This window comes from Streptomyces amritsarensis (assembly GCF_001953875.1).
Taxonomy (GTDB): Bacteria; Actinomycetota; Actinomycetes; order Streptomycetales; family Streptomycetaceae; genus Streptomyces; species Streptomyces amritsarensis.
On the sequence record NZ_MQUR01000060.1, the window covers coordinates 1 to 49,075 of the forward strand.

Annotated in this window: 44 protein-coding genes; 26 read left to right on the top strand and 18 right to left on the bottom strand. The window is 72.8% G+C overall.

The features are described 5' to 3' along the window. Nucleotides 1–58 precede the first annotated feature (58 nt). From AVW11_RS37795 to AVW11_RS23340, 9 genes are all read left to right on the top strand, one after another. On the top strand, nt 59–235 hold the full coding sequence (locus AVW11_RS37795; protein ID WP_167389242.1) for a daptide-type RiPP: 177 nt from the start codon (nt 59–61) through the stop codon (nt 233–235). Nucleotides 236–361: 126 nt separating this feature from the next. Then, nucleotides 362–556, top strand: coding sequence for a hypothetical protein (locus AVW11_RS23305; protein WP_060180046.1), 195 nt, complete (start codon nt 362–364; stop codon nt 554–556). Beyond that, the gene (locus tag AVW11_RS23310; RefSeq protein WP_076045696.1) at nt 553–1,287 is read left to right on the top strand and encodes an ABC transporter ATP-binding protein; all 735 of its coding nucleotides are present in this window, start codon (nt 553–555) and stop codon (nt 1,285–1,287) included. The genes AVW11_RS23305 and AVW11_RS23310 overlap by 4 nt, the downstream gene beginning before the upstream one ends. Beyond that, nucleotides 1,280–2,023 (top strand): ABC transporter permease, encoded by a 744-nt coding sequence (locus tag AVW11_RS23315; protein ID WP_060180044.1) that lies wholly within the window; start codon nt 1,280–1,282, stop codon nt 2,021–2,023. The genes AVW11_RS23310 and AVW11_RS23315 overlap by 8 nt, the downstream gene beginning before the upstream one ends. Then, a complete protein-coding gene (gene mpaP / locus AVW11_RS23320; RefSeq protein ID WP_240528240.1) occupies nt 2,020–3,741 on the top strand; it encodes a daptide biosynthesis intramembrane metalloprotease in 1,722 nt (573 codons plus the stop codon). Before AVW11_RS23315 ends, mpaP begins: the two co-directional genes overlap by 4 nt. A gap of 63 nt (nt 3,742–3,804) precedes the next feature. Continuing rightward, nucleotides 3,805–6,390 (top strand): class III lanthionine synthetase LanKC, encoded by a 2,586-nt coding sequence (gene lanKC / locus AVW11_RS23325; RefSeq protein ID WP_076045698.1) that lies wholly within the window; start codon nt 3,805–3,807, stop codon nt 6,388–6,390. Then, nucleotides 6,387–7,697 carry a YcaO-like family protein gene (locus tag AVW11_RS23330; RefSeq protein WP_076045700.1) on the top strand — a complete coding sequence of 437 codons (1,311 nt, stop codon included), beginning with the start codon at nt 6,387–6,389 and terminating at the stop codon, nt 7,695–7,697. Before lanKC ends, AVW11_RS23330 begins: the two co-directional genes overlap by 4 nt. 872 nt (nt 7,698–8,569) lie before the next feature. Further along, entirely contained in the window at nt 8,570–9,040 is a 471-nt protein-coding gene (locus tag AVW11_RS23335; protein WP_158076157.1) for a helix-turn-helix transcriptional regulator, read from the top strand. 1,008 nt (nt 9,041–10,048) lie between these two features. Then, nucleotides 10,049–10,588, top strand: a complete 540-nt coding sequence (locus tag AVW11_RS23340; protein ID WP_060180087.1) for a DoxX family protein — start codon at nt 10,049–10,051, stop codon at nt 10,586–10,588. Here the strand turns inward: AVW11_RS23340 and AVW11_RS23345 are convergent. Next, nucleotides 10,575–11,210, bottom strand: coding sequence for a DUF4291 domain-containing protein (locus tag AVW11_RS23345; RefSeq protein ID WP_076045704.1), 636 nt, complete (start codon nt 11,208–11,210; stop codon nt 10,575–10,577). The genes AVW11_RS23340 and AVW11_RS23345 overlap by 14 nt on opposite strands. Nucleotides 11,211–11,404: 194 nt before the next feature. Beyond that, a complete protein-coding gene (locus tag AVW11_RS23350; RefSeq protein ID WP_060180039.1) occupies nt 11,405–13,840 on the bottom strand; it encodes a helicase C-terminal domain-containing protein in 2,436 nt (811 codons plus the stop codon). Nucleotides 13,841–13,972: 132 nt separating this feature from the next. Between AVW11_RS23350 and AVW11_RS23355 the strand changes: the two genes are divergently transcribed. Both AVW11_RS23355 and AVW11_RS23360 read left to right on the top strand, forming a co-directional pair. After that, a complete protein-coding gene (locus tag AVW11_RS23355) occupies nt 13,973–14,980 on the top strand; it encodes a hypothetical protein (RefSeq protein WP_076045706.1) in 1,008 nt (335 codons plus the stop codon). 89 nt (nt 14,981–15,069) lie between these two features. Further along, on the top strand, nt 15,070–15,735 hold the full coding sequence (locus AVW11_RS23360; RefSeq protein ID WP_076045708.1) for an HAD family hydrolase: 666 nt from the start codon (nt 15,070–15,072) through the stop codon (nt 15,733–15,735). Here AVW11_RS23360 and AVW11_RS23365 read toward each other — a convergent pair. Continuing rightward, on the bottom strand, nt 15,732–15,986 hold the full coding sequence (locus AVW11_RS23365) for a hypothetical protein (RefSeq protein WP_030851038.1): 255 nt from the start codon (nt 15,984–15,986) through the stop codon (nt 15,732–15,734). The two genes, AVW11_RS23360 and AVW11_RS23365, sit on opposite strands and share 4 nt — an antisense overlap. Nucleotides 15,987–16,162: 176 nt before the next feature. Between AVW11_RS23365 and AVW11_RS39005 the strand changes: the two genes are divergently transcribed. Beyond that, nucleotides 16,163–16,546 carry a cold-shock protein gene (locus tag AVW11_RS39005; RefSeq protein ID WP_030012939.1) on the top strand — a complete coding sequence of 128 codons (384 nt, stop codon included), beginning with the start codon at nt 16,163–16,165 and terminating at the stop codon, nt 16,544–16,546. A 71-nt stretch (nt 16,547–16,617) separates the two neighbouring features. On the opposite strand, the gene AVW11_RS23375 is transcribed toward AVW11_RS39005, so the two are convergent. From AVW11_RS23375 to AVW11_RS23390, 4 genes are all read right to left on the bottom strand, one after another. Then, complete coding sequence (locus tag AVW11_RS23375; protein ID WP_076045710.1) at nt 16,618–17,481, bottom strand: 1,4-dihydroxy-6-naphtoate synthase; 864 nt, start codon at nt 17,479–17,481, stop codon at nt 16,618–16,620. After that, nucleotides 17,456–18,226, bottom strand: coding sequence for a futalosine hydrolase (locus AVW11_RS23380; protein ID WP_051700544.1), 771 nt, complete (start codon nt 18,224–18,226; stop codon nt 17,456–17,458). The genes AVW11_RS23375 and AVW11_RS23380 overlap by 26 nt, the downstream gene beginning before the upstream one ends. Before the next feature lie 13 nt (nt 18,227–18,239). Beyond that, nucleotides 18,240–18,728, bottom strand: a complete 489-nt coding sequence (locus AVW11_RS23385) for a hypothetical protein (RefSeq protein WP_030851048.1) — start codon at nt 18,726–18,728, stop codon at nt 18,240–18,242. A gap of 178 nt (nt 18,729–18,906) precedes the next feature. Continuing rightward, nucleotides 18,907–20,283, bottom strand: coding sequence for an MFS transporter (locus AVW11_RS23390; RefSeq protein ID WP_030851051.1), 1,377 nt, complete (start codon nt 20,281–20,283; stop codon nt 18,907–18,909). Between the two features lie 328 nt (nt 20,284–20,611). On the opposite strand from AVW11_RS23390, the gene AVW11_RS23395 reads away from it, so the two are divergent. Continuing rightward, nucleotides 20,612–21,535, top strand: a complete 924-nt coding sequence (locus AVW11_RS23395; protein ID WP_030851055.1) for a DUF3027 domain-containing protein — start codon at nt 20,612–20,614, stop codon at nt 21,533–21,535. A gap of 60 nt (nt 21,536–21,595) precedes the next feature. Here AVW11_RS23395 and AVW11_RS23400 read toward each other — a convergent pair whose 3' ends face one another. Beyond that, entirely contained in the window at nt 21,596–22,627 is a 1,032-nt protein-coding gene (locus tag AVW11_RS23400) for a hypothetical protein (protein WP_076045712.1), read from the bottom strand. A gap of 76 nt (nt 22,628–22,703) precedes the next feature. On the opposite strand from AVW11_RS23400, the gene AVW11_RS23405 reads away from it, so the two are divergent. Continuing rightward, nucleotides 22,704–23,393, top strand: coding sequence for a GDSL-type esterase/lipase family protein (locus tag AVW11_RS23405; RefSeq protein WP_030851059.1), 690 nt, complete (start codon nt 22,704–22,706; stop codon nt 23,391–23,393). Nucleotides 23,394–23,478: 85 nt separating this feature from the next. Here the strand turns inward: AVW11_RS23405 and AVW11_RS23410 are convergent, their stop codons facing one another. The 3 genes from AVW11_RS23410 to AVW11_RS23415 all read right to left on the bottom strand — a co-directional run bounded on the left by AVW11_RS23410 (nt 23,479) and on the right by AVW11_RS23415 (nt 25,363). After that, nucleotides 23,479–24,468 (bottom strand): aldo/keto reductase, encoded by a 990-nt coding sequence (locus tag AVW11_RS23410; RefSeq protein WP_030851061.1) that lies wholly within the window; start codon nt 24,466–24,468, stop codon nt 23,479–23,481. 296 nt (nt 24,469–24,764) lie between these two features. Beyond that, the gene (locus AVW11_RS37475; protein ID WP_158076158.1) at nt 24,765–24,908 is read right to left on the bottom strand and encodes a hypothetical protein; all 144 of its coding nucleotides are present in this window, start codon (nt 24,906–24,908) and stop codon (nt 24,765–24,767) included. Nucleotides 24,909–25,096: 188 nt separating this feature from the next. Next, nucleotides 25,097–25,363 (bottom strand): hypothetical protein, encoded by a 267-nt coding sequence (locus AVW11_RS23415; protein WP_225884822.1) that lies wholly within the window; start codon nt 25,361–25,363, stop codon nt 25,097–25,099. A gap of 172 nt (nt 25,364–25,535) precedes the next feature. On the opposite strand from AVW11_RS23415, the gene AVW11_RS23420 reads away from it, so the two are divergent. From AVW11_RS23420 to AVW11_RS23430, 4 genes are all read left to right on the top strand, one after another. Next, complete coding sequence (locus AVW11_RS23420; RefSeq protein WP_076045714.1) at nt 25,536–26,528, top strand: helix-turn-helix transcriptional regulator; 993 nt, start codon at nt 25,536–25,538, stop codon at nt 26,526–26,528. A 344-nt stretch (nt 26,529–26,872) separates the two neighbouring features. Then, nucleotides 26,873–27,049: a hypothetical protein gene (locus tag AVW11_RS37480; protein ID WP_158076159.1), complete on the top strand. Its 177-nt coding sequence runs from the start codon at nt 26,873–26,875 to the stop codon at nt 27,047–27,049. Between the two features lie 170 nt (nt 27,050–27,219). Next, nucleotides 27,220–28,653 (top strand): C40 family peptidase, encoded by a 1,434-nt coding sequence (locus AVW11_RS23425; RefSeq protein ID WP_076045716.1) that lies wholly within the window; start codon nt 27,220–27,222, stop codon nt 28,651–28,653. Nucleotides 28,654–28,744: 91 nt separating this feature from the next. Further along, nucleotides 28,745–30,277, top strand: a complete 1,533-nt coding sequence (locus tag AVW11_RS23430) for a peptidoglycan DD-metalloendopeptidase family protein (protein ID WP_076045718.1) — start codon at nt 28,745–28,747, stop codon at nt 30,275–30,277. A 76-nt stretch (nt 30,278–30,353) separates the two neighbouring features. Here the strand turns inward: AVW11_RS23430 and thpR are convergent, their stop codons facing one another. From thpR to AVW11_RS23445, 3 genes are all read right to left on the bottom strand, one after another. After that, nucleotides 30,354–30,953 (bottom strand): RNA 2',3'-cyclic phosphodiesterase, encoded by a 600-nt coding sequence (gene thpR / locus AVW11_RS23435; RefSeq protein WP_076045720.1) that lies wholly within the window; start codon nt 30,951–30,953, stop codon nt 30,354–30,356. Between the two features lie 113 nt (nt 30,954–31,066). Continuing rightward, the gene (locus tag AVW11_RS23440) at nt 31,067–32,428 is read right to left on the bottom strand and encodes an MFS transporter (protein WP_173675233.1); all 1,362 of its coding nucleotides are present in this window, start codon (nt 32,426–32,428) and stop codon (nt 31,067–31,069) included. A gap of 25 nt (nt 32,429–32,453) precedes the next feature. Further along, nucleotides 32,454–32,891: a MarR family winged helix-turn-helix transcriptional regulator gene (locus AVW11_RS23445; protein ID WP_030662370.1), complete on the bottom strand. Its 438-nt coding sequence runs from the start codon at nt 32,889–32,891 to the stop codon at nt 32,454–32,456. Between the two features lie 141 nt (nt 32,892–33,032). On the opposite strand from AVW11_RS23445, the gene AVW11_RS23450 reads away from it, so the two are divergent. Continuing rightward, a complete protein-coding gene (locus AVW11_RS23450; RefSeq protein WP_030010567.1) occupies nt 33,033–33,215 on the top strand; it encodes a hypothetical protein in 183 nt (60 codons plus the stop codon). 16 nt (nt 33,216–33,231) lie between these two features. Here the strand turns inward: AVW11_RS23450 and AVW11_RS23455 are convergent, their stop codons facing one another. Beyond that, entirely contained in the window at nt 33,232–34,692 is a 1,461-nt protein-coding gene (locus tag AVW11_RS23455; RefSeq protein ID WP_060180027.1) for an NCS2 family permease, read from the bottom strand. A gap of 139 nt (nt 34,693–34,831) precedes the next feature. Between AVW11_RS23455 and AVW11_RS23460 the strand changes: the two genes are divergently transcribed. Continuing rightward, nucleotides 34,832–35,113, top strand: coding sequence for a DUF2530 domain-containing protein (locus tag AVW11_RS23460; protein ID WP_076045722.1), 282 nt, complete (start codon nt 34,832–34,834; stop codon nt 35,111–35,113). A gap of 127 nt (nt 35,114–35,240) precedes the next feature. Then, nucleotides 35,241–37,703 (top strand): cation-translocating P-type ATPase, encoded by a 2,463-nt coding sequence (locus AVW11_RS23465; protein ID WP_076045724.1) that lies wholly within the window; start codon nt 35,241–35,243, stop codon nt 37,701–37,703. A gap of 146 nt (nt 37,704–37,849) precedes the next feature. On the opposite strand, the gene AVW11_RS23470 is transcribed toward AVW11_RS23465, so the two are convergent. Continuing rightward, on the bottom strand, nt 37,850–38,266 hold the full coding sequence (locus AVW11_RS23470; protein ID WP_030851080.1) for a nuclear transport factor 2 family protein: 417 nt from the start codon (nt 38,264–38,266) through the stop codon (nt 37,850–37,852). Between the two features lie 102 nt (nt 38,267–38,368). On the opposite strand from AVW11_RS23470, the gene AVW11_RS23475 reads away from it, so the two are divergent. Together AVW11_RS23475 and AVW11_RS23480 are read left to right on the top strand one after the other, a co-directional pair. Next, on the top strand, nt 38,369–38,938 hold the full coding sequence (locus AVW11_RS23475) for a PadR family transcriptional regulator (RefSeq protein ID WP_030851082.1): 570 nt from the start codon (nt 38,369–38,371) through the stop codon (nt 38,936–38,938). Beyond that, nucleotides 38,925–39,719, top strand: a complete 795-nt coding sequence (locus tag AVW11_RS23480; RefSeq protein ID WP_060180024.1) for an SGNH/GDSL hydrolase family protein — start codon at nt 38,925–38,927, stop codon at nt 39,717–39,719. The genes AVW11_RS23475 and AVW11_RS23480 overlap by 14 nt, the downstream gene beginning before the upstream one ends. Nucleotides 39,720–39,786: 67 nt before the next feature. Here AVW11_RS23480 and AVW11_RS23485 read toward each other — a convergent pair whose 3' ends face one another. Next, complete coding sequence (locus AVW11_RS23485) at nt 39,787–42,915, bottom strand: sacsin N-terminal ATP-binding-like domain-containing protein (protein ID WP_030851091.1); 3,129 nt, start codon at nt 42,913–42,915, stop codon at nt 39,787–39,789. A gap of 212 nt (nt 42,916–43,127) precedes the next feature. Next, nucleotides 43,128–44,246 carry a phosphoserine transaminase gene (gene serC / locus AVW11_RS23490; RefSeq protein WP_060180023.1) on the bottom strand — a complete coding sequence of 373 codons (1,119 nt, stop codon included), beginning with the start codon at nt 44,244–44,246 and terminating at the stop codon, nt 43,128–43,130. Nucleotides 44,247–44,421: 175 nt separating this feature from the next. Here serC and AVW11_RS23495 point away from each other — a divergent pair, with 175 nt between their 5' ends. Genes AVW11_RS23495 through AVW11_RS23505 form a run of 3 tightly spaced genes read left to right on the top strand, consistent with a single transcriptional unit; the run spans nt 44,422 to nt 48,794 of the window. Next, a complete protein-coding gene (locus tag AVW11_RS23495; protein WP_107423318.1) occupies nt 44,422–47,445 on the top strand; it encodes an FAD-binding and (Fe-S)-binding domain-containing protein in 3,024 nt (1,007 codons plus the stop codon). 57 nt (nt 47,446–47,502) lie between these two features. Beyond that, complete coding sequence (locus tag AVW11_RS23500; protein WP_030851100.1) at nt 47,503–48,438, top strand: EamA family transporter; 936 nt, start codon at nt 47,503–47,505, stop codon at nt 48,436–48,438. Continuing rightward, nucleotides 48,438–48,794 carry a DUF1801 domain-containing protein gene (locus tag AVW11_RS23505; RefSeq protein WP_076045728.1) on the top strand — a complete coding sequence of 119 codons (357 nt, stop codon included), beginning with the start codon at nt 48,438–48,440 and terminating at the stop codon, nt 48,792–48,794. The genes AVW11_RS23500 and AVW11_RS23505 overlap by 1 nt, the downstream gene beginning before the upstream one ends. Nucleotides 48,795–49,075: the final 281 nt, after the last annotated feature.

Sequence of the window (49,075 nt, forward strand, 5' to 3'; positions counted from 1 at the left end):
GAGCGGCCTGCACCAACCGCCCGGATTCTCCGAGTAACCATCGAGAAGAGGTATCGAAATGCAGGCGGTCTTCGAGCCCAAGACGGGCTTTGACCTGAAGGATAATGGTCCGGCTCTGGAGCTGGGGATGCAGGAGCTTGAAGCCATGGAGGCGCCGGGCTTCTACACCGGTTTCAAGGACGGCCTGATGTTCAGCATCGCAGTGGGTGCGCTCAGCGTGGCTGCCTCTACCTGATGCCTGCCGGGGGCGCGAGCCCCTCGCGGTGTCAACAGCGGTGACGCCCGGCCCGGGACGGCCTCGGCCGGCCCGGGCCGGGCGTGCGGAGCGTAAACATCCGCAGAAGGAAAAAGGGAGAATCTCATGTCGAACACCGGAAACCGGTATCCGTCGAGCAAGTCGCTCACCATGATGACGGGGCTGCTCGCACTGATCCTCATGCCTGTCGGCGCCGCGCTGGACGGGACCGCGCAGTGGGTCCTGATCGGTGCCGCGACCGTCTTCATCTTCATCTGCGCGTACCAGATGAACGCGAACAGGCGGGCGGGCAGGGGATGAGCGACACCGCAGCGGTCTCCGTCCGCGGCCTGACCAAGCGGTTCGGTGAGGTCACCGCGGTGGAGGACGTGACGTTCGAGGTCCGGCCGGGCCGCATCGTGGGGCTGCTCGGCCGCAACGGCGCGGGGAAGACCACCTCGTTGCGCATGCTGCTCGGGCTCTCTCGCCCCAGCTCCGGCACTGCCACCGTCTTCGGGCGCCCCTACGCCGACCTGCCCGACGCCGCGCGCCGGGTCGGGGTCAGCATGGACGGCATCGCCCCGATGCCCGGCACCAGTGGACGCCGCGATCTGCGGATCTGGGCCCGGATGCTCGGCCTGCCCGCGACGCGTGTCGACGAGGTGCTGGACAAGGTCGGGCTGACCGGCAGTGCCGACCGGAAGATCAAGGGCTACTCCACCGGCATGCGGCAGCGGCACGCCCTGGCGGTGGCGCTGCTCGCCGACCCGGAACTGCTGGTGCTCGACGAGCCCGCCAACGGGCTCGACCCGGACGGCATCCGGTGGCTGAGGACCTTCCTGCGCTCACTGGCCGACGAGGGACGCACCATCCTGCTCTCCAGTCACCTGCTCTCCGAGGTGGAACAGACAGTGGACGACGTGGTGATCCTTCAGCGCACCCTGCGGTACAGCGGTCCCATATCCGAGCTGGTCCCGGGCAGCGGAACCAGCCTGGAGGAACGATTCTTCGAGTTGGTCGGCACAGAAGCGGAAAGGCACGTCGATGCGTGAGGTGCTGAACGCCGAGTGGCTCAAGGCATGGAGCGGACGCACCTGGTGGATCATGGGCGCACTCGGTGTGTTCCTGGGCCTGCTGGGCAGCAGCGGAGCCGCAGCCGTGGCCGACCAGCAGATCGACTCCGGCGCGACCGATGCCGCCGCGGCCACCGCCGAGCTCATCCGCTCCTGGTTCTCCGTTCTCCTGGCCTCCGTCCTCTTCGGCGCCCTCTTCGTGAGCCGGGAGTACAACACCGGAGCCATCAGCCGGTCCGTCCTGCTGTGTGGCAGCCGGACACGGCTGCTCGCGGCCAAGACGATCGTCGGAACGGCCATGGGCCTGGTCTTCGCGCTGCTGGCGGCGGTCCTCGCCCCCCTCTCGCTGTGGGGTTTCTTCACCCTGTTCGGCATGGATGTCCAGTGGAGCGGCGAAGCGACCCTGACGCTGCTCGGCGTGCTCACCGTGGTCACGCTGGCCGTGCCGTGGGGGGTCCTGCTCGGCTGGATCATCCGCAACCAGGCGGCGAGCGTGACGATCGTGCTGGTGGTGACACTCTTCGTCGACGAGACGCTCTTCCGGGTGCTGCCCGCTGTCGGCAAGTTCACGATGGGGATCGCCATGGGCGCGGTCTACCGCGACGCCAAGCCCGAGATGCTGTCGATCCCCCTGGCCCTGCTCGTCATCGCCGGCTGGCTCGTCCTCGCCGGTTGGACGGCCCGCAGACTGCTCGTCACCCGGGACGTCAAATGACCCTGACCGACGAGCGGACCGCGCCGACCGCTCCGGGACCGGCCGGTCGGCCCCGGCGTCGCCGCAAGCGGGCCGACGCGGAACCCTCGGCGGCCGAGACGGCCGAACTGACCCGCCGGCCCCGGCTCGCCCCGCGGGTCCAGGTGCACGAGCCGACGGCAGAGGGTTCCCTGTGGATCGTGCAGTCCGGGCAGCAGTACATCCGGGTCGGTGCGGACATGGCCAGGCTGATGCGGGCGATGGACGGAGAACGCGACCACGCGGCTCTGGTGAGCACGCTGGGCGGACCCTGGACGGAGAACGCCGTCGCCACCGCCGTCCACAACCTCCAGGAGATGCGGCTGCTGGAGGACGGGAGGATCCACCGGCACAGCGGCACCTGGTTCAAGTACGTACCCCCCCTGACACTGCAGTTCACCGTCCTGAAGCCGCAGCGGCTACTGAACCGGCTGGTGCCCCTCATCAGGCTGCTGGCGAACCGGGCCGCGGCCGTGGTCGCCGCGATACTCGTCCTGGGCGGACTGCTGGCGCTCACGGTGCAGGCCCCGGCGCTGACGCAGGCGCTCGGACAGCCCTTGCCGTTCGCCGTCCTGCTCGGTGTGATGACCGCGACGATCCTCACGACCGCGCTCCACGAGATGGGCCACGGGGCGGTCCTGACCCACTACGGCGGACGCCCCAGCCGGATGGGCGTGATGCTCTTCTACATGTCGCCCGCCTTCTTCTGCGACGTGTCCGACGGCTGGCGCCTGCCGCACAAGGAACAGCGCACCCGGGTCGCACTGGCGGGCATCGTCACACAGACAGTGGTCGCCGGAACGGTTTCCCTGAGCGCGCTCGTGCTGTCCGCGGTCAACGGCCCTTCGCTGCTGCACGACGGCATGCTGGTCTTCGGGGTCTCCACCTACCTCACGGGCGTACTCAACTTCGTACCGCTGGTGAAGCTCGACGGCTATCTCGCGCTGATGAGCCATCTCGACATCCCGCACCTGCGCGACCGGTCCATGACCGACGCGCGGCGGTTCCTGGCCCGGATCCTGTTCGGCGGCCGGTACAGGCGTGAACTGCCGGGGCTCACCTGGGCCGTGCCCTTCGGTCTCGCCTGCATGATCTTCCCCCTCTACCTCGTGGCCGTCGCGATCGGCCTCTGGTCGGACATCGTCCAGAGCCTGGGCCTCGCCGGCGCCGCCGTGATGGCCGCGGCCATCAGCTACCTGATGTACCACGCCTGGAACGGCGGCGAGCGGCTGCTGCGCGAGGCGCGGCGGGCCGGGGCAGGCCTTCCGCGGATCGCCCTCGTCTCCGTGCTGGCCGTCGCCGCCGCGGCCGCCGTCCTGCTGTTCGTCCGGCTGCCGTACACCGTGGTCGGGGGATTCGTTCAGGAAGGCGGCCAGGTCCGGCTGGTGCTGGCCGACACAGCCGACACCGACGCGGTCGCACGGGGCTCCGAGGTCCGCCTGGAGCGGCGCGGCCTGGTCATCGGCACCGATGTCGGCACCGGGGTCGTCGCGGTGGACCGTGGCACACGGCAAACGGCACCACTGTCCGCCTTCGTCCCCTTCCGTGAGGGCGAGCACTTCCCGATGGAGGTGTCGGGCTTCGCGCTGCGTACGGACAAGGCACCGGCCGAGCGCGCCGGACTGGCGTACGTCGACGCGGGCACCCGGCCGGCGTGGGAGTGGCTGTACCTCAAATACGTAGCTCCATACGGGCGTTGACATTCAGAAGTTGACATCACGACGGCCGGGCCAGGCAGTCGGCAGGGGAGACAGGTAAAGGTTATGGACGTAGGCAGACATCTTCACTATTGCCCTCCCGGCAGCCCGTTCTTCGATCTGCCGGCCGCGGCCCACACCGACGAGGACGACTTCCCTCTCGCCCATGAGGAACCGCCCCCCGGCTGGACCCGGAGAGGCGGCACCGAGTGGATCGGCATCTCGCCGCCCGACTCCGAGATACCCGGGCAGGGCTGGAAGATACATGTGTCGGCGACCCCCGACAACGCCGAGGACATCCTGGCCACCGTCCGGAAGTACTGCCTCGAGGGCGGCATCACCTTCAAGTTCCTGCGCAGCCGCGCCGTACTCGAATCGCGCAACAGCAAGTACGGCGACCGCAGCGCCAGCGGCAAGTTCGTCACCATCTACCCTCTCGACGAGGCCCGTCTGGCCCTCATACTCAGCGAGCTGGACGACCTGCTGGGCGGCCGCGAAGGCCCCTACATCCTCAGCGACCTGAGATACCGGTCCGGGCCGCTCTACGTGCGCTACGGCGGCTTCCTCCTGCGCACCGTACGGGCGGACACCGGCGAACTCGTGCACTGCGTGGAGGATCCCGAGGGCAGGCTGGTACCCGACCACCGCGGCCCGGGCTTCCGCCCGCCGGCCTGGGCGCCCCTTCCCGACTGCCTGGCCGAATCGGCCGCGGCACGCAACTCCGGCACGCTTGAGGACTTCCCCTACCGCGTCACCTCCGCCGTGCACTTCTCCAACGGAGGAGGCGTCTACCGGGGCACCGACACCCGGGACGGCGCGGACGTCCTGCTCCGCGAAGCCCGCCCCTTCGCCGGTCTCGTCGACGGCGAGGACGCGGTCGGCCGCCAGCAACGGGAACACTGGGCGCTGGAGCGACTGGCCGGCCTGGACTGCATTCCCCGCCTCATCGACTTCCGCAAGGGGCGCGAACACTACTTCCTGGTCAGGGAATACGCCGAAGGCGAGCCCCTCGCCAAGGAGATGATCCGCCGCAACCCCCTGGCAGGCGAAAACCGGTCCCCCGAGGCCTTCACCGCGTACACGGAGTGGGCCCTGAGGATTCTGGGTCTGGTCGAAGAAGGCATCGCGTCCCTGCACGCCCGAGGCGTCGTCTTCCGTGATCTGCACCCGTCCAACATCCTCGTCCGCCCGGACGACACGGTTGTCTTCATCGACTTCGAGACGGCCGACTCCGTGGACTCCCCGGCCCGGCAGACCATGGGAGCGCCGGGGTTCACCGCACCGGCCGAGTACCGGGGCCCCGCCATCGACCGCTACGCCCTGGGATGCCTGCGCCTGGCCGTGTTCATCCCGCTGCCGACCCTGCTGCTCTGGGGCCCGGAGAAGACGGAGGACCTCATCGACGCGGTCCTCACGCACTTCCCGGTACCCGCGGACTTCGCCGACACCGTCCGGCGCGATCTGGGCATCGAGGCCGACACGACGTGCCCCCGACCCACCGCGGACCTGCGGCCGGATCCCCGTGAGAACTGGCCCGCGCTGCGCACAGAGATCATCGACGGAATCCTGGCCACCGCTACACCGGACCGCCAGGACCGGCTCTTCCCCGGGGACCCGGAGCAGTTCGCCACGTCCGAGGGTGGGGCAGCCTTCGCCTACGGCGCCGCCGGGGTCCTGTGGTCCCTGGCCGAGGCCGGCGCGTCGGTCCCCGCACACCTCACCGACTGGCTGGTCGCCGCCACCCACGCCCTCGACCGCCCTTCGCCGGGCTTCTGCACCGGACTGAGCGGAATCGCCCTGGCCCTGGACCGGCTCGGGCGTGCCGAGACCGCCCGCGCACTCGTCTCCCAGGTCGTGGCGGACCTCGGCACAGAATCCGGCAGCGCTGACGACACCTTGCTCAGCGGAGCCTCCGGAGTGGGGCTCACCCTGCTCCACTTCGCCCGGAGCACCGGCGAGGGTGCCCTGCTGGACGAGGCCGTCCGACTGGCCGAGCGGATCACCGCCGGGCCCGCCGGGAGCCCGGACGGCAGGACACGTTTCGGGCTGCTGCGGGGGCCGGCGGGCCGCGCCCTGTTCCTGCTGCGACTGTACGAGGCAACCGGCGCCCCGTCCTTCCTGGAGCACGCGCACACCGCGCTGCGGCAGGAGCTGACCCACCTTGGCTGGAAGGGCGACCACCTGCCCGAATCGGCTCCGGGACGAGCTCCGTTGCTGGCCGTGGGCAGTGCGGGTACGGGAATGGTGCTGCACGATTTCGTCACGCATCGTCCGGAAGCCGAGCTCATCCGCGCGCGTGACGCGATCCTGGGATCGACCCGGCGCAGATTCGTGGCCCAGACGGGCCTGTTCCACGGCCGCGCGGGCACGCTCGTGGCCCTGCGTCACATGGTCGACGGCACCGGCGCGCAGAAGAACGGGGCAGAGGAGGAGAGCCTACGCCTCCATGTGGACGGCTTCGCCCTGCAGACCGTGCGCCTCGACGACCGGCCCGCCTTCCTGGGCCACGAGGCCATGCGCGTCTCGACCGATCTCGCCACGGGAGGCGCGGGGGTGCTGCTCGCGCTGAACTCCGCGCTCACGGACGGCGGGCCGTCGCTTCCGTTCTTCCGCAGGAGCGGCCTCGCGCCGCGTACAGGAGCCGCTTCGTGATCGACTTCCTCGGCACTTTGGACCGTACGCACGGGCTCGCCGAACGGTGCGAGGTCCAGCCTCCCGCCCCGCCCACCGATCTGCTGTGGCGTGCCCTGGTACGGATCACCCCCGCCGCCGCCCAGGAGCCCGTCGGCCGCGCTCTGGACCCGTGCGTCGTCGGGGCGTACGGACACTCGCGCTCCGACGCGCTGACGCGCGGCGTGGGCGAAGCCGTGGAGCGCTACGCGCTCTTCCCCTCGGCGACTGCCCCGCCCGGCACCGTACGCGCCACAGCGCGCGAAGCCGGCGGGCAGGTACTGGCGTTCCACGGCCCGGACACGGCGCTGGGCGACCCGCGCGCCGCCGACGAGGTGCTGACCTGGTACCCGGCCCGGAGGCTGCGGGACGGGGCCGAGATCCTGGTACCCGCGCCGCTCGTGGACTATCCGAACGCCTCGCCCGAGGCGCGGCATTTCGACCCGACACCATCCGGAGCGGCGTCCGGTCACGGCTACACCATGGCGCTGCGCGCCGGCCTGATGGAAGTCATCGAGCGCGATGCCTTTCTCGTCGCATGGGAGGAGCGGCTTCGGCTCGCGCGAGTGACACCGTTCCCGCTCACCGCAGGCGATGCCGCCGCCGGGCTCGGAGGGAAGCGCAACATCAAGCGCCGCAACCTCGCGGCGCTGTGGCAGAAGACGGAGCAGGCGGGACTCGTGCCGGTCCTGGCGGACCTGCCCACCGCGGTGCCGGGCGTCGTCTGCACCGTCGCCGCGGTCATCGACGAGACGGGTGCCGGGGCGGGTCCGTTGGCGACAGTGGGGTGCAACGCCTCGGACGATCCTTGGTGGAGCATGCTCGGGGCGCTGCAGGAAGCCCTCCAGGTCCGCTCGGTGATCCTCAATTCCTGGGACGAGCACGGCTTCGGCAGGGCGCCGGCGCGCATCGACGACGACGACGACCGTCTGCGCCATCTGGCGTCCCCGGAGGGATACGAGCAAGTCCGCGAGTGGGTCGACGGCTTCGTCCAGTGCACCTCGCACCGGACCGCGGTCGAGGTGCCGACCGACACGGTCGTACGGAGCCTGGTCGCCGACGGCGCGGATCCGTTCGCGATCGATCTCACCCACCGGCTCCCCGCCGGGCTGCGCGGGATGGGGTGGGCGGCGGTCAAGGTCATACCGGTCGGGTACCAGCCGCTGCGGCTGGTCGAGAGCCACGATTTCAGCTGGCACACAGGTCGGCTGCGGACCGCCGAGGCCCGCACCGGCCGTCGCGCGGGGCCCGTCTCCGCATTCTCGGGCAGGCCGCACCCCTTGCCGTGACACGCTCCTGTGACGGCGCCGGTTCGGACAGCGGGGCGACCGCATCCCCCAGCCGGCTCCGCTCGAACTCGCCCACGCGTACCGGCCCTCTGCCTGACCAGTGGCTCCACGGCCGCACTCGGAAGGACGACAGCCTCGAAAGCCAGGGCTGGTTCAAGTCGCGTAGAAGTCGGCATCGTTGGTGATGCCGAGGACGGACGGGCCGATCCCTTGAGTGCTCTGCCGTCGCCAGCGATCACGCGCGGCCGCCCGGACCCGCAAGGCGGTGGTGTCTGCGCGGGCACGGTGGCGGCGAGGTGCCGGTCGGCCGGTAGCCGCCCACCGCCCGGTCCAGGGCGGAACCGTCAACAGCCCCCGACACACGGCCGATCATGGCCGACGACGGAGCGCGCCACCCTCTGGGTAGGAGTGCCGGATCCCGATGACTGTCAGGCGTGCGTCGAAGCACGCCGGCTCCGGGCGAGCGCAGCCGCCCTGCTCCAGGGCCGCTCCACACTCCCCCGTGGTGATCAAATACGCTTAACTGGGGCGTTTGAGGCGGGCTTCCTCAATTCTTCCTCTGGTACTCGGCGCCGCTCCCTCCTCGCCTTCTTTGCCGAACCTTTGTGTGCTAGTTTCCTCGTCACTGCTCAAGGGTTTTCGGGGACGGGGGGCGCCAACTGGGCTTGACTCGCCCAGGTTTCCTGACGTCCTCTGTGTCAGAATTACGGGGAAACATGGAACGAATACTTCTTGTCATCGATTCTCCTGCGCTGCTACGACGGATGACTGAGGTGCTGGTCGGTCCCGGATGGGTTGTCTCCGGGTACGGAGACGGTGGAGCCGTCGCCGACTCGTCCACTCCGGCGGATATCGTCGTGGTGGAGGCCGGCGTGCTGAACGCTGAGCCGTCGCTCGCCCTACGGGGAACCCGGCTCATCGTCCTGGTGTCGGGCCAGAGCGACGCCTTCTGGCCGTCGTCGGCCCACACCCAGGTGGCCGGCATCATCGGCCGTGATGATCCCGACCGCGGGTACGTGGCCGCGGTCCGCGAGGTGCTGAGCGGGCGGGGCTGGGTCTCTCCCGAGCTTGTCCCCGCGCTGCTCTCGGGCCGTATGAGTCACCCACGGGCGACCGAGCCGCCCGTCGAGGAGGTCGGCCGGCTCACCGATCGTGAGCGGGGGGTGGCCCGACTGGTTGCCGAGGGCTTCTCCAACTCGGAGATCGCCGAGCAGCTGATCATCGAGCGCAGCACGGTCAAGTTCCACGTCTCCAATGTGCTGCGCAAACTGCGATGCCGTGACCGCTCGCAGGTGGCGGCCCTGTGGTACTCGCACGCACCCTCGGTCGGCATCGCGGCCTGAGCGCCCCCGGGTCCCGCCCCGGCACCCCGGGGTGGGATCCGGTGTGCCGGGGGTGTCCGCATCCTCTGCGCAAGCCTCCTCAGGTTTCTGCACGTCCGAGGATCCCAGAATGTGTTTCACCGTCAGGATTCTCTGATCCCGCATGGGGGCCTGCAATCCCGAATTTCAATGCGGGAATAATGGGCATTATTTGGCCGACCGGTCGCGAACCCGCAACCGACCACCCTGCACGGGCCTCATTCCGCGGGTGTCGCAATGTAATGCCGCAAAGTCGGGGCTTGTCGAGGATGTACCCGCAACTGCCCGGTCCGGTGGTGGCTGCTGGCGTGCTGCAGGCATTGAAGAACAGCGGAAAGAAGTCGCGGACAGCGGGTGAATGCGGGTCAGCACACACGACTTCCGACTCCACCACCGTCCGCGCCCACCGGCACGCCGCCACCTCCTTGCGAAGCGGCGGTCACACGCGCATCAATTCGAAGGTGGACCCTCAGCCTGAGGCTGGGGCCGCGCATGCACGAAACCGCAGGTAAGGATCCCTTTTCGGCAGGCTCCAGGAGCGCGGCGCACTCCACGTGGCGGGGTTATCGGGAAGAGGTGGAGATCCGGGCCACTGCGAGAGAATGGAGATGAGCTATCCAGTGCACCTTCAATGTGCACCCGGGGCATGGTATTTTCCTTGGCATTCGCAGGTCGCCAGCCGGCCCGGCCTCATCGGGCCGGGGTCACGGAGCGGGGCGGCAGCAGGCGGCATCCTCGGACTTCGTGGTCGGCCGCAGCACGGCCGCGGTGATCGAGCGTGTGGCGACGTCGGCCATGCCGACCGGCTCGACCCGGTCCGCCACCCCGTTGTCCACCCCATCCGGGGGCGGTGTCGGGCGGGTGTTCTGCGGCCGAACGGGTAGGCGGAAGGGGCCGATGGGGCGGCCGCGGATGTTGCGGGCGGGTCGTCGCGAGCGGGCGTCATACGGTGGCGGTTGCTGCCAGGCGACCTCGGAACGGACCCCCATGATGCAAACGAGCTGGGACCGCACGCTCTCCAGCACATCCTCGGCCCTTGCCACCACCGTCACCCACGACGTCGGACTGCTGGTGCTCCGCCTCGTCGTCGGCCTGACGATGGCCGGCCACGGCACGATGAAGCTCTTCGGCTGGTTCGGCGGCCCGGGCCTCACCGCGACCGGCAAGGGCTTCTCCATGGCCGGCTACCCCGCCGGGGACGCCATGGCCGTCATCGCCGGCCTCTCCGAGACCCTCGGCGGCCTCGGTCTCGCCCTCGGCCTGCTCACCCCGCTCGCCGGTGCGGCCCTCACCGGCGTCTTCATCAACATCCTCGACGTCCGCGGCTTCGACGCCTACTTCCCGCCCAAGGGCGTGGAACTCGAAGTGGTGCTCTTCGCCTCGGTCATCGCCCTCACGCTCACCGGGCCCGGCCGCTACGCGGCCGACCACTACCTGCCGGTGCTGCGTGCCTCACGGCCCCGCTACTCCCTGATCGCGCTGCTGGTCGGCGCCGTCGTCGGCTTCCTCGTCCTGCTCATCCGGGACTGACGGCCGGGCGGGCGGCGGGCGCGCACGCGCCGAGGTGCCCCAGGGGGCCCGACGGGTAGGGCGTCTCCACCGGCAGCAGCGCCCGGGCCGCGCCCTCGGCGTCCTGCGCCCCCGACCGCAGCAGGCCGTGGACCTCGCGGACCAGCGGCGTCACATCGCGGATGGAGACCGTCCACTCGTCGGCGTACGCCCGCGACGCGGGACCGGACAGGCCCAACTGCAGCGAGCGGTACGGCAGCGGGTTCAGGTGGAGGTCGCGCTCCGGGTCCCACTGCACGCGGGCGGGCGCCGAGCGCAGCGACTCCTGCCAGGCCGCCCGGTCCGCGTGCACGCCCGCCTCGTAGTGCGACAGGCAGGCCTCCCGCAGGGCCCGGTCGAAGCCCGCGCGGGTGATCTCGACCGCCAGCACCATCTCCTGGTCGGCCTTGGTGGCCCAGCCGCAGCGGTACATCATCCACAGGAACGACGGCTTGATCCACGTCATCCGCTCGCGCTTCCAGGCGGGCGGGAAGCGGTGGTCGCGGGCCGCCGGGACCCCGAGGCGGGGCGCGTATGCCTGGTAGACGGTGACGGTCGTGTCGGTGTGGACGGCGCGGATCTGGCGGTGCGGAACGGCTTGCATGGGCCCAGCGTGTCCCGCGGCGGGGCGGCGCCGCCAGCCGTTTTCCCCGCGGGTGCCGCACCGTTGCCGGGGGCGCCGCCCCGGACCGCCGGGCCTCGAACGCCGGCGGGGCCGGATCGTGCGGCCGGGCCGGATGCCGACAGGCTAGTGCTGTGACCGGCAAGGTTCACCGGGTCGCGACGCCGGCCACAGCACTAGAGGTGTTCGTCCGCCAGTTCCGCCACGCCCGTGACGCGGTGGAGGGCGTACGTGCGGACCTCGTCCGCCGTGTGGTCGTAGCCGGTGACGAAGCCGCCCTCGACCCGTACCGGCGCGATGACCCGCTGGCTCGCCGCGCCGTCCGCGTTCACGTAGCCGATCCACACCGCCGACCCGGTCAGCGCCGCCGCCTGGACCGTCGCCAGGGTCTCCGCCGCGCTCGTGCGCGGCAGCTCGCCCGGCACCGCGGCCGCCGGCCCCGGCTCCTTGCGGACCGCCGTCGCAGCCAGGTCGCCCGCGCGGATCGCCCGTACGGCCGCCCCCAGCAGCGTCGCGTCCGGCACCGGCGGACCGTCCGGCACCGGTACGGGCGCCGAGCGGGGCGGTGTGCGGTGGGCGTCGGCCCGCGCCACCAGCACATCGCCGGTGCCCGACTCCGCGGCCGGCGCGTACCCCATCGCCCGCAACCCCTCCAGCAGCGCGGTCGGTTCCGCCTGCGCCGCCAGCACTGTCGGCGCCAGTCGGCGCAGGCCCAGCCCCGCCGAGCGCTTGTCCGCCAGGATCTCCCCCAGCATCGCGTCGTCGTCGCAGCGCACGTACGAGGAGGCCGCGCCGACCCGCAGGTGCCCGTGCCGGCGGGCCACGTCGTCGATCAGGTACGCCAGCGGCTGCGGCACCGGCGTACGGCTGTGCTCCTTGAGGAAGGCGTGCAGATCGGCGGCGGCATGGCCGGCGTCCAGCGCCCGCCGCACCGACCCCGGCGTGAACCGGTACACCGTCGCCCCGCCCTTGGACTCCACGTCCGCGAGCACGGCCAGGGTGTCCCCGAGCGGGCGGCGCAGCGGGCCCGGCGCCACCGCCGTCAGGTCGGCCTGGAGCAGCACGTGGTCGACCGGCTCCGGCAGCAGCGGCGCCAGCAGCGGCGCCGGGTCGCGGTGCTCCAGCAGGGCCCGGCCGGGCCCCGACAGGGCGCCCCGGCCGGTCACGCCGAGGACCTCCGCCTCGGTCAGCGTCCAGCCCGCGAGCCTTGCCCGCAGGTCGCTCGCCGTGCGCACGGGCCGCTCCCACGCCAGGCGCGCCAGCACCGCCTCCGTGTCCGGCGAGGCGCCCTCCGGCAGGTCGGCGAGGAGTTCCAGGACGCGCCGGCGCACCTCGGGCGCCGCGGAACGGTCCAGTTCGGGGCCGAGCACCGACAGCGTGCGCCCCTTCGCGTCCTGCTCGCCGGCCAGGCCGGCCGTACGGGTCGCCGGCAGCCAGGCGGCGGCCAGCACCGACCACCGTTCGGCGGGCGGCAGTTCGCGCCAGTCGTCGAAGGCCGGGGTGGGCGCGTACCGCTCGTCGGCCTCGCCGTCGCCGGCCAGCAGCCCGGCCGCGTAGGCCAGTTCGATCCAGAACGCCGCCGACGCCTCGGTGGCGTCCAGGGCGGCCGCGGCCCGCTTCAGGTCCCGTACGGACAGCCCGCCCGCCCTCAGCACCGGCGGACCGGTGTGCTCCCAGGACTTCACCAGCTCCTCGACGGTGGCCAGCGCGGCCAGCGCCTGGCCGGCGGCGTTGGCGTCCACAAGCTGTGGACGGTGCTCGCGGTGCGCCGTCACCGGCGGCGGCACCGGCGCCGTGTCCTTGTGCGCGAGGCCGCCGCGCAGGTGCAGCGCCACCTCCCGCGGCAGGACCACGGTCCGCGCCGTCGCGGGCAGCAGCAGCCCCCGGTCGCGCAGCCAGCGCACCGGCGGCGCCGGATTCGGGGTCACCTCCCCGTACGGCGGCCCCCACACCAGCCGCCCCAGCACCTGGTGGGCCTCGGCAGGGGCCTCGTCCAGCAGCGCCGACATCCGTTCCGGGTCGGTGAACAGCGCGGTCAGCGCCGTGACCGCGGAGACCGGGTCGTGCGTGGCGGGCAGCCCGGCCGCCGCCACGATCTCCTGCACCCGCGTCGGCGACATCCCGGCGGTGGCCTCGGCGACGGTCGGCCCCAGCCCCGTCGGCGACGGCCGCTGCGCGGACGGCGCGAGCAACTCGCGGGCCGTGCGCACCAGGCGCAGCCGGTCCTCGTCGCCCCACACCAGGGCCTGGTCGCGCAGCCGGCCCAGGGCCGCAGGGAGCGCGGCACGGGCCTGCTCGTCCTCGCCGCCGGTCAGCAGCCCCTCCAGCACGGGGTACGGGCACGGGTCCGGAGCCACGGCGAGGGCCTCGGCCGTCTGCAGCGTGAACCGGTCCAGGCGCTCCAGCGCCCGCACCACCGAGGCCCGCGTCCCGGCGCGGGTGGCGAGCTGGGTCACGTCGCCCGGCACCGGGTTCAGCAGGTCCGGGCGGGAGTGCAGCAGGGCGGCGAGCGCGGCGTCGTCGCGGGCGCGCAGCGCCTCGGCGAGGGAACGCGGGGAGCTCGCCCCGGTCCCGCTCTCCGGAGCTCCCGCAGCAGTGCTTGGCTCGGGCACAGTCGCCTCCCGGTCGCGTCGGCCGGTCGTATCGGCCGGTCCCCATCCGGCCAACGGTATCCGCTGTGCCCGGGGCGGCTCCACGGGCGCACGCGCTACCTTCGGGAGAGGCGGTACGGGAGGAGCCTGGGCGTGGGGATCGAAAGCGACCACCTGGTCTACGAATATCTGAGCGCCGTCGGGGACTTGGCGCAACGCCGGCACCTCTCCTCCGGCGACCGGATGAGGCTCGTGGCGGGCCTGCGGGACGAGATCGACCGTCGGCGCGCCAAGTACGACCCGGAGACCCCCGCGGCCGTGCGCCGCATCCTGGAACGCATCGGCACGCCGGAGGAGGTCCTGGACACCCTCGGCTCCCGGCAGGGCGCGGCTCCCGCCGCCGGCCCGGCCGAACCGGTCTTGTCGGTGCCCGCCCAGCGGGCCCCCGGCCGCCTGCGCCTGCCCGGTGTGCCCGCGCCGCGGCCGACGCCGGAACGGGAGCCCGAGGCGGAGAACGTACCGCCGCACCTGGCCGGGCTGGACGAGCTCGGCCCGTCCGGCGGCGCCGAGCCCGACTGGTGGCGGATGACGCCCGGCACGTACGGACGGGGCCCGCAGGTCGACGGCTTCGCGGGCGGCATCGAGATCCCGGAGCGGTTCGGGGAAGGCCCGCAGGAGGACGCCGAGGAGAAGGAGGGGCCCCCGCCCGGGCCGCCGGCTTCGGGCACGCGGGCCCTTGTACGGTTCCTGCGCGAGCGGCGCCGTGCGAAGGCGGAGGCGGCGAAGGAGGCGGGGGCGCAGCCGGAGGCGGCCGCCGCCCCGGCCCGCCCGCGCCCCAACGCCTTCCTGCTGCTGGCCGCGGCGGTCCTCGTCGTCGGTGTCGTCAGCGGCCACTGGCTGCTGCTCGTCATCGGCTGGCTCCTGCCGTACGCCTCCCGGGTGCTGCGGCCCGCCGAACGCAAATGGGCCGTCTTCGGGCCGCCCGGCGCCGTCCTCGCGGGCGCCGCGGTATGGCTGTGGGGCCGCACCAACGGCAAGTGGGGCGAGACCCTCGCCGACGACCAGGTCGGCGGTGCGGTGCAGGGGATGTGGCCGTGGCTGCTGCGGGGCGCGGCGCTGGCGTCGGTGCTGTACCTGGTGTGGCGGGCGCGCCGACGCTGAAGCACCGCGGCGGCCCGCCCCGACGAGTTCCGGGAAGGTTCCGGGGAGGTTCGCCGCACCGTCCGCGGCCGTCCGCCCGCCTCGGCACAATGGGCCGTATGAACCTCACCGTCGGCTTCGACCTCGACATGACCCTCATCGACTCCCGTCCGGGCATCCGGGCCGCCTACCGGGCGCTGTCGGCCGAGACGGGCACGTACATCGACGCCGACGCGGCGGTCACCCGCCTGGGCCCGCCGCTGGACGAGGAGCTCGCGCACTGGTTCCCGCAGGCCGAGATCCCGGCCATGGCGGACCGCTACCGGGCGATCTACCCCGACCACGCCATCGGGCCGACCCCCGCCATGCCCGGCGCCCGCGAGGCCGTCGCCGCCGTCCAGGCCATGGGCGGGCGGGCGATCGTCGTCACCGCCAAGCACGAGCCCAACGCCCGCCTGCACCTGGAGCACCTCGGCATCGAGCCGGACGCGGTCATCGGCTGGCTGTGGGCGGAGGCCAAGGCGGGCGCGCTGCGCGAACACGGCGCGCAGGTCTACGTCGGCGACCACATCGGCGACGTACGCGGCGCCCGGAAGGCCGGCGCGCTGTCCGTGGCCGTGCCGACCGGCCCGTGCCCGGAGCCGGAACTGCGCGCGGCGGGCGCGGACGTCGTCCTGCCGGACCTCACCGCGCTGCCCCGATGGCTCGCGCAGTACGTCGCCGCACGACCCGTCCAGCCCGTCCCCGTCCAGCCCGTCCCCGTCCAGGCCGGCTAGGCCGCCTGGGAGGCGCGTGCCGCCTTGCGCTGGGCGGCCGCGGAGCGCAGCACGCCCGCCGCGGAGATTGCGAAGCCGACGCCCATCAGCATGCACACGGCCCACGCGTATGACGGGAACGGGTCCATGTCGAGGAACAGCGGGGCCATCGTGGCCAGCGTGGCCACGGCACCGGCGATGAACACGATGCCGCCCGCCTTGACCAGTCCGTCGCCGGGCCGCGCTTCGTCTGAATGAGGAGTAACAGTCACCTCACCAGGGTAGTTCCCTGGCCGAAGCAGCCGACCGTGAAGGACCGGGGAACGTCTTGTCACCCGGCTCCCGACCATTAGCCTTGAGGTGGCGGGTCACACATGGCCCGCTGCGCTGTTGTCCGGAGCCGTTCGCGGCCCCCGGACCCCGACGAGCACAAGGACAGAGGACGGACGTGCCTACCGGCAAGGTCAAGTGGTTCAACAGTGAGAAGGGCTTCGGCTTTCTCTCCCGCGACGACGGCGGTGACGTCTTCGTCCACTCGTCGGTGCTCCCTGCCGGGGTCGATGCCCTCAAGCCCGGTCAGCGAGTCGAGTTCGGCGTCGTTGCCGGACAACGCGGTGACCAGGCACTTTCGGTGACCGTCCTGGACCCGGCGCCCTCCGTCGCCGCCGCCCAGCGCCGCAAGCCCGACGAGCTCGCCTCGATCGTGCAGGACCTCACCACCCTGCTGGAGAACATCACCCCGATGCTGGAGCGCGGCCGCTACCCCGACAAGGTGCACGGCACGAAGATCGCCGGACTGCTGCGCGCGGTGGCCGACCAGCTCGACGTCTGAACCGCCTACGCACCCCTGCGCCCCGCTGCTCCCACGAGCGGCGGGGCGCAGCCGCGTACGGCGCGAGAGCGCTACGGGAAGGCGAGCGCGTCCGGAGCGATGGCCGGTACCAGCCCCTCTGCCGCGGCCCGTGTCAGCAGCCCGCGCACCGCCGCGTAGCCGGCGTCGCCCAGATCCGCCGTGAACTCGTTGACGTACAGCCCGATGTGCCGGTCGGCCACGGCCGGGTCCAGTTCCTGCGCGTGCGCGCGGACGTACGGGCGGGAGGCCTGCGGGTCGTCCCAGGCCATCCGGACCGAGGTGCGCGCCGACTCGGCCAGGGCGCGCAGCCGCTCGGCACCCAGCGAGCGCTTGGCGATGATCGCGCCGAGCGGGATCGGCAGGCCGGTCGTGGACTCCCAGTGCTCGCCCATGTCGGCCAGGCAGTGCAGCCCGTAGTCCTGATACGTGAACCGGGCCTCGTGGATGACCAGCCCGGCGTCCACCCGGCCGTCGCGGACCGCCGGCATGATCTCGTGGAACGGCAGGACGACCACCTTGCCGACGCCCTCCGCCAGCACGTCCGCCGCCCACAGCCGGAACAGCAGGTAGGCGGTGGAGCGCTCGCTCGGCACCGCGACCGTCTTCCCCGCCAGGTCCAGGCCCGGTTCGCGGGTCAGCACCAGCGGGCCGCAGCCGCGCCCGAGGGCCCCGCCGCACGGCAGCAGCGCGTACTCCCCCAGCACCCACGGCAGCACCGCGTACGACACCTTCAGCACGTCCAGCTCACCGCGCTCGGCCATGCCGTTGGTGAGGTCGATGTCCGCGAACGTGACGTCCAGGGCCGGCGCGCCCGGCACCCGGCCGTGCGCCCACGCGTCGAAGACGAACGTGTCGTTCGGGCAGGGCGAATAGGCGATCTTCAGCGGTTCAGCCTCGACCACGGTGTTGCTCATGGCGTTCTCCCCAGTTCGCGAGTACGGGCCCCAGCACGCGGAAGCCCTCGGCGAGCGCCGCCAGCGCGTCCCCGATCCGCCAGGCGGCCCGGTCGCGCGGCCCCACGGCGTTGGACACGGCGCGGATCTCCAGTACGGGCAGCCCGTGCGCGGCAGCGGCCTCCGCGACTCCGAAGCCCTCCATGGCCTCGGCCCCGGCCATCGGATGCCGGGCCGTGAGAGCGGCCGCCCCGTCGGCGGTACCGGTCACGGTGGACACGGTCAGCACGGGCGCCAGCAGCGCCCCGGTCGCCTCCGCGGCCCGGGCGGCCAGCTCGGCGGGCGGCAGGTGCACGGTGCGCCCGAAGCCCAGCGTCGCCACGTCGACGAAGCCGTCGGGGGTCTGCGCCCCCAGATCGGCCGCCACGATCGCGTCCGCGACCACGAGGGAACCCACCGGCGCGGCGGGCGCGAACCCGCCGCCGATGCCGGCGCTGACGACCAGCCCGTACGCGGTTTCGGCGAGGGCCAGCGCCGTGGCGGTGCCCGCGGCGGCCGCTGCCGGACCGACGCCGCCGACGAGCACGTCGAAGGCGATGCCCGGCAGGTCCCGGCGGGTGATGAGGTATCCCTCCCCGGACTTCGTCCGGGGATGCCCCAGCGTGAGGGTGCGCGGCTCGGGGCCGGGACTGTCCGGATGAGGGGTCAGACCGGTGAGGACGGAGTCCGACTCCGCCCCCACCGCCGTCACGACGAGCGCGCGCACCGGTGCCGTCCGGTTACTTGAGCTTGAGGTTGAAGGACCAGACGGCGAGCGGCTTGCCGGCCGCGTCGATCTGCAGGAACGCCAGCTTCTTCGAGGTCGGGGCCTCGCCCTGGCCGCCCGTCGCGAAGACGTCGGCGCCCGGGAAGCTGCGGTACGTGTTCGACGAGGGCTCGGTGATCGGCTGGCCGTCGAGCACCGCCGACCAGCGCTTGCCGTCCTCGACGATCTCCGGCTCGACGCCGAGCCGCAGCGTGTCGCCACGGCCGTACTCGATGGTCTTGGGGTTCTTCAGGTTCGTCAGGCAGTCCTGGACCTCGTCCACGGAGAGCTCCTTGCCGTCCTTGTGGCAAGAGGCCTCGGCGGAAACCGACTCGCTGCCGACCGTCACGGTCGCGAGCGGGGTCGGCTTGTCGCAGGCGGAGAGAAGGAGGAGGCCGGCGGACACGGCTCCGAGGGCCGCGACGCTGCGGCGGGCCCTACCCGAGAAAAGCGGTGCGGTCATGAGCCGAAGGCTATCGGGCCCCTGGGCTGCACCGCTGCACGGGGTACCGCCGGCCTGCGGCGCGCCGCCGTTCGGCTCCCGCCGGGGGTGGCCGTGTGCATGCCGGTGCGGCGCCCTGGCGGGGGCGCCGCCCCCGGACCCCCGCGCCTCAAACGCCGGCGAGGCTGAAAACCGGGGGTCAGGCGACCCGGGGGCGGGACGGGCGTTGCCGGGGGTGGTGGCGGGGCGCCGAGATGAGGCCGCGGACGGCCATCGTCGCGCCCAGCGCGACGATGGCCGCCGCCACCGACATGCCCAGTACGCCGTTCAGCGGCAGCACGATGCCGATCGCCCCGCCCAACACCCACGCCACCTGGAGCAGCGTCTCCGAACGGGCGAACGCGGACGTCCGTACCGCCTCCGGCACGTCCCGCTGGATCATCGCGTCCAGCGACAGCTTCGCCAGCGCCTGGCAGAAGCCCGCCGTCGCGGCCAGCACCGCCATGAACAGCCCGCTGAAGAACACGGCCGCCAGCACCGCCACGACGAGCGTCACGCACAGCACCGACGCCACGATCGCCTCCGGCGCCCGCGCCCGCAGCCACGCACCCACCGCCGTGCCGCAGGCGTTGCCGACACCCGCCGACACGCCCACGATGCCCAGCGACACCGCCGCGCTCTGCCCCGCCAGCGGCTGCTCCCGCAGCAGGAACGCCAGGAAGAAGATCAGGAACCCGGACAGCCCGCGCATCGCCGCGTTCGCCAGCAGCCCGCACAGCACACTGCGGCTCACCGTCCGCAGCCCCGGCCGCTTCGAGTGCGCCTCGTGCGTCGACAGTCGGGCGCGGCGCTCGCCCTTCGCCTCGTCCACCTTGTGCGGCAGCGTGAACGCCGCGAAGGTGCCGCCCAGGAAGACGACGCAGGCCCCGTACAGCGGCCACTGCGGCCCGATCGAGTTCAGCCCGGCGGCGACCGGCGCCGCCGCGCCCGTCGCCAGCAGACCGGCCAGCGTGACCCGGGAGTTCGCCTTGACGAGTGAGAATTTCGGCGGGAGCAGCCTGGGCACCACCGCGCTGCGCACCACCCCGTACGACTTGGACGCCACCAGCACGCCCAGCGCCTCCGGATACAGCTGAAGGCCCCCCGTGGCCACCACGGCCGACATCAGCAGCGCCAGGACCGCCCGCGCCAGCATCGCCGCCGCCATCGAGGCCCGCCGCCCGTGCGGCAGCCGGTCCAGCAGCGGACCGATCACCGGGGCCAGCACCGTGAACGGCGCCATCGTGATCGCCAGGTACAGGGCCACCCGGCCCCGCGCCTCGTCCGTGGGCACCGAGAAGAACACCGTCGACGCCAGCGCCACCGTGATCATCATGTCGCCGGCGCCGTTGATCGCGTGCAGCTCGATCAGCTTGCCCAGACCCGATTCGCCCGCCCCGTGCGCGTGCGTGGCCCGCCGGATGCCCTTGGCCGGACCGGTGATCGGACGGTGCAGGGCACGACCGACGGCCCGGCCGGCCCGCCTGGCCGGTCCCGAGCCGTCGTCGGACGACCGTACGGGTGCCACACTCGACATAGTGCCCCACCCGGCCCCCGCGGGGCGCCTCCCGGCGCGTCGCGGAACCCGCGGCTTGTCCGCGAATCGGACCTTGCATGTGTGCCCAGGGCTTAAGAGGAGGTAGCGTGCGTAGCGCGCCACCGGCGGTTGCTCCTGGCCGCGCGCCTCTTCGTGATCCCGCAGAATGGATCGCAGTGAGGTGCGCCCGGAGTCCGATCGGGTGCGGACGTCGACGCGGCCCTCTGGTCCGCTCCGCCCGCGCCTCGTACGGACAGCACCACCGGGTCGTTGTGGACGACAGTACGGACGGCGCACACGTGAGACGGCGTAGGAGAGAACGAGACCAGTGAGTGCTGCGACGACGCGAAGCCGTACCCCGCGTACCCCCGACCGCCTGTGCGTCGAGGCGGTGGAACTCGCCCGCGCGGCCGCCGAGGAGGCTGCCTTCCCCGGTGTGGTGGGCGCACACGTCTCCGCCGTGGCGGAGGGCGACCGCGTCGTCACCCACTTCTTCGAGTCCAAGGAGCCGGGGTACCGCGGCTGGCGCTGGGCCGTCACCGTGGCCCGCGCCTCCCGCGCCAAGAACGTCACCCTCGACGAAACGGTGCTGCTCCCCGGCGACGACGCCCTGCTCGCCCCCGAGTGGGTGCCGTGGAGCGAGCGGCTGCGCCCCGGCGACATGGGCCCCGGCGACCTGCTGCCCACCGAGGCCGACGACCTGCGGCTGGAGCCGGGCTGGTCGGGCGAGGACACCCCGCCGCCGAACTCCGTCGTCTCCACCGAGATGGCCGAACTCGTCGAGGCCGAGGACGCCGACGTCACCGACCGGGTGACCGTCCCCGTGCGCGGCTCCATCACGGCGGTCGCCGAGGAGCTCGGCATGCGCCGGGCGCGCGTGCTCTCCCGCTACGGGCTGCACAGCGCCGCCGACCGCTGGGACGAGTCCTTCGGAGCGAAGACCCCGATGGCGCAGGCGGCCCCCGCGTCCTGTGTCTCCTGCGGCTTCCTCGTCGCCATCGGCGGCTCGCTCGGCCAGGCCTTCGGCGTCTGCGCGAACGAGTTCAGCCCGGCCGACGGCCGTCTGGTGTCGCTGTCCTACGGCTGCGGCGGCCACTCCGAGGCCGCGGTCATGCCGGCGCCGCTGCGGCCGGCCCCGCCGGTCCTCGACTCGATGGCGTCCGACGAGTTCGTCCTGCGGCCGGCCGCGGACACGGGCTCGGTCCCGGCCCCGGAGGCCCAGGCCGCGGACCTGGACCTCGGCCACTCGTAACCCGTCCGGGGCCCGCCGGCCCGCCGGGGGAGTGCGGTGACGGGCCCCTGCCGCACCGCGTCAGTCCCGCGCGCGGCGGCGGAAGAGACGCCTGGCGCCGAAGACCAGGGCCAGGCCGCCCGCCAGGACCAGGGCGCCCTTGCCGAAGCTGCCCGTGGGCTCCGCGGAGGTCGCCGACGCGTCCGGCGGGGACCCGGGCTGCGGCGACGCCGAACCGCCGGGCGAGGACGCCGCGGCCACCGGGACCGCGACCACCCGGCTGCTCGCGCCCTCCGAGCCGAACATGAGCGTGGAGCCGTCCGCCGTGTACGTCACCGACTCCGCCTGGCCCTGCCACGGCGCGTCCACCCGCTCGCCCTCGCCCTCGGGCCGGCCGTCCTTCCACGGGTAGGTCCGGGCGGTGAAGTAGCCCCGCAGTGTCAGCCGGCTGCCGTCCGGGGAGAACGCGCCGTCCGTCACCCACGGGACGGCGGCGACCCGCCGGAAGACGTTGGCGCCGCCCGTCGACAGCTCCGCGGGACCCTCGTACAGGCCGCCCTTGCTCTCGTTCTTGCTCGCGATGTAGACGCGGCCGGTCACCGGATGGACCATCAGGGACTCGGCGTCGCGCGGCCCGTCCTCGTACCGCACCGTGAACTGCGCCGCCTTGACCGTGACATCACCCAGTTGCCGCGGCTCCTGGAACCGGTAGATCCACACGTGGTCCCAGGTGCCGCCCCGGTTGTCGCCGATGTCCCCGACGTAGAGCTGCCCGTCCGGACCCAGCGAGATCGCCTCGACGTCCCGCGGCCGGCCGATGCCCGTCAGCGTCACCCGGGCCACCGTGTTGCCGGTGGCCGAGTCCACCCCGTAGACGTACGGGCCGTCCTCGCTGTCGTTGTGCGTCCAGTAGACGCCCGGATGGACGCGGCTGGCCGCCAGCCCGCTCGACTCCTTGATCCTCGGATCGGAGATGGTGAACGAGGACGACTCGGGGGACTGCGCGGCGGACGCCGCGCCCGGCAGCACGACGACGACGGCGGCGGCGAGGACGGTGGCGGTTGCGGTGGCGGCGGCCGTAAGGGCGGCGGCGGACGGCAGGGGCAGGCGCATCCTCCCAGCCTGCCAGTACGTGCCGCGTGTCCGGCGTCACAGAGGTTTCTGTCGCGCGATCCGCGATGATGACCGGATGCGTTTCATGTTCGTCGGCGACTCCATGACCATCGGACGCGCCGGCGACTACACCTGGCGCTACCGCATGTGGCAGCACCTCAACTCGACCTTCGGCGGGCCCTACCGGATCGTCGGCCCGCGCTGCGAGGTCTACGACACCACCGCCGACGCGCCCGTCAGCCACGAGTACGCCGACCCCGGCTTCCCCGACCACGCCCGCCGCCATTTGGCCGGCTGGGGCGAGGGCTGGCAGCACATGGCGCCCGTCATGGGCGAGACGGTCGCCGCGCACCGCCCGGACATCCTGCTGGTCTCCCTCGGCCTGATCGACCTCGGCTTCTACACCGACGCCGAACAGACCGCCGACAACGTCCGCCGCTTCACAGCGGGAGCCCGCTCCGCCCACCCCGGCGTCCGCATGGTGCTGCTGCCGGTCATCCCCAACAGCCGGGCCGAGGAGGACGCCCCCTTCGCGGCCGAGGTGGCCCGCTTCAACGAACTCCTCGCCAAGGCGGTCGCCGACCTCACCACGGACGCCTCGCCCATCCTGCTGGCCGCGCGTCCGGCCGCGTACGACATCCACCGCGACACCTACGACGGCACCCACCCCAACGCCTCCGGCGAACACCGGCTCGCGGGTGAGTTCGCCGCGGTCCTGCACCAGGCCTGGGGCATCGGCGGCCCCTACAGCCCCGCGCACGGCTGAACCGTCCGGCCCCCCTATGTGAGCCGGGCGGGCTGCCGCAGCCCGTCGCGGAGCCACGGCAGCACGCGCACCTCCTGCTACCCGATCACCAGGCGAAGGCCTCCGGGGAGGGACCGGGCCCGGGGAAGATCTCGTCCAGCCCGGCCAGCACCTCCTCGCTCAACTCCAGCTCCAGCGCCCTCAGGGCACTCTCCAGCTGCTCGGCGGTCCGCGGGCCGACGATGGGGCCCGTCACGCCCGGCCGGGTGAGGAGCCAGGCCAGGGCGGCTTCGCCGGGCTCCAGGCCGTGCTTGTCGAGCAGGTCCTCGTACGCCTGCACCTGCGCCCGTACCGAACTGTTGGCCAGCGCGTCCGCGGACCGGCCCGACGCGCGGCGGCTGCCCGTGGCCTCCTTCTTGATGACCCCGCCCAGGAGCCCGCCGTGCAGCGGGGACCACGGGATGACCCCGAGGCCGTAGTCCTGGGCCGCCGGGATGACCTCCATCTCGGCCCGCCGCTCGGCGAGGTTGTACAGGCACTGCTCGCTGACCAGACCGACCATCCCGCGCCGGGCGGCGGTCTCGTTGGCCTGGGCGATCTTGTAGCCGGGGAAGTTGGAGGAGCCCGCGTAGAGGATCTTGCCCTGCTGGATGAGCACGTCCACGGCCTGCCAGATCTCCTCGAAGGGGGTCCGGCGGTCGATGTGGTGGAACTGGTAGACGTCGATGTGGTCGGTGTGGAGCCGCTTGAGACTGGCCTCGACGGCCCGGCGGATGTTCAGGGCCGACAGCCGGTCCTCGTTGGGCCAGGTGTCCCCTTCACGGGACATCGAGCCGTAGACCTTCGTCGCCAGGACCGTCTTCTCGCGCCGGCCACCGCCCTGCGCGAACCAGGTACCGATGATCTCCTCGGTACGGCCCTTGTTCTCCCCCCATCCGTACACATTGGCGGTGTCCACGAAGTTCAGGCCTGCGTCGAGGGCCGCGTCCAGGATGCCGTGGCTGGTCGGTTCGTCTGTCTGCGGACCGAAGTTCATCGTGCCGAGGACGAGTCGGCTGACTTTGAGTCCGGTGCGTCCGAGCTGCGTGTACTTCATGGGACCCAAGCCAACTGCTTGGAGTCCACTCCAGGCAAGAGCGGCTCACGGCGCCGCGCGCCGTGGAGCCGGGCGGGGCGGGGCGAAAGGGGAAGGGGCGGGGCGAAAGGGCAGGGGAGGGGCTACTGGCCGGTGGCGGCCGCCACGGCGACGACGAGGAACATCAGCACGAGCACGCCGGCCATCACACGGTTTCTGGTCTTGGGATCCACCCGTCGAGCCTAACGCGGCAGCCCCCGCATCGTGGACGCAGGGGCTGTGCCGAGGTGGGTGTGCTGCCGGCCGTGGCCGGACGGTCACTGCCAGCTCATGTCGCCGTTCTGCGCGGCGACCGGGGGCTTGGCGGCGGTGAGCGGGGCGGCGGAGGCGACGGCCGGGGTGCCGAGGACGAGGGCGAGGGCGACGACCGCGGCGGCCTTGAGGATGCGAGAGGTGTTCATGGTGTCCGGAGTCCCTTCGGGGTGCCGTGGGGCGTGTTCGACAGTGGCTTCCCGGTCGGTCCCGCACCCCGCGGTGGCGCTGTCCCGTTCCGGTGAGACATAGCTAAGCCGCAGCTCAGCGGGGGGAGAAGAGATATCGGCTGGCCCAAACCGTCCGTGGACGGATGAGGACAGGCAGCCCCGCCCGGTCAGTGGCTGCGGTGCTCCAGCAGGGACAGTGGCATCAGCGGGACGCCGACGTCCAGCAGCCGCGCGGCGGGCAGCGCCCGCGCGCCGAGCAGGCGCCGGCATACGGCCTCGGCGTGCCGTTCCGCCTCCTGCAGGGAGTCGGAGAGCAGGTAGAAGCCGAGGGTGAAGTGCTCCGCGGACTGCGGGTGCACGGCGAGGTGCTCCACGCGGTCCCTCGGGCTCAGCCCGGCACGGGCCGCCTCGCGCAGATCATCGGGCACTTCCACCGGAGGAACCGTCCGCAGACGGGCATGGACGAGGTACATGACTCCACCGTCCCCCGCCGGACCCGTGCAGGACACCCATCCGGCCGGCCGTTTGCGGCCGTGGACGCATCCGTCCATCCGCTTCTTTGAGATGATCTTCCCATCGAAGTGCCAACGGGGTGGGGGGAACCACATGTTGACCGAACTGGGCCTCGACGCGAGAGCCGAGGCCGTCTACCGCGCCATGCTCATGGAACCCGGGTCGGGCGTGACCGCGCTCGCCGATGCCGTGGGGATCGGCGAGAACGACGTGCGCGAGGCCCTGGACCTGCTGAGCGAGCTGGCGCTGGTCCAGCCGTCCGCCGACGACAGCGGGCGGCTGCGCGCCGTCTCCCCGGACATCGGGATGGAGATCCTGATGGCGCGGGGGCAGGCGGAGCTCGCCGCCCAGCAGCAGCGGCTGGAGGCGTCCCGGGCCGCCGCGGCCCGGCTGATCTCCGAGTACTCGCAGTTGCGGCCGACCGCCCGGCATCCCGGCGTGGAGCAGCTCATCGGCCTCGACGCCGTCCGCGACCGGCTGGTCGCGCTGACCCGGGAGACGAAGGAGGAGCTGCTGGCGTTCTCACCGGACGCCACGCTGAGCGAGTCGGCCCTGGCCGCCTCGCGGCCCCTGAACAGGACGCTGCTCGAACGGGGCGTCCGCATGCGCACCCTGTACCTCGACAGCGTGCGCAACAGCCGGCCCTCCATCGAGCACGCCAACTGGCTCACGGAGCTCGGCGGGCAGGTGCGCACGGTGGCGTCGCTGCCGACGCGGATGCTCATCGTCGACCGCAGGACGGCGCTGATCCCGGTGAGCGACGATTCCGCGGCGGGCGCGGTCGTCCTGACCGGGCACGGCATGCTCGTCGCCCTCTGTGCGCTCTTCGAGTCGACGTGGGCGCAGGCGCAGCCGCTGGCGGAGGTGGCGGTCCTGGGCCCGGACGGCCTGACCGCGCAACAGGCGGCTGCCATAAGGTTGTTGGCGGAAGGGCACACGGACGATGCGATAGCCAAGCGGCTGGGGGTGTCCTCGCGCACGGCCCGGCGCATCGCCAACGAGCTGATGGAACGCCTCGGTGCCCGCAGCCGGTTCGAGGCCGGGGTGCGGGCCGTACAGGAGGGCTGGCTGCCCACGCGCGCCTGACAGACGTCTCGTGCATGACAAGGCCGCCGGGCGGGACCACAGCGATGGTCCCGCCCGGCGGCCTTCGCATGTCCGCGCGGGGAACGGGGAGAGCCGGGGGTGGGGCGGAGAGGCGGCCCGATCAGGCCAAGCGTGGACAGGTCCGGCCATGGCCCTTTCGGGCCAGTCGATCTCTCTTCCGCCCGGCCCGGGCAGCGGCGAATCTATTGCTTGTCAGCGGGGCAGCCCCCCGCCGGACGAGCACAGAAGGCCCTGAAAGCCCTGAACGGACGCCACCGCGGGACGTCCGAAGGCGACGGGTTCAAGCCACCAGCCCATTCGTTTCGGAAGGACGAACCACCCTCATGCGTACAGGAATCCTCCGGGCCGCCGCGGTTGTCGCCCTCACCCTCGGCATCACCTCCGTCGCGCCGATGGCCTCCGCCCACGCCCCGGCCCACCCGGTCCCGGTGGCGGGCGGCACGGCCGGCCAGGCCGGCCCCGCCGGAGCCCCGCCGGCGGCGGTGGCGATCCGGCCGTAGCGCCCGGGCCCAGTCCCCGCCCCGTACCACCGCGTCGCCCCGCGGGACCGCTGTACCTGCAGGACAGCTGTCCGTCCGCCGCGCCTCGCACCCGTCACGCCGCACCATCCGCCGGTCGAGCCCGCGCTCCCGGCCCCCAGACCTCACCTGACCAGAACCGGAGCACAGCCATGTCCCGATACGGGTTGAACACCCGCCATGCCGCCGTAGCCGCCCTCATCGCCGGGGCCGTCGCAGCCGGCACCGTGGTCGCCGTCGACACCGCGGCGGTCGCCGCCCCGGCGGCCGCGACCGCCGAAACCCCCGCCGACCCCGACTACGGCAGCCCCGGCCAGGGCGAGGAGGAAGCGGTCGACGGGGAGTTCCGGGCGGCGAGCTTCGCCGCGGCGACCGCCCCGCAGATCACCCGCGGCTCGGTCATCGCCCGCGCCAAGAGCTGGGTCGGCATCGGCCTGGACTACAACAGCGGCCGCCGCCACGGCGGATACCGCACGGACTGCTCGGGCTACGTCTCGATGGCCTGGGACCTGGACTTCCAGCCGGCCACCAACACCTTCGCCTCCCGCGGTGTGACCGAGCCGATCACCAAGGCGGAACTGAAGGCGGGCGACGCCCTCCTGGACGACGACGAGGGCTCCTCCGGGCACGTCGTCCTCTTCGAGAAGTGGGCCAACTCCGACCGCACGCGGTACTGGGGCTTCGACTTCACCCCCAGCGGCGTCCACCACCGCGTCTACGACTACCCGTACTACCCGGGCTACGGCCCCTACCACCCCGTGCGCTACAAGAACATCGCCGACGACGTGACCACCCCGCCGGCGCCCAAGCCCGGCATGACCGACCTCGTCGCGGCCAACATCAACGGCGACGGTGTCGACGACGTGGTCGGCGTCGAGGCCTCGACCGGCAAGCTGTGGCTCTACAAGGGGGCCTCCAACGGCACCATCGCCTCCGGCGGCAACCGCGTGGAGATAGGCAGCGGCGGCTGGAACGGCATGGCCAACCTGGCCGGCGGCGACTACAACGGCGACCGCAAGGACGACATCGTCGCGGTCGAGGAGGCCAGCGGCAAGCTGTACCTCTACCCCGGCACCGGCAGCGGCCTCTCCTCCCGCAAGGAGATCGGCTCCGGCGGCTGGAACGGCATGGCCGAGCTGATGGGCGGCGACTTCAACGGCGACGGCAAGGCGGACGTCGCCGCCGTCGAGAAGTCGACGGGCAAGCTGTGGCTCTACAAGGGCAACGGCACCGGATCGATCGGCGGCGGCAGCAGCCGCGTACTGATCGGGTCCGGCGGCTGGAACAGCCTGCACGACCTGGTCGGCATGGACGTCGACAACGACGGCAGGACCGACGTCGTCGGGGCCGAGACCTCCACGGGCAAGCTCTTCCTCTACAAGAGCAACGGCACGGGCCTGAACGCCCGCACGGAGATCGGCTCCGGCGGCTGGAACGGCATGAACGACCTCATCGGCGGCGACTTCACCTCGAACGCGAACGACGACCTCGTCGGCGTCGAGAAGGCCACCGGAAAGCTCTACCTCTACCCGGGCACCGGCACGGGTCTGGGGGCGCGCAAGGAGATCGGCTCCGGCGGCTGGTAGCCCCACGCCCGACGCATCTCCCCGCACTCCTTTCGCAACTCCCTTCCCTGACACCCTTTTTGGCACTTCGTGCCGGTTTGGAAGCACTCCCATGTCTGTTGAGACCACCACCACTGCCACCGCCGCCGCCCCTTCCGTCTTCTCCCGCCTCATGTCCCGCCGGGTCCGCATCGCCACCGGCCTCGTCTGCGCCACCGTCGCCGCCGTGGCCCTCTCGGCCGGCGGTGCGAGCGCCGACGGCGGCCCGGAGGACCCGCACGGCGACCTGACCGAGCTGACGGCCGCCGACCTCGGCCTGCCCGAGGGCCCGCAGATGATGGCCATGGCGGCCACCTCGGGCGACGACCGCCCCGACTTCCAGATGCCGTTCAAGTGCGGCGAGACCTGGCAGGGCGCCTCCCGCGCCCACCACAGCCCGAGCGCCAACGCGATCGACTGGACGCAGGGCGGCTCGACGGTCAACTCCCCCGTCGTGGCGAGCGCCGACGGCGTCGTGTCCAAGGTCAGGGACCTCGGCGGCTCCAGCTACGGCAAGTACGTGGTCATCAACCACGGCGGCGGCTGGTCCACCGTCTACGCCCACCTCAACGGCTTCAACACGTCCACCGGTGCCACGGTCAAGGCCGGACAGCAGATCGGCATCGTCGGCAGCACCGGCAACTCCTCCGGCGCCCACCTGCACTACGAGCAGCGCCACGACCTCGTCGACCGGCGGACGGTCTTCAACGGCTCCGCCTTCGGCGGCTCCGGTTCCTGGTCCAAGTCGCTGACCAGCAAGAACTGCGAGACCAAGACCCCGGAGCCGAAGCCGGAGGGTCCCGGTGACGGAGGGACCGGCTCCACCGGCATGGTCGACCTGGCCTCGGCCGACCTCAACGGCGACAACGTGATCGACGTGGCGGCCGTGGAAGCGTCCACCGGCAAGCTGTGGCTCTACAAGGGCGCCCCCAACGGCACCGTCGCCTCCGGCGGCAACCGCGTCCTGATCGGTTCGGGCGGCTGGAACGGGATGTCCAACCTGACCGGCGGCGACTTCACCGGCGACGGCAAGGACGACATCGTCGCGGTCGAGGAGTCCACCGGCAAGCTGTGGCTCTACAAGGGCGCCGACAACTCGACGATCTCCTCCGGGGGCAGCCGGGTCCTGATCGGTTCGGGCGGCTGGAACGGCATGTCCAACCTGACCGCCCTCAACCTCAACGGCGACAAGATCGCCGACCTGGCGGCCGTCGAGAAGTCCACCGGCAAGCTGTACCTCTACCCGGGCAACGGCACCGGCCTGAACGCCCGCAAGGAGATCGGCTCGGGCGGCTGGAACGGCATGTCCAACCTGACCGGCATGGACCTCAACAACAGCGGCCGCCAGGACCTGGTCGCGGTGGAGAAGTCCACGGGCAAGCTGTTCATGTACCCCGGTGACAAGGGCTACCTGAGCCCGCGCATCCAGATCGGCTCGGGCGGCTGGAACGGCATGTCCGACCTGATCGGCGGCGACCTGCTGAACTCGCAGCTCTCGGACGACCTGATCGCCGTGCAGAACTCCACCGGCAAGCTCTTCCTCTACCCCGGCACCGGCTCGGGCGGCCTGGGCGCCCGCAAGGAGATCGGCGTCGGCGGCTGGTAGGCACCGGCTGGACACGGCTGCCGAGCAGCTGGGGTCACGACACGTGAGGCGGCCCGTCCCTGCAGGACGGGCCGCCTCACGGCGTTCGCAGCGGCCAGGCGCGCACGGTCTCGTAGCGGGGCTGTTCCCCCCGCACCCCGCTCACCGGCAGGTGGCTGCGGACCAGGCTGAGCGTGTCCACCTGCCAGGCCGTGCCCTCGAAGTGGGCGAGGGCGTCCAGGTACGGGCGGAGCGGCACGGCCCCGCCGTTTCCGTGGCTGTGGCTGTGGCCGTGGCCGTGTCGGTGTCCGTGGGCGCGGGCCAGGGTGAGGTGCGGGGTGTACCGGCGGTGCTGCTCCATCGGGATCCCGGCCCGCCGCGCGGCGGCGTCGGCCCGGTCGGCGAGCAGGCGCATGGTGTCGAGGTCGCCGGCGGCTCCGGTCCACAGGGCGCGGTCGCCGAAGTGCCCGCAGCCGTGCAGGCGCAGGGCGAAGGGCGGCGTACGGTGGGCGGCCCGCTCCAGGCGGGCGTACAGCTCGGGGAGCGCGTCGTCGCGGACCTCGCCCATGAAGGCGAGCGTGAAGTGCCAGCCAGCCCGGGTGGTCCAGGTCAGCCGGTCGTCGTGGACCGCGTCCACGGCGGCGGCGAGCTCGGCGACGGCCTCCTCGGGCGGCAGAACGGCGGCGAACAGTCTCATGCGGTGAGCGTATGCCCTGCGCGCCGCCGGCTGCCGGGCTCCGGGGGAGCTGCGGCGGGGTCCGGGGCCGGGCGCCGTGAGGCGCCGGGCCGGACCCGGCCGCAGCCGCCCGGTCAGGCCACCGTCACCAGTTCGCGGCGGTGCGGGACCGCCGGGACGAAGGTCACCCCGTGGCGGCCGACCCGCAGCCGGAGGTTGCCGACACGGGCCAGCACGACGCCGACGGCCACGGACGCGGCCAGGGAGATCAGGGCGCCCGAGGCCATGCCGACGCGGGCTCCGTAGGTGTCGGTGATCCAGCCGAGGAGCGGGGCGCCCAGCGGGGTGCCGCCGGTGAACACCATCATGAAGAGGGCCATGACCCGGCCGCGCATCTCGGGGTCGGTGGCCATCTGCACGCTGGAGTTGGCGGTGACGTTGACGGTCAGGCCGAAGACGCCGATGGGCACGAGCAGCGCGGCGAACAGCCAGAAGCCGGGGGCGAAGGCCGTCACGAGCAGCAGTACGGAGAACAGCGCGGCCGCGGCCACCAGCAGCCGCAGGCGGGACTGCCCGCGGCGGGCGGCGAGCAGGGCGCCCGCGAGGGAGCCGGCCGCGATCAGGGTGTTGAAGAGCCCGTAGGTGCCCGCGTCGCCGTGGAAGACGTCGCTCACGAACGCCGACAGCCAGATCGGGAAGTTGAACCCGAAGGTGCCGATGAAGCCGACGAGGACGATCGGCCAGACCAGCTCGGGCCGTCCGGCGACGTAGCGCAGGCCTTCGCGCAGCTGTCCCTTGGCGCGGGGCCGCGGCGGGGCGGGGTGCAGCTCCTTCGTCCGCATCATCAGCAGGCCCGCGATGGGCGCGGCGAAGGACAGGCCGTTGAGCAGGAACGCCCAGCCGGAGCCGACGGCGGTGATCAGCACGCCGGCGATCGCCGGGCCGACCAGCCGCGCGGACTGGAAGTTGGCCGAGTTGAGGCTGACGGCGTTGGCGACCTGGTCCTTGCCGACCATCTCGGGGACGAAGGTCTGCCGGGCCGGGTTGTCCACGACGGTGATCAGGCCGAGCAGGAGGGCAGCGAGGTAGACGTGCCAGACCTGGACGTGTCCCGCGAGGGTGAGGACGGCGAGTGCGATGCCGGTCAGGCCCATCGCGCTCTGGGTGGCGAGGAGCAGGGGCCGCTTGGGCAGCCGGTCCGCGAGTACGCCTCCGTAGAGGCCGAACACCAGCATCGGCAGGAACTGCAGGGCGATGGTGATGCCGACGGCGGAGGCGGAGCCGGTCAGGGAGAGGACCAGCCAGTCCTGGGCGATGCGCTGCATCCAGGTGCCGGTGTTCGAGACGACCTGGCCGGTCGCGAAGAGCCGGTAGTTGCGGATCCTCAGCGAGCTGAACATCCCCCGGTTCCTGCTCGGGGGTGCCGCGGGTCGCGCGGCGGTAGGGGTGGTGGATATGTGGCCGGGTGCGGAGTCTGCTCCGTTTCCCGTACTCAAAAGCGTTCGCCTCCTGGCGTCGTTCCTACAGGTGCGCGAGCTTCTCCAGGACGGGTGCGGCCGCGCGCAGCTTGGCCCATTCGTCCTCGGTCAGCTCTGCCGCGAGCCCGGCCAGGAAGGCGTTGCGCTTGCGGCGGCTCTCTTCGAGCATCGCTTCGGCCTCCTCCGTCTGGCGGACCACCTTCTGGCGGCGGTCGTCGGGGTGCGGTTCCAGCGTGACCAGTCCCTTGGCTTCCAGCAACGCGACGATGCGCGTCATGGAGGGCGGTTGGACGTGCTCCCGCCGCGCCAGTTCACCGGGTGTGGCCTGGCCGCAGCGGGCGAGGGTGCCGAGGACCGACATCTCGGTCGGGCTCAGCGACTCGTCGACGCGCTGGTGCTTCAGGCGCCGCCCCAGCCGCATGACGGCGGAGCGGAGGTCGTTCACGGCGGCAGCGTCGTCGCCATGGGAGAGGTCAGGCATGTACTTAGAATAACTCATTACTCTCGCTAAGGAACACCGGTTTTCCCGGGCGTGCACCAGGTATGTGCCAGGTCACTCGTACGGGTGAGTCGGCGGCCGAAAGTGACACGCGTACGCACCCTGTGCCCCGACTCTTTCGGCATGGGGACACATGTGCTGAGCATGCGCATAGACGGGGAGCTCCTCGACAGGCTCCGGATCCACGCCGCAAAACGCGGAATGAGCGTCCAGGACTATGTGGTCCGGACGCTCATTCGCGACGACTTCGACGAGCGCTTCAAGGCGGCCGTCGACGAGACGGAGAAGTTCTACGGGCTGACGTGAGCCCGCCGGGTACGCCCTAGCCGAGGCCGAGCGCGGGCATCGCGTAGGAGAAGACGAACACCGCCGACACGACGTACATGGCAGTCGGGACCTCGCGGCCCCGGCCGGTCGCCAGGCGCAGCACGCTGAAGGCGATGAAGCCGATGCCGATGCCGTTGGTGATCGAGTAGGTGAAGGGCATCATCACCATGGCCAGGAAGGCCGGGACGGCGATGGTGAAGTCGCTCCAGTCGATGTCCTTGACCGATCCCGCCAGGATCAGGAAGCCGACCGCGACCAGCGCGGGCGTGGCGGCCTGCGACGGGACCATGGTGGCCAGCGGGGTGAGGAAGAGCGCCACGCCGAAGAGAGCGCCCGTCACCACGTTCGCCAGACCCGTACGGGCACCCTCGCCGACACCGGCCGTGGACTCCACGAAGCAGGTGGTGGCCGAGGAGGACGTCGCGCCGCCGGAGGCGACGGCGAGGCCGTCGACGAACAGGACCCGGTTGATGCCGGGGAACTCGCCGGTCTTCCTGTCGATCAGCTTGGCCTCGTCGCCGACGCCCAGGATCGTGCCCATGGCGTCGAAGAAGCAGGACAGCAGCACCGTGAAGACGAACAGGATGCCGGTGAGCAGTCCGACCTTGCCGAAGCCGCCGAAGAGGCTGACCTGGCCGACGAGCCCGAAGTCGGGGGCCGCGACCGGGTTGCCGGGCCAGGCCGGGACGGTCAGGCCCCAGCCGGAGTCGGGCAGGTCGGCGACGAGCTGGACGACGACCGCGACCAGGGTCATGGCCACGATGGAGATCAGGATCGCGCCGGGGACCTTGCGGATCAGCAGGGCGAGGGTGAGCAGCGTGCCGATCACGAAGATCAGGACGGGCCAGCCGTGCAGGTGGCCGTCGCTGCCCAGCTGGAGCGGGACCGTGGTGTGCGCGGCGTCCGGGATGCGGGAGACGAAGCCGGAGTCGACCAGGCCGATCAGCATGATGAACAGGCCGATGCCGATGGCGATGCCCTTGCGCAGGCCCAGCGGGACGGCGTTCATGACGCGCTCGCGCAGTCCGGTGGCGACCAGCAGCATCACCACGAAGCCGGCCAGCACCACCATGCCCATGGCGTCGGGCCAGCTCATGCGCGGGGCGAGCTGGAGGGCCACGACGGTGTTCACGCCGAGGCCCGCGGCGAGCGCGATGGGCACGTTGCCGATGACGCCCATGAGGAGGGTGGTGAAGGCCGCCGTCAGGACGGTGGCCGTCACGAGCTGGCCGCCGTCGAGCTGGTGGCCGTACATGTCCTTCGCGTTGCCCAGGATGATCGGGTTCAGCACGATGATGTAGGCCATCGCGAAGAAGGTCGCGAAACCGCCGCGGACCTCGCGGGCCACGGTCGACCCGCGCTCGGAGATCTTGAAGAAGCGGTCCAGCCCGTTGGAGGGTTCCCGGGGGGACGGCTCCGGAGCGGTGGATTCTGGGGCGGGGGCCGGGGTGCTCATACGGTCCTCATCGGTGGTTCATACGAAGAAAATGGGCCGCGCCCAAACCGTTTCAGTATGAACACATCAGGGAAAGGCCGTCCATCTCCGCGCGTAGACCGTGCGGGGGGCCGATCCGGCTCCCGCTTAAACTTGCGACATGGCGAAATGGATTGCGAAGCACGAGGCGCCCGAGCCCCTTGAGGGCCCCGTCGTCGCGACGGTCACGGGCGGCACGATCCTGTGGTTCGCCCTCTTCGTGGTCCAGCTGCCCTTCTACGGGTGGTTCGCCGACCGCGGCCAGCTGTGGTGGGTGTGGACCTGCGCGGCCGGCGGCTTCCTCGGCCTGATCGGCATCTGGTACGTCCGCGGCCGCGAAGCCGCCCTCAAGCGCCACGCCGAGTCCACCGCTGCCGCCCGGTCCGAGCAGGACACCCCTTAGCGCCCGGGAACCGGCTCCGCGCGGGGCGGTACGGCCTCCTACCAGCGGACGATTCGGGTCATCCCGAAGTCGCTTCTTCCGGCTCCTCGGCGGGTGAAGCCATCCGAGGCCGCTTACCGTCGAATGCATGACGGAGCGGGCGAGGATCGACCATGACGGGCGGGAGCCGAGCGGCGGACCCGGCACGGCCATCGACGCGGGGGCCGAGCTCGACCCCGTCCACCCCGTACGGCCGCCGGCGCCCCGCTTCAAGCCGGGCGGCCTGACCACCGCCGAGGTCGCCGAGCGCGTGGCCCGCGGAGACGTCAACGACGTCCCCGTCCGCTCCTCGCGCTCCACCACCGACATCATCCGCGGCAACGTCTTCACCCGCTTCAACGCGATCATCGGCGTCCTGTGGGTGGTCATGCTCGTCGTCGCGCCGATCCAGGACAGCCTCTTCGGCTTCGTGATCATCGCGAACACCGGCATCGGCATCATCCAGGAACTGCGCGCCAAGAAGACCCTCGACGGCCTCGCCGTCATCGGCGAGGCCAAACCCAGCGTCCGCCGCGACGGCCGCACCGCGGAGATCTCCACCTCCGAGATCGTCCTCGGCGACGTCATCGAACTCGGCCCCGGCGACAAGGTCGTCGTCGACGGCTCCGTCGGCGAGGCAGACGGCCTGGAGATCGACGAATCCCTGCTCACCGGCGAGGCCGACCCCGTCCTGAAGAAGCCCGGCGACCAGGTCATGTCCGGCTCCTTCGTGGTCGCCGGCGGCGGCGCGTTCACCGCCACCAAGGTCGGCCGCGAGGCCTACGCCGCCCAGCTGGCCGAAGAGGCCTCCCGCTTCACGCTCGTCCACTCCGAGCTGCGCTCCGGCATCTCCACCATCCTCAAGTACGTCACCTGGATGATGATCCCGACCTCCATCGGCCTGATCATCAGCCAGCTCGTCGTCAAGGAGAACAACCTCAACGACGCCATCGCCCGGACCGTCGGCGGCATCGTGCCGATGATCCCCGAGGGGCTGGTCCTGCTCACCTCCGTCGCCTTCGCGATCGGAGTCATCCGCCTCGGCCGCAAGCAGTGCCTCGTACAGGAGCTGCCCGCCATCGAGGGCCTCGCCCGCGTCGACGTGGTCTGCCTCGACAAGACCGGCACCCTCACCGAGGGCGGCATGGACGTCACCGAGCTCCGCCCGCTCGGCGGCGCGGACCCGGCCTATGTCAAGAAGGTGCTCGGCGCCCTCGGCGAGTCCGACCCCCGCCCCAACGCCAGCCTCCAGGCGATCATCGACGCCTACCCCGACAGCGCGGAATGGCGGTGCACCGAGTCCCTGCCGTTCTCCTCCGCCCGCAAGTACAGCGGCGCCAGCTTCAGCGAGGGCGACGGCGAGAACAACACCTGGCTGCTCGGCGCCCCCGACGTCCTGCTGCCCGCCGGGGACCCCGCCCTCGACGAGATCAACGGCCTCAACGAACAGGGCCTGCGGGTGCTGCTGCTCGCCCGGTCCGCCCGCGAACTGGACGACGAGGCCGTCGCCACCGGCGTCAGGCCGACCGCCCTGGTCGTCCTGGAGCAGCGGCTGCGCCCCGACGCCGCCGACACGCTGCGCTACTTCGAGGACCAGAACGTCAAGGCGAAGGTCATCTCCGGCGACAACGCCGTCTCCGTCGGCGCGGTCGCCGGCAAGCTGGGCCTGCCCGGCGCACAGAACACCGTCGACGCCCGCAAGCTGCCCGCCGAGCAGGCCGAGATGGCCGAGGTCCTCGACGGGAACTCCGTGTTCGGACGCGTCACCCCGCAGCAGAAGCGGGACATGGTCGGCGCCCTCCAGTCCAGGGGCCACACCGTCGCCATGACCGGCGACGGCGTCAACGACGTGCTCGCCCTCAAGGACGCCGACATCGGCGTCTCCATGGGGTCCGGCTCGGAGGCCACCCGCGCAGTCGCGCAGATCGTCCTTTTGAACAACAGCTTCTCCACCCTGCCGTCCGTGGTCGCCGAAGGCCGCCGGGTCATCGGCAACATCACGCGCGTCGCCACCCTCTTCCTGACGAAGACGGTCTACTCGGTGCTGCTGGCCATCCTGGTGGTCTGCTCGCAGGTCGAGTACCCCTTCCTGCCGCGCCACCTGACCCTGCTGTCCACCCTCACCATCGGCATCCCGGCCTTCTTCCTGGCGCTGGCCCCGAACAAGGAGCGGGCGAGGCCGCACTTCGTGAAACGGGTGATGCGCTACGCCATCCCCGGCGGTGTGATCGCGGCGGCGGCCACCTTCGCCACCTACCTGATCGCCCGCCACCACTACACCGGCCCGGAAGCCCTGCCCGCGGAGACCAGCGCGGCGACGCTGACGCTGTTCCTGACCTCGATGTGGGTCCTGGCGATCATCGCCCGCCCGTACACGTGGTGGCGCGTGGCCCTGGTGGGCGCGATGGGCGGAGCCTTCCTCGTCGTCCTGATCGTGCCGTGGCTCCAGGACTTCTTCCAGCTCAAGCTGGTCGGAACCACGATGCCGTGGACCGCGGTGGCGGTCGCCGCGGTCGCCGCGACCCTCATCGAGTTCACCTTCCGCTGGGTCGACCGCAGATTCCCGGCCTGACCGGCTCGTTGTCCCTGCCGGATCTGTGGTCCGCGGACGCCGCCGGCCGGGTCAGCGTCTTCCCGGGTACGGGACGGCCACCCCGTACCCGGCGGTGACGGGCTTCGGCCCGGCCGCCTGACCGGGCGGGTCCCGGGAAGGAAGCCCTACGCCAGGCCGTCCGCCTGCAGGCCTGCCAGGACGGCCTGGCCCAGGGTGTGGACCGCGGACCCGGGGCGGACCATCACCGTGAACTCCCTGATCCGGCCCGCCTCGTCGAAGTGCAGCATGTCGATGCCGTGGATGTCCTTGCCGTCCACCGTGGCCCGGAACGGCAGGACCGTCGCCGGCGCCCGCGTGCCGTCCGCGCTCGTCTCGGCCGCGCCCTCGAAGTGGCCGACGTAGCGCAGGTCCTCGAAGACGCGCAGCAGGACGCCGAAGAGCCCCATCACCATCGGCCTGCCCTCGAAGGGGCGGAACTTCACCGGGCTGTACAGCCTGACGTCCTCGGTGAACAGGTCCTCCAGCGCGGCGAGATCACGCTTCTCGACGGCGGCACGGAAGCGGTCGGCGGTCTGCGGCACGGACTCCACGGCTCCTCCAGATACTGATACTCAAGGAATTGACTAGTCAGTTTCGTGAGTATCATGCGGGGGAGTACGAGGAAAAGGGAAGGGGCAGCCGCGATGGCCTTGCGACATGCCGTACTGGCAGCGCTGCTGGACGGCGAGTTCAGCGGCTACGAGCTGGCGAAGTCGTTCGACATCGGCGTCGCGAACTTCTGGCACGCCTCCCCCCAGCAGCTCTACACCGAACTCGCCAAGCTGGAGAGGGAAGGCCTGGTCGAGGGCCGGCAGGTCGTCCAGGAGACCCGCCCCAACAAACGCCTCTTCCACGTCACCGCCGCCGGCCGGACCGAGCTGGAGGAATTCGCGGCCGCCGCGTCCAAGCCCTCGGTCATCCGCGACGACCTCCTCGTCAAGGTCCAGACCGCCGACCGGATCGGCACCGGGCCCGTGATCGAACAACTTGAGGAGCGGGCGGCCGCCGCCGACGCCAAGATCGACCTCCTCGGCAGGGTGCTGCGCAAGATGCGCGGCGACCTGGACGAGGAGGAGTTCCTGCTCCGCGGCGACGCGATCGGCGGATACCTGACCTGCCTGCGCGGCATCGCCTTCGAGCAGGGCCACCGCGACTGGTGCCGCCGCAGCGCGACGATCCTGCGAGAGAGGCGGACCACCCGTGCCGAGCACTGAGTACCGGCGCTACGTCGCCCTGGGCGACAGCCAGACCGAAGGCCTCGGCGACGGCGACGACACCACGGGCCTGCGCGGCTTCGCCGACCGGTTCGCCGGACACCTCGAAGCCGCACGCCCCGGCCTGCACTACGCCAACCTCGCCGTGCGGGGACGGCTCGCCGGCCAGGTCCGCGCCGAACAGCTCGGCCCCGCCCTGGCCCTGCGCCCCGACATCGCCACCGTCGTCGCGGGCGTCAACGACGTACTGCGGCCCCGGTTCGACGCGGCCGAGGTCGCGGGCCACCTGGAGGAGATGTTCGCCGCGCTCACCGCGGCCGGAGCACACGTGGCCACCGTCACCTTTCCCGACCTGGGCCGGATCGTGCCGCTCGCCCGGCCCCTCGGACCCCGCCTGACCGAGCTCAACGACCGTGTCCGCGAGGCGGCCGCCCGACACGGCGTCAGCGTCGCCGAGACCGCCCTGCCGGAAGCCGTCGCCGACCCGCGGATGTGGACCACGGACCGGCTGCACGCCAGCGCCCTCGGCCACGAACGCATCGCCGCCGCCCTCGCCCACGCCGTCGGCCTCCCCGGCAGCGACGACACCTGGACGCAGCCGCTGCCGCCGCGCACCGCCCCCGGGCCCGGGGCGGCCGTCGCGGCCGAACTGCGCTGGGCGGCCGCATTCCTCGGCCCCTGGCTGGGCCGCCGCCTGCGCGGCCGCTCCTCCGGCGACGGCCGCACCGCCAAACGCCCCGACCTGCTGCCCCTGGCCACCGCGGACGCCCGCGACCGGTGACCCGGCCCCACGGCTGCCCGCCGCCGCCGGGCCGCGGGGGCCCCGGCGGCGACGGAAGCCCTCGTACCTAGTCGAACCAGCGGTCCCGGGCCAGCTCCGCCGTGCGGGACGGGTCCTCCAGCAGCGCCGCCACCTCGAAGCGGCGCGGCCACTGGCCCGCCGACCAGGCCAGGCCCGCCGCCACGCCCTCCAGGGTGGACGCGTGGAGGGTGCCGTCGGGCGTGCGCCGCCAGTCCAGCTCGATGCCGCCCGCGACCAGCTCCTCGTGCTCGATGTACGTGTGGGGCGTCGCCGGGCCCAGCAGCACCCGCACCGGCTCCGGCACCTCGTGCTCCTCACCCGGCGTCGTCACCTCCGCCGGCACCGTCTCCGACAGCCGGCGTACCTGGAGCAGCTCCGCCAGGTCCGCCGCGCGCACCGGTGACACCGGCAGCAGCGGCAGTCCCGCGGCGAGCGGCAGCAGGTCCGGGGCGTCCGCGATCACCGCGTCCGCCGCGTCCACCACCAGCACCTCGCCGTCCACCACAGCCCGCAGCTCGTCCGGCAGGGTCACCTGCTCGGGGTCGAGATCGGCCAGCGCGTTGTACAGGCCGTGCAGCTGCCGGTCCGTCACCTCCCGCTCCGGGTCGGCGAGCCGGCCCAGCAGCTCCGCCGCGCCCCCGGGCTCGTCCAGCAGGGCCGGTACGGACGTCCGTACGCCCAGCGCCCGCAGCACCTGCTCGTCCTCGAAACCGGTGGCGTCCGCCGAGGTGTACAGGCCCTCCAGCAGCGGGTCGCCGCCCGCCGCGCGCAGGCCCGCCGGGCGGCGCCCGTCCAGCACCGGGTGGTCGCGCAGCCACCACGCCGTGTACGGGCGCACCGACTGCGTCGTCCCGTCCGGCAGCAGGATCCGCACCGGCTGCGTCAGCGCGTCCCGCAGCGGCGGCTGCGCCAGCATCGCGAGGGCCTGCGGCCAGCAGTCGTCGTCGACGAGGTCCAGGTCACGGACGGCCACCAGCTCGGTCGCCACCGGCGGAACGGGCAGGTCCGGAAGCTGGTCCAGCACGTCCTCGCACCACACGTCCACCGCGTCGAGCAGTCCCGCGTCGTCCGGTTCGGCGAAGTCGCCGTCCCGGGGCTCCAGTTCGTCCGGGTCCAGGACCACGTCGGCGGCCCGCACCAGCTGGAACGTCGCCAGTACCCCGCAGGCGGTCAGCGGAGCCCCGCCCCACCGCTCGGCCAGCTCGGCGTCCACGTACGGGACCTCGTCCTCCCGGATCACGGAGGCCAGCGGCGAGCCCGGCAGCAGCAGTTCGCCCGCCGGGGTGAGCTCCCCGTCCTCGTCCGGCAGGGCCAGCGCCCCCAGCCACGGCTCGTCGCCCGGTGCCAGCTCCGCGTCACGGACCAGCCCGAGGACCACGTCGGCCAGCTCGTCGGCGTCCAGGGTGTCGGCGTCCTCGTCCCAGATTTCCCCGGCGTCCAGGGACGCGGCCACCGCGGCCCGTACCTGCGGGGTCGTCAGGACCGCGCGCGGCGTCGCCGGCAGGGAGCCGAGCTTCTCCAGCAGCGGGTGCGCCGCCTCCGGGTGGGCCACCTTCAGCCCCAGCCGGGCCAGGTCCGCGGGAGTCTCGGCGTACGGCAGCAGGACGTGCCGGGGTCCGATCGTCGTGCGGCCGTCGGCGAGCGGCACGGGCAGCCCGGACAGCCGGTCGGGGTCCACCCCGGCCAGGCTGTCGTAGAGCCGGTACCACCACTCGGGGGTCCGCTCGATGCCCGCGATCCGCTCGATGGCATCGCCCAGCGGGAGCCGGCCCACCCCCAGAGTGCGCAGCTCGGCGCGCCGCTCCAGGCCCGCCGGCAGCAGCGTCGGCAGGACCTCCGCCAGGACGCGTACGGTGTCGGCGCCCGCGCCCTCCACGACCTCGGCCTCGAACGGGCGCAGGGCGACCCGCTCCTCCGCGTGCTCGGGCGGCGCGGCCGGCGCGAGGAACGCCGTACGGGGCAGCCGCTCCAGCACGGCGGCGCGCAGGGCGCCGTCCAGCTCGCCCTGGCCGAGCGGGCCGGGCACCAGGTCCACGAGCCCGGTGACCACCGGGTCCCAGGCGCCGAGGAGTTCGGCGTACGCGTCGGCCGCGCGCTGCACGAGGAAGTCGGTCAGCGGCCCCGGCGCGGGGTGGCGGCGGCTGGTGTCCAGCGGCAGGGTCGCGATGAGCAGCGCCGGGATGCCCAGCGGTTCGTCGGTGGGCGTCGGGGCGTGCACCACGGGCGCTGTGGTCGGGCGCAGCGGGGCGCCGTCGGAGTCGACGGGCACCGCCCACGACACCGCCCAGGCGGGCCGCAGGCGTTCCTCGACGGGCCGGTCGGCGAGCAGCGCCTTCTCGATGGCGCCGCCGTGGCGGACGGTGCGCCAGCGGTTGGTGCGCGTACCGGAGGCGGTGGTGTCCTCGACGACGGTGTAGGCGCCCTCGTCGCGGCGGCCCAGGGTGCGCGTGCCGGCCGGGGTCTCCACGACGACCTCGCACAGCCCGGGCAGGGTCAGCAGCAGGGCGTCGTCGATGCCCGCGAGGAGCCGCTCTACGAGGTCCTCGGCGGCGGCGTCGCGCAGCGGCAGGACCACGACGGTGTCGTAGCCCTCGGGCGCGGTGCCCTCGGCGGGCAGCGGCAGGCGCAGCAGCGGTACGTGTCCGTCGCGGCGGCGCAGTTCGTCGCCGAGGCCGGGGCTGCCGACGGCGGCCTCGCGGGCCAGTTCGCGGGCCTCGGCGAGGGACCAGCGGACACCGCCGTGGCGGCCGAGGACCGCGGGTTCGTCGCAGACGGCGAGGACGGCGGCGAAGCCGACGCCGAAACGGCCGACGCTCTCCGCGGCGGGTTCCCGCTTGGCGGAGGCCCGCAGGGTGCTCAGCGACTCCACGCCCGTCGCGTCCAGCGGGGCGCCGGTGTTGGCGACGGCCAGCAGCGCGGGGCCGGCCTCGCCCGCGTGGAGGGTGAGCCGCAGCCGGCCGGGCACCTTGGCGCGGGCCGCGGCGTCGGCGGCGTTCTGGGCCAGCTCGACGACGAGCCGGTCCCGGTAGCCGCCGAGCGCGAGGTCCTCCTCGGCGTTGGCGTCCTCGCGGAACCGGGCCGGGCCGGCACCCCAGGCGTCGAGCACGCCGCGCCGCAGCCGGGCCGTGCCGAAGGGGTCCACGCCGCTCTGGGCCGCCGTCACTCGCACGCTCACGCCGCTGCCTCCAAGATTCGCCCAACGCCAACTCCTGAAGGTATCGCGTGCCGGCCTGCGCCTTGCCCGTGAGGTGGGCGAACACGACGACATCGCAGTCCGGTGGCGGGCCTTCCCAGGCCGGGACGGGCTTCGCGTGCCCGTGGGGGAAGGCCGAAGCCCCCGGTGACGAGCAGTCACCGGGGGCTTCGGCCGTACCGTACGGGCGACGGTCAGAGCTTCTCGATCACGTAGTCGATGCAGGCCGTCAGCGCCTGCACGTCCGCCGGGTCGATCGCCGGGAACATCGCGATGCGCAGCTGGTTGCGGCCGAGCTTGCGGTACGGCTCGGTGTCCACGATCCCGTTGGCACGCAGCACCTTGGCGACGGCGGCCGCGTCGATGTCGTCCGAGAAGTCGATCGTGCCGATGACCGCGGAACGCTTGTCGGCGTCGACGACGAACGGCGTCGCGTACTTGGACGCCTCCGCCCAGCCGTACAGGTGGCGCGCACTGGCCGCCGTACGGCCCGTGGTGAACTCCAGGCCGCCCTGGCTGTTCATCCACTCCAGCTGCTGGTCCAGCAGGAAGAGCGTGGCCAGGGCCGGGGTGTTGTACGTCTGGTTCTTCAGCGAGTTGTCGATCGCCGTCGGCAGCGAGAAGAACTCCGGGATGTGCCGGCCCGACGCGTGCACGCGTGCCGCGCGCTCCAGCGCCGCCGGGGAGAACGCCGCCAGCCACAGCCCGCCGTCCGAGGCGAAGGACTTCTGCGGCGCGAAGTAGTAGACGTCCGACTCGGTGATGTCCACCGGCAGACCGCCGGCGCCCGACGTCGCATCCACCAGAACGAGGGACCCGGCGTCCGCGCCCGCGACGCGCTCGACCGGCGCCGCGACACCCGTCGAGGTCTCGTTGTGCGTGTACGCGTACACGTCCACGCCCGCCTCGGCCACCGGCTCGGGGTGCGTGCCCGGCTCGGAGGAGATCACGGACGGCTCGTCCAGCCACGGCGCGAGCTTCGCGGCCTTGGCGAACTTCGAGGAGAACTCGCCGAAGGTGAGGTGCTGGGACTTCCGCTCGATGAGTCCGGCGGTCGCGACGTCCCAGAAGGCGGTGGAGCCGCCGTTGCCCAGGATCACCTCGTAGCCCTCGGGGAGGGAGAAGAGGTCCCGGATGCCCTGGCGCACCGATCCGACCAGGTTCTTGACCGGGGCCTGGCGGTGTGAGGTTCCGAGCAGGGAGGTACCGGTGGCGGCGAGGGCGTCCAGCGCCTCGGTCCGCACCTTGGAGGGGCCCGCGCCGAAGCGTCCGTCGGCGGGCTTGATGTCAGCGGGAATCTGGATCTCAGCCACGACCGGAGCGTATCGGGTCGCGGTCCGCGCTCCGGACGCGCGTCCACCCGATGAGACGCGGCGCGGCGGTGGCAGGCTGGGCGATGTGACGACACCCGGTGAAGTCGAGCGGACATTGCGGGCGGAGCTGCGCGGCGAGGTCGATTTCGGCGCCGCGGCCCGCGCCCTGGTGACCATGGACGCCTCCAACTACCGCCGCGTCCCCCTCGGCGTCGTCACCCCGCGCGACGCCGACGACGTCGCGGCCGCCCTGAGCGTGTGCGCCGACGCCGGCGTGCCCGTCGTCCCGCGCGGCGGCGGCACCTCCATCGCCGGACAGGCCACGGGCACCGGCGTGGTCCTCGACCTCACCCGGCACATGAACGCCCTCCTGTCCGTCGACCCGGCTGCCCGCACCGCCGTCGTCCAGCCCGGCCTGGTCCTCGACCGGCTCCGCGACGCGGTGCGCCCCTACGGACTGACCTTCGGCCCCGACCCCTCCACCCACTCCCGCTGCACCCTCGGCGGCATGATCGGCAACAACGCGTGCGGCGCCCACTCCGTGGCCTGGGGCACCACCGCCGACAACGTCGCCGAACTCGCCGTCACCACCTACACGGGCGCCCCCCACCGCATCGGCACCGGCTGGGACGGCGCCCCCGCAGGCCTGCGGGAACTCGTCGGCGCACACCTCGGGCTGCTGCGCACCGGCATGCCGCCCGCCTTCTCGCGAAGGATCTCCGGCTACGGCGGCCTCGACGCCCTGCTCCCCGAACGCGGGGTGCGGCTCGCGCAGGCCTTCTGCGGCAGCGAAGGCACCCTCGGCGTGGTCACCGAGGCCGTGGTGCGCCTCGTGGAACTGCCGCCGGCGCCCGCCCTGGCCGTCCTCGGGTACGCGGACGAGAGCGCGGCGGCGGACGCGGCCGCCGGACTGCTCCCGCACCGGCCGCTGACCGTGGAGGGCATGGCCGAGGACCTGCTCGGCCCGGCCCCGGGCACGGGCGCGGGCACGGGCGCGGGCACGCGCGGGGGCGGGGCGGTCAGGGCGGGCGGGGCCGCGGGGCTGCCCCGGGGCCGCGCCTGGCTGTTCGTGGAGATGCCGGACGAGGGCGGGGCGCGCGCCGTCGCACGCGGCGCCGACGCACTCGACGCGCTGGTCGTCACCGACCCCGCCCGGCAGCGGGCCCTGTGGCGGATCCGCGAGGACGCCGCCGGCACCGCGACCAGGACCCCCGACGGGCGGATGGCCTGGCCGGGCTGGGAGGACTGCGCGGTCCCGCCGGCCCGGCTCGGCGCGTACCTGCGGGAGTTCCGGGCCCTGCTGGCCGCCCACGGCCTGCGCGGCACCCCGTACGGGCACTTCGGCGAGGGCTGCGTCCACGTCCGCATCGACTTCGACCTCGCCTCCACCACCGGCGTGGCCCGCTTCCGCACCTTCTCCGAGGAACTGGCCGACCTCGTCGTCGCCCACGGCGGCTCCCTCTCGGGCGAACACGGCGACGGGCAGGCACGCGCCGAACTCCTGCCCAAGATGTACGGCCCGGACGTGATCCGGCTCTTCGGTGCGTACAAGGACGTGTGGGACCCGGCGGGCGGAATGAACCCGGGGACGCTCGTCCGGCCCGCCCGCCTGGACGAGAACCTCCGCTTCGAGGTGCTCCCCGCCACCCCGTTCGCCCGCGAGGTCGCACGGTGCGTCGGCGTCGCCAAGTGCCGTACGACCGAGGCGGGCGGCCCCGGCGTGATGTGCCCCTCCTACCGGGCCACCGGCGAGGAACAGCACTCCACACGCGGCCGCGCCCGCCTGCTCCACGAGATGCTCGCCGGGGAGATCGTCACCGGCGGCTGGCGCTCCCCGGAGGTCGCCGAGGCCCTCGACCTGTGCCTGGGGTGCAAGGGCTGCCGCAGCGACTGCCCGGTCGGCGTGGACATGGCCTCGTACAAGTCGGAGTTCCTGCACCACCACTGGGCCGGCCGGATCCGGCCGCTCGCCCACTACACGCTGGGCGGGCTGCCGGGATGGCTGCGCCTGATCGCCCGCCTGCGGGCGGCCGGCGCCGTCAACACGGCAGTCCGCCTCCTGCCGGTCCCGCTGCCCGGTCTGGCCCGGGAACGTAGCCTGCCGCAACTCGCACGGCGGCCGTTCACCCGGGATGCGGGGGCCGCGGGACGCGCGGGGGCCGCGGGACGCGGGGGAGGGCCGGGGCACGCGGGCGTCCCGGGGCACGCGGGCGTCCCGGGGCACGCGGGCGTCCCGGGGCACGCGACGGGCCGGGTGGCCGGGGAGCCGGCGGACGGTGATTCGGTGGCGCCCGGTGGTCGGGCGGCGGGTGGTGGTCCGGCGTCGTCCCGGGGGTCCGCGGCGCCGACCGGGGGTCCGGCGGCCGGTGGTCCGGCGGCCGGTGGGCCGGCGGCATCGTCCGGGGGTTCGGCGCCCGCCTTCGGTTCCGCGGCCGGTGGCGTCGGGGCCGGTCCCGTCGTCACACTGTGGCCCGACACCTTCACGGAGTACCTCGCCCCCGATGTCGGCCATGCCGCGCTCCGCGTCCTGCGGGCGGCCGGCCTGCACGTCACCGTCCCCCGCGGCGGCCGGGTCTGCTGCGGCCTGACCTACCTCTCCACCGGCCGCCTCGACCGCGCCCGCAAGGTCCTGCGCCGCACCCTGGACGTCCTCGGCGACGTCCCCGGGCCCGTCACCGTCCTCGAACCGAGCTGCGCCGCCGCCCTGCGCACCGACCTGCCCGCCCTGCTCCCCGACGACCCCCGCGCGGCCCGCCTGGCCGCGGCCGTACGGACCGTCGCGGAGACCCTGGAGGAGTACGCGCCGACCTGGCGGCCGCCCCGCCTCGACCGCCCGCTGGTCGGCCAGACCCACTGCCACCAGCACGCCGTCCTCGGTGACGCCGCGGACCGCCGGCTGCGCGAGCGCGCCGGACTCGTGGGCGAGCCCGCCGGAGGCTGCTGCGGCCTCGCCGGGAACTTCGGCTTCGAGCCCGGCCACCACGAGGTGTCGGTGGCCTGCGCGGAGGAACAGCTCCTGCCGTCGCTGCGCGCGGCCCCGCCGGGCGCGCTGGTCCAGGCCGACGGGTTCTCCTGCCGGACCCAGATCGCCCAGCTGGGCGGAGTGCGGGCCCGTCACCTCGTGGAACTCCTCGCCGAGGGGCTGGCGGACCAGGAGGCCCGGGAAGCCGGCCAAGGCCCTCCCGACACGCGGCCGTAGCGAACATGTAAGGAAAGATACGCGGCAACACTCCTTACGAAGCCTTAGTGTGGAGAGATGCCCGCACCTTCCGCGTCCCCGACGACCACCCCCGCCGCCGCACTCCCCGCCGATCCCTCCACCGAGGGGGTCCGGTCCCGCTTCGGCCCGGTCGCACTGGTGATCTCGGCGGGCGTCTCGGTCCAGTTCGGGGCCGCCCTCGCAGTCATGATCATGCCGAGGGCCGGTGCGGCGGGCGTGGTCACCCTGCGCCTCGCGGCCGCCGCGATCGTGCTGCTGCTCCTGTGCCGGCCGAAGGTGCGCGGCTACACCCGCTCCGACTGGGGCACCGTCGCCGCCTTCGGGGTGGCGATGGCCGGCATGAACGGGCTCTTCTACCAGGCCATCGACCGGATCCCGCTCGGCCCCGCCGTCACCCTGGAGGTCCTCGGGCCGCTCGCCCTGTCCGTCGTCGTCTCCCGCCGCCTGGTGAACTTCCTGTGGGCCGGCCTCGCCCTCGGCGGCGTCGCCCTGCTGTCCGGGCACGGTGGGGGCGGCCTCGGCTTCGGCTCCCTCGACCCGCTGGGTGCGGCCTTCGCGCTCGGTGCGGGCGTCATGTGGGCGGCGTACATCGTCTTCAGCGCGCGCACGGGCCGCCGCTTCCCGCAGGCGGACGGCCTGGCCCTCGCGATGGCCGCCGCCGCCGTCCTCTCGCTGCCGCTGGGCGTCCACGAAGCGGGCTCGGACCTCCTGGTCCCGAGCACCCTGGCACTGGGCGTCGGCGTGGCCGTCCTGTCCTCCGTGCTGCCCTACACCCTCGAACTCCTCGCCCTGCGGCGGATGCCGGCACCCACCTTCGCGATCCTCATGAGCCTGGAGCCGGCGATCGCCGCCACCGCGGGCTTCCTCGTCCTCAACCAGGCCATGTCGGCGCTGGACGCCCTGGCCATCGCCCTCGTCATCGCAGCCAGCATGGGGGCGGTCCGCTCCCAGATCGGAAAGCAGCCCGCCTGATGGATGTCGCCGCCTACCTGGACGCCGCCCCCGAAGCCCGCCGCCCGGCCCTCGCCCGCCTGCGCGAGCTGTGCGTGACGGAACTGAAGGGCTTCGAGGAACGCATCGCGTACGGAATGCCGGTGTACGTGCGGCCGGGCGGGACCGAGGCGGAGATCGCCTGGGCGAACCAGAAGCAGTACATCTCCTTCTACCTGATGCGCACGGACGTCCGGGACGCCTTCGCGGACCGCCTGGCCGCCCACGACATGGGCAAAGCCTGCCTCCGCTTCCGCAACCCCGCCAAGGTCGACTTCGACCTCCTCCGCGCCCTCCTCCGCGCCACGTCCCAGCCGGCCCCGCCCCCGGCCTGCTGAACGCCCCCGCGGCGACACCCCCCGCAGGCCGGCAGCACGAGGCGCAACGGGGCAGCGGGGACGGAGTTTCGGCGGGGCGGGGGCGTGGAGCGCGGCGGTGATGTGGGGGCGGGGTTTCGGCGGGGCGGTGGCGGCGGGTGCGCGGGGTGGCTTCGGGGCGGGATTTCGACGGGGCCGGGGTGGGGAAGCGCGGGGTGGCTTCGGGTGGGCGGGATTCACTGGGCCGGGAGTCAGTGATGTGCTGGGGGTTTCCCGTCAGTCCCATCGTCTCTCCGTGTCGT

Bases quoted from the DNA above. Each gene is read 5' to 3' on its own strand.
- AVW11_RS23305 (WP_060180046.1), top strand. From the start codon at position 362: ATGTCGAACACCGGAAACCGGTATCCGTCGAGCAAGTCGCTCACCATG.
- AVW11_RS23310 (WP_076045696.1), top strand. From the start codon at position 553: ATGAGCGACACCGCAGCGGTCTCCGTCCGCGGCCTGACCAAGCGGTTC.
- lanKC (WP_076045698.1), top strand. From the start codon at position 3,805: ATGGACGTAGGCAGACATCTTCACTATTGCCCTCCCGGCAGCCCGTTC.
- thpR (WP_076045720.1), bottom strand. From the start codon at position 30,953: ATGAGACTGTTCGCCGCCGTTCTGCCGCCCGAGGAGGCCGTCGCCGAG.
- AVW11_RS23340 (WP_060180087.1), top strand. From the start codon at position 10,049: ATGCAAACGAGCTGGGACCGCACGCTCTCCAGCACATCCTCGGCCCTT.
- AVW11_RS23455 (WP_060180027.1), bottom strand. From the start codon at position 34,692: ATGAGCACCCCGGCCCCCGCCCCAGAATCCACCGCTCCGGAGCCGTCC.
- AVW11_RS37480 (WP_158076159.1), top strand. From the start codon at position 26,873: ATGCGTACAGGAATCCTCCGGGCCGCCGCGGTTGTCGCCCTCACCCTC.
- AVW11_RS23375 (WP_076045710.1), bottom strand. From the start codon at position 17,481: ATGAGCAACACCGTGGTCGAGGCTGAACCGCTGAAGATCGCCTATTCG.
- AVW11_RS23385 (WP_030851048.1), bottom strand. From the start codon at position 18,728: ATGACCGCACCGCTTTTCTCGGGTAGGGCCCGCCGCAGCGTCGCGGCC.
- AVW11_RS23345 (WP_076045704.1), bottom strand. From the start codon at position 11,210: ATGCAAGCCGTTCCGCACCGCCAGATCCGCGCCGTCCACACCGACACG.
- AVW11_RS23505 (WP_076045728.1), top strand. From the start codon at position 48,438: ATGGATGTCGCCGCCTACCTGGACGCCGCCCCCGAAGCCCGCCGCCCG.
- AVW11_RS23405 (WP_030851059.1), top strand. From the start codon at position 22,704: ATGCGTTTCATGTTCGTCGGCGACTCCATGACCATCGGACGCGCCGGC.
- AVW11_RS23425 (WP_076045716.1), top strand. From the start codon at position 27,220: ATGTCCCGATACGGGTTGAACACCCGCCATGCCGCCGTAGCCGCCCTC.
- AVW11_RS23475 (WP_030851082.1), top strand. From the start codon at position 38,369: ATGGCCTTGCGACATGCCGTACTGGCAGCGCTGCTGGACGGCGAGTTC.
- AVW11_RS23390 (WP_030851051.1), bottom strand. From the start codon at position 20,283: ATGTCGAGTGTGGCACCCGTACGGTCGTCCGACGACGGCTCGGGACCG.
- AVW11_RS37475 (WP_158076158.1), bottom strand. From the start codon at position 24,908: ATGAACACCTCTCGCATCCTCAAGGCCGCCGCGGTCGTCGCCCTCGCC.
- AVW11_RS23315 (WP_060180044.1), top strand. From the start codon at position 1,280: ATGCGTGAGGTGCTGAACGCCGAGTGGCTCAAGGCATGGAGCGGACGC.
- AVW11_RS23445 (WP_030662370.1), bottom strand. From the start codon at position 32,891: ATGCCTGACCTCTCCCATGGCGACGACGCTGCCGCCGTGAACGACCTC.
- AVW11_RS37795 (WP_167389242.1), top strand. From the start codon at position 59: ATGCAGGCGGTCTTCGAGCCCAAGACGGGCTTTGACCTGAAGGATAAT.
- AVW11_RS23420 (WP_076045714.1), top strand. From the start codon at position 25,536: ATGTTGACCGAACTGGGCCTCGACGCGAGAGCCGAGGCCGTCTACCGC.
- AVW11_RS23360 (WP_076045708.1), top strand. From the start codon at position 15,070: ATGGGCCGTATGAACCTCACCGTCGGCTTCGACCTCGACATGACCCTC.
- AVW11_RS23410 (WP_030851061.1), bottom strand. From the start codon at position 24,468: ATGAAGTACACGCAGCTCGGACGCACCGGACTCAAAGTCAGCCGACTC.
- AVW11_RS23400 (WP_076045712.1), bottom strand. From the start codon at position 22,627: ATGCGCCTGCCCCTGCCGTCCGCCGCCGCCCTTACGGCCGCCGCCACC.
- mpaP (WP_240528240.1), top strand. From the start codon at position 2,020: ATGACCCTGACCGACGAGCGGACCGCGCCGACCGCTCCGGGACCGGCC.
- AVW11_RS23460 (WP_076045722.1), top strand. From the start codon at position 34,832: ATGGCGAAATGGATTGCGAAGCACGAGGCGCCCGAGCCCCTTGAGGGC.
- AVW11_RS23450 (WP_030010567.1), top strand. From the start codon at position 33,033: ATGGGGACACATGTGCTGAGCATGCGCATAGACGGGGAGCTCCTCGAC.
- AVW11_RS23500 (WP_030851100.1), top strand. From the start codon at position 47,503: ATGCCCGCACCTTCCGCGTCCCCGACGACCACCCCCGCCGCCGCACTC.
- AVW11_RS23465 (WP_076045724.1), top strand. From the start codon at position 35,241: ATGACGGAGCGGGCGAGGATCGACCATGACGGGCGGGAGCCGAGCGGC.
- AVW11_RS23495 (WP_107423318.1), top strand. From the start codon at position 44,422: ATGGACGCCTCCAACTACCGCCGCGTCCCCCTCGGCGTCGTCACCCCG.
- AVW11_RS23430 (WP_076045718.1), top strand. From the start codon at position 28,745: ATGTCTGTTGAGACCACCACCACTGCCACCGCCGCCGCCCCTTCCGTC.